Origin of the sequence: Paenibacillus sp. BT-177 (assembly GCF_025846815.2) — a bacterium.
Classification (GTDB): Bacteria; Bacillota; Bacilli; order Paenibacillales; family Paenibacillaceae; genus Paenibacillus; species Paenibacillus polymyxa_C.
The window spans coordinates 230,686-288,356 of the sequence record NZ_JAOYTP010000002.1; the positions used below are offsets into that span (position 1 = coordinate 230,686).

60 protein-coding genes and 1 riboswitch (1 of these 61 running past the window's edge) are annotated in these 57,671 nt (G+C 46.1%); of the genes, 13 read left to right on the top strand and 47 right to left on the bottom strand.

The features are described from left to right. Nucleotides 1–171: 171 nt before the first annotated feature. From OIU26_RS07215 to OIU26_RS07245, 7 genes are all read right to left on the bottom strand, one after another. Entirely contained in the window at nt 172–759 is a 588-nt protein-coding gene (locus OIU26_RS07215) for a GNAT family N-acetyltransferase (RefSeq protein WP_165081411.1), read from the bottom strand. Further along, nucleotides 756–1,469, bottom strand: a complete 714-nt coding sequence (locus OIU26_RS07220) for an HAD family hydrolase (protein ID WP_264216384.1) — start codon at nt 1,467–1,469, stop codon at nt 756–758. The genes OIU26_RS07215 and OIU26_RS07220 overlap by 4 nt, the downstream gene beginning before the upstream one ends. 34 nt (nt 1,470–1,503) lie before the next feature. Further along, nucleotides 1,504–1,674, bottom strand: a complete 171-nt coding sequence (locus OIU26_RS07225) for a hypothetical protein (RefSeq protein WP_013370046.1) — start codon at nt 1,672–1,674, stop codon at nt 1,504–1,506. 54 nt (nt 1,675–1,728) lie between these two features. Beyond that, nucleotides 1,729–2,286, bottom strand: a complete 558-nt coding sequence (locus tag OIU26_RS07230; protein WP_264216385.1) for an SMI1/KNR4 family protein — start codon at nt 2,284–2,286, stop codon at nt 1,729–1,731. A 59-nt stretch (nt 2,287–2,345) separates the two neighbouring features. Further along, nucleotides 2,346–2,741 carry a hypothetical protein gene (locus OIU26_RS07235; protein WP_013370043.1) on the bottom strand — a complete coding sequence of 132 codons (396 nt, stop codon included), beginning with the start codon at nt 2,739–2,741 and terminating at the stop codon, nt 2,346–2,348. Between the two features lie 145 nt (nt 2,742–2,886). Continuing rightward, nucleotides 2,887–3,972, bottom strand: a complete 1,086-nt coding sequence (locus OIU26_RS07240) for a saccharopine dehydrogenase NADP-binding domain-containing protein (protein WP_264216386.1) — start codon at nt 3,970–3,972, stop codon at nt 2,887–2,889. Next, nucleotides 3,959–4,774, bottom strand: a complete 816-nt coding sequence (locus OIU26_RS07245; protein WP_264216387.1) for a class I SAM-dependent methyltransferase — start codon at nt 4,772–4,774, stop codon at nt 3,959–3,961. The genes OIU26_RS07240 and OIU26_RS07245 overlap by 14 nt, the downstream gene beginning before the upstream one ends. 173 nt (nt 4,775–4,947) lie before the next feature. Here OIU26_RS07245 and OIU26_RS07250 point away from each other — a divergent pair, with 173 nt between their 5' ends. Then, on the top strand, nt 4,948–6,039 hold the full coding sequence (locus OIU26_RS07250; RefSeq protein WP_264216388.1) for a LuxR C-terminal-related transcriptional regulator: 1,092 nt from the start codon (nt 4,948–4,950) through the stop codon (nt 6,037–6,039). Nucleotides 6,040–6,115: 76 nt separating this feature from the next. On the opposite strand, the gene OIU26_RS07255 is transcribed toward OIU26_RS07250, so the two are convergent. From OIU26_RS07255 to OIU26_RS07340, 18 genes are all read right to left on the bottom strand, one after another. Further along, nucleotides 6,116–6,295, bottom strand: a complete 180-nt coding sequence (locus OIU26_RS07255; protein WP_013370039.1) for a hypothetical protein — start codon at nt 6,293–6,295, stop codon at nt 6,116–6,118. A 76-nt stretch (nt 6,296–6,371) separates the two neighbouring features. Continuing rightward, entirely contained in the window at nt 6,372–7,373 is a 1,002-nt protein-coding gene (locus tag OIU26_RS07260; RefSeq protein ID WP_264216389.1) for a sugar kinase, read from the bottom strand. Then, the gene (locus OIU26_RS07265; RefSeq protein WP_025364371.1) at nt 7,370–8,431 is read right to left on the bottom strand and encodes an SPFH domain-containing protein; all 1,062 of its coding nucleotides are present in this window, start codon (nt 8,429–8,431) and stop codon (nt 7,370–7,372) included. Before OIU26_RS07265 ends, OIU26_RS07260 begins: the two co-directional genes overlap by 4 nt. A 236-nt stretch (nt 8,432–8,667) precedes the next feature. Beyond that, nucleotides 8,668–9,438, bottom strand: a complete 771-nt coding sequence (locus OIU26_RS07270) for an alpha/beta hydrolase (RefSeq protein WP_264216771.1) — start codon at nt 9,436–9,438, stop codon at nt 8,668–8,670. A gap of 118 nt (nt 9,439–9,556) precedes the next feature. Then, nucleotides 9,557–10,579 (bottom strand): FecCD family ABC transporter permease, encoded by a 1,023-nt coding sequence (locus tag OIU26_RS07275; RefSeq protein ID WP_013370034.1) that lies wholly within the window; start codon nt 10,577–10,579, stop codon nt 9,557–9,559. Continuing rightward, entirely contained in the window at nt 10,572–11,579 is a 1,008-nt protein-coding gene (locus tag OIU26_RS07280; protein ID WP_264216390.1) for an iron ABC transporter permease, read from the bottom strand. The genes OIU26_RS07275 and OIU26_RS07280 overlap by 8 nt, the downstream gene beginning before the upstream one ends. A 10-nt stretch (nt 11,580–11,589) precedes the next feature. Continuing rightward, the gene (locus tag OIU26_RS07285) at nt 11,590–12,570 is read right to left on the bottom strand and encodes an ABC transporter substrate-binding protein (protein ID WP_264216391.1); all 981 of its coding nucleotides are present in this window, start codon (nt 12,568–12,570) and stop codon (nt 11,590–11,592) included. 167 nt (nt 12,571–12,737) lie between these two features. Further along, nucleotides 12,738–13,421 (bottom strand): HD domain-containing protein, encoded by a 684-nt coding sequence (locus tag OIU26_RS07290; protein ID WP_264216392.1) that lies wholly within the window; start codon nt 13,419–13,421, stop codon nt 12,738–12,740. 46 nt (nt 13,422–13,467) lie between these two features. Further along, entirely contained in the window at nt 13,468–14,196 is a 729-nt protein-coding gene (locus OIU26_RS07295) for a HEAT repeat domain-containing protein (protein WP_264216393.1), read from the bottom strand. Between the two features lie 198 nt (nt 14,197–14,394). Further along, complete coding sequence (locus OIU26_RS07300) at nt 14,395–15,429, bottom strand: NAD(P)/FAD-dependent oxidoreductase (protein ID WP_264216394.1); 1,035 nt, start codon at nt 15,427–15,429, stop codon at nt 14,395–14,397. A 153-nt stretch (nt 15,430–15,582) separates the two neighbouring features. Beyond that, complete coding sequence (locus tag OIU26_RS07305; RefSeq protein ID WP_244491578.1) at nt 15,583–15,774, bottom strand: hypothetical protein; 192 nt, start codon at nt 15,772–15,774, stop codon at nt 15,583–15,585. A gap of 141 nt (nt 15,775–15,915) precedes the next feature. Next, the gene (locus OIU26_RS07310) at nt 15,916–16,365 is read right to left on the bottom strand and encodes a hypothetical protein (RefSeq protein WP_165081385.1); all 450 of its coding nucleotides are present in this window, start codon (nt 16,363–16,365) and stop codon (nt 15,916–15,918) included. Nucleotides 16,366–16,390: 25 nt separating this feature from the next. Then, on the bottom strand, nt 16,391–16,912 hold the full coding sequence (locus tag OIU26_RS07315; protein WP_013370026.1) for a GNAT family N-acetyltransferase: 522 nt from the start codon (nt 16,910–16,912) through the stop codon (nt 16,391–16,393). Between the two features lie 55 nt (nt 16,913–16,967). Continuing rightward, entirely contained in the window at nt 16,968–17,459 is a 492-nt protein-coding gene (locus OIU26_RS07320; protein ID WP_013370025.1) for an 8-oxo-dGTP diphosphatase, read from the bottom strand. 93 nt (nt 17,460–17,552) lie between these two features. Beyond that, a complete protein-coding gene (locus tag OIU26_RS07325) occupies nt 17,553–18,014 on the bottom strand; it encodes a hypothetical protein (protein WP_264216395.1) in 462 nt (153 codons plus the stop codon). 11 nt (nt 18,015–18,025) lie between these two features. Continuing rightward, nucleotides 18,026–18,454: a GNAT family N-acetyltransferase gene (locus OIU26_RS07330; RefSeq protein ID WP_264216396.1), complete on the bottom strand. Its 429-nt coding sequence runs from the start codon at nt 18,452–18,454 to the stop codon at nt 18,026–18,028. Nucleotides 18,455–18,687: 233 nt separating this feature from the next. Next, complete coding sequence (locus OIU26_RS07335) at nt 18,688–19,041, bottom strand: FlxA-like family protein (protein ID WP_013370022.1); 354 nt, start codon at nt 19,039–19,041, stop codon at nt 18,688–18,690. Nucleotides 19,042–19,125: 84 nt separating this feature from the next. After that, nucleotides 19,126–19,986, bottom strand: a complete 861-nt coding sequence (locus tag OIU26_RS07340) for a hypothetical protein (protein ID WP_264216397.1) — start codon at nt 19,984–19,986, stop codon at nt 19,126–19,128. Between the two features lie 262 nt (nt 19,987–20,248). On the opposite strand from OIU26_RS07340, the gene OIU26_RS07345 reads away from it, so the two are divergent. From OIU26_RS07345 to OIU26_RS07355, 3 genes are all read left to right on the top strand, one after another. Then, nucleotides 20,249–20,824, top strand: coding sequence for a class I SAM-dependent methyltransferase (locus OIU26_RS07345; RefSeq protein ID WP_013370020.1), 576 nt, complete (start codon nt 20,249–20,251; stop codon nt 20,822–20,824). Nucleotides 20,825–20,839: 15 nt separating this feature from the next. Next, nucleotides 20,840–21,445, top strand: a complete 606-nt coding sequence (locus OIU26_RS07350; protein ID WP_264216398.1) for a DedA family protein — start codon at nt 20,840–20,842, stop codon at nt 21,443–21,445. Nucleotides 21,446–21,818: 373 nt separating this feature from the next. Further along, nucleotides 21,819–21,908, top strand: a complete 90-nt coding sequence (locus tag OIU26_RS07355; RefSeq protein WP_007429455.1) for a putative holin-like toxin — start codon at nt 21,819–21,821, stop codon at nt 21,906–21,908. A gap of 202 nt (nt 21,909–22,110) precedes the next feature. On the opposite strand, the gene OIU26_RS07360 is transcribed toward OIU26_RS07355, so the two are convergent. From OIU26_RS07360 to recQ, 3 genes are all read right to left on the bottom strand, one after another. Beyond that, complete coding sequence (locus OIU26_RS07360; protein ID WP_264216399.1) at nt 22,111–23,421, bottom strand: alkaline phosphatase; 1,311 nt, start codon at nt 23,419–23,421, stop codon at nt 22,111–22,113. A 187-nt stretch (nt 23,422–23,608) separates the two neighbouring features. Then, complete coding sequence (locus OIU26_RS07365; RefSeq protein ID WP_264216400.1) at nt 23,609–25,465, bottom strand: B12-binding domain-containing radical SAM protein; 1,857 nt, start codon at nt 25,463–25,465, stop codon at nt 23,609–23,611. A 50-nt stretch (nt 25,466–25,515) separates the two neighbouring features. Further along, entirely contained in the window at nt 25,516–27,414 is a 1,899-nt protein-coding gene (recQ, locus tag OIU26_RS07370; protein ID WP_264216401.1) for a DNA helicase RecQ, read from the bottom strand. A gap of 223 nt (nt 27,415–27,637) precedes the next feature. On the opposite strand from recQ, the gene OIU26_RS07375 reads away from it, so the two are divergent. Then, nucleotides 27,638–28,651 (top strand): RluA family pseudouridine synthase, encoded by a 1,014-nt coding sequence (locus OIU26_RS07375; protein ID WP_040101830.1) that lies wholly within the window; start codon nt 27,638–27,640, stop codon nt 28,649–28,651. Between the two features lie 85 nt (nt 28,652–28,736). On the opposite strand, the gene OIU26_RS07380 is transcribed toward OIU26_RS07375, so the two are convergent. Beyond that, nucleotides 28,737–29,585, bottom strand: a complete 849-nt coding sequence (locus OIU26_RS07380; RefSeq protein WP_040101831.1) for a hypothetical protein — start codon at nt 29,583–29,585, stop codon at nt 28,737–28,739. 567 nt (nt 29,586–30,152) lie between these two features. On the opposite strand from OIU26_RS07380, the gene speD reads away from it, so the two are divergent. Both speD and OIU26_RS07390 read left to right on the top strand, forming a co-directional pair. Continuing rightward, a complete protein-coding gene (gene speD, locus OIU26_RS07385; protein WP_025676315.1) occupies nt 30,153–30,959 on the top strand; it encodes an adenosylmethionine decarboxylase in 807 nt (268 codons plus the stop codon). Between the two features lie 251 nt (nt 30,960–31,210). After that, nucleotides 31,211–32,629, top strand: a complete 1,419-nt coding sequence (locus tag OIU26_RS07390) for an NAD-dependent malic enzyme (RefSeq protein ID WP_264216402.1) — start codon at nt 31,211–31,213, stop codon at nt 32,627–32,629. A gap of 82 nt (nt 32,630–32,711) precedes the next feature. Here the strand turns inward: OIU26_RS07390 and OIU26_RS07395 are convergent, their stop codons facing one another. Both OIU26_RS07395 and OIU26_RS07400 read right to left on the bottom strand, forming a co-directional pair. Further along, nucleotides 32,712–33,392, bottom strand: a complete 681-nt coding sequence (locus tag OIU26_RS07395) for a serine/threonine protein kinase (RefSeq protein WP_165081375.1) — start codon at nt 33,390–33,392, stop codon at nt 32,712–32,714. Between the two features lie 136 nt (nt 33,393–33,528). Next, nucleotides 33,529–34,260, bottom strand: a complete 732-nt coding sequence (locus OIU26_RS07400; protein ID WP_264216403.1) for an HAD family hydrolase — start codon at nt 34,258–34,260, stop codon at nt 33,529–33,531. 359 nt (nt 34,261–34,619) lie between these two features. On the opposite strand from OIU26_RS07400, the gene OIU26_RS07405 reads away from it, so the two are divergent. Then, nucleotides 34,620–35,477 (top strand): hypothetical protein, encoded by an 858-nt coding sequence (locus tag OIU26_RS07405; protein ID WP_264216404.1) that lies wholly within the window; start codon nt 34,620–34,622, stop codon nt 35,475–35,477. On the opposite strand, the gene OIU26_RS07410 is transcribed toward OIU26_RS07405, so the two are convergent. Then, nucleotides 35,449–35,598 (bottom strand): hypothetical protein, encoded by a 150-nt coding sequence (locus tag OIU26_RS07410; RefSeq protein WP_264216405.1) that lies wholly within the window; start codon nt 35,596–35,598, stop codon nt 35,449–35,451. The two genes, OIU26_RS07405 and OIU26_RS07410, sit on opposite strands and share 29 nt — an antisense overlap. On the opposite strand from OIU26_RS07410, the gene OIU26_RS07415 reads away from it, so the two are divergent. Both OIU26_RS07415 and OIU26_RS07420 read left to right on the top strand, forming a co-directional pair. Continuing rightward, the gene (locus tag OIU26_RS07415; protein ID WP_013370006.1) at nt 35,587–36,342 is read left to right on the top strand and encodes a threonine/serine exporter family protein; all 756 of its coding nucleotides are present in this window, start codon (nt 35,587–35,589) and stop codon (nt 36,340–36,342) included. The genes OIU26_RS07410 and OIU26_RS07415 overlap by 12 nt on opposite strands. Nucleotides 36,343–36,362: 20 nt before the next feature. Further along, nucleotides 36,363–36,797 carry a threonine/serine exporter family protein gene (locus tag OIU26_RS07420; protein ID WP_013370005.1) on the top strand — a complete coding sequence of 145 codons (435 nt, stop codon included), beginning with the start codon at nt 36,363–36,365 and terminating at the stop codon, nt 36,795–36,797. A 100-nt stretch (nt 36,798–36,897) separates the two neighbouring features. On the opposite strand, the gene OIU26_RS07425 is transcribed toward OIU26_RS07420, so the two are convergent. Further along, nucleotides 36,898–37,407, bottom strand: coding sequence for a GNAT family N-acetyltransferase (locus tag OIU26_RS07425; protein ID WP_264216406.1), 510 nt, complete (start codon nt 37,405–37,407; stop codon nt 36,898–36,900). Between the two features lie 165 nt (nt 37,408–37,572). Here OIU26_RS07425 and OIU26_RS07430 point away from each other — a divergent pair, with 165 nt between their 5' ends. Next, nucleotides 37,573–38,337, top strand: a complete 765-nt coding sequence (locus OIU26_RS07430; protein WP_264216407.1) for an MBL fold metallo-hydrolase — start codon at nt 37,573–37,575, stop codon at nt 38,335–38,337. Between the two features lie 72 nt (nt 38,338–38,409). Continuing rightward, nucleotides 38,410–39,498 (top strand): M24 family metallopeptidase, encoded by a 1,089-nt coding sequence (locus tag OIU26_RS07435; protein ID WP_264216408.1) that lies wholly within the window; start codon nt 38,410–38,412, stop codon nt 39,496–39,498. A 65-nt stretch (nt 39,499–39,563) separates the two neighbouring features. On the opposite strand, the gene OIU26_RS07440 is transcribed toward OIU26_RS07435, so the two are convergent. From OIU26_RS07440 to OIU26_RS07460, 5 genes are all read right to left on the bottom strand, one after another. Further along, the gene (locus tag OIU26_RS07440) at nt 39,564–40,262 is read right to left on the bottom strand and encodes a queuosine precursor transporter (RefSeq protein ID WP_040101837.1); all 699 of its coding nucleotides are present in this window, start codon (nt 40,260–40,262) and stop codon (nt 39,564–39,566) included. 247 nt (nt 40,263–40,509) lie between these two features. Then, on the bottom strand, nt 40,510–41,907 hold the full coding sequence (locus tag OIU26_RS07445; protein WP_264216409.1) for an L-cystine transporter: 1,398 nt from the start codon (nt 41,905–41,907) through the stop codon (nt 40,510–40,512). Between the two features lie 241 nt (nt 41,908–42,148). Next, the gene (locus OIU26_RS07450; protein WP_264216410.1) at nt 42,149–44,050 is read right to left on the bottom strand and encodes a beta-glucoside-specific PTS transporter subunit IIABC; all 1,902 of its coding nucleotides are present in this window, start codon (nt 44,048–44,050) and stop codon (nt 42,149–42,151) included. Between the two features lie 166 nt (nt 44,051–44,216). Next, nucleotides 44,217–45,050, bottom strand: coding sequence for a BglG family transcription antiterminator LicT (gene licT, locus OIU26_RS07455; RefSeq protein ID WP_264216411.1), 834 nt, complete (start codon nt 45,048–45,050; stop codon nt 44,217–44,219). Between the two features lie 209 nt (nt 45,051–45,259). Next, complete coding sequence (locus tag OIU26_RS07460; RefSeq protein ID WP_264216412.1) at nt 45,260–46,492, bottom strand: PTS transporter subunit EIIC; 1,233 nt, start codon at nt 46,490–46,492, stop codon at nt 45,260–45,262. A gap of 498 nt (nt 46,493–46,990) precedes the next feature. On the opposite strand from OIU26_RS07460, the gene OIU26_RS07465 reads away from it, so the two are divergent. Beyond that, nucleotides 46,991–48,694, top strand: coding sequence for a methyl-accepting chemotaxis protein (locus OIU26_RS07465; protein ID WP_264216413.1), 1,704 nt, complete (start codon nt 46,991–46,993; stop codon nt 48,692–48,694). Between the two features lie 99 nt (nt 48,695–48,793). Here the strand turns inward: OIU26_RS07465 and OIU26_RS07470 are convergent, their stop codons facing one another. The 9 genes from OIU26_RS07470 to cbiB form a co-directional block, all read right to left on the bottom strand. Then, complete coding sequence (locus tag OIU26_RS07470) at nt 48,794–50,413, bottom strand: cobyric acid synthase (RefSeq protein WP_137078106.1); 1,620 nt, start codon at nt 50,411–50,413, stop codon at nt 48,794–48,796. A 38-nt stretch (nt 50,414–50,451) separates the two neighbouring features. Further along, nucleotides 50,452–51,321, bottom strand: coding sequence for an adenosylcobinamide-GDP ribazoletransferase (cobS, locus tag OIU26_RS07475; RefSeq protein ID WP_264216414.1), 870 nt, complete (start codon nt 51,319–51,321; stop codon nt 50,452–50,454). Beyond that, on the bottom strand, nt 51,318–51,878 hold the full coding sequence (gene cobU / locus OIU26_RS07480) for a bifunctional adenosylcobinamide kinase/adenosylcobinamide-phosphate guanylyltransferase (RefSeq protein WP_058829195.1): 561 nt from the start codon (nt 51,876–51,878) through the stop codon (nt 51,318–51,320). Before cobU ends, cobS begins: the two co-directional genes overlap by 4 nt. After that, a complete protein-coding gene (cobT, locus tag OIU26_RS07485) occupies nt 51,875–52,945 on the bottom strand; it encodes a nicotinate-nucleotide--dimethylbenzimidazole phosphoribosyltransferase (RefSeq protein ID WP_264216415.1) in 1,071 nt (356 codons plus the stop codon). The genes cobU and cobT overlap by 4 nt, the downstream gene beginning before the upstream one ends. Nucleotides 52,946–52,987: 42 nt before the next feature. Further along, nucleotides 52,988–53,824 carry an ABC transporter ATP-binding protein gene (locus OIU26_RS07490; RefSeq protein ID WP_264216416.1) on the bottom strand — a complete coding sequence of 279 codons (837 nt, stop codon included), beginning with the start codon at nt 53,822–53,824 and terminating at the stop codon, nt 52,988–52,990. After that, nucleotides 53,821–54,867, bottom strand: a complete 1,047-nt coding sequence (locus OIU26_RS07495; protein WP_058829192.1) for a FecCD family ABC transporter permease — start codon at nt 54,865–54,867, stop codon at nt 53,821–53,823. The genes OIU26_RS07490 and OIU26_RS07495 overlap by 4 nt, the downstream gene beginning before the upstream one ends. Next, nucleotides 54,864–55,871: a cobalamin-binding protein gene (locus OIU26_RS07500; RefSeq protein ID WP_264216417.1), complete on the bottom strand. Its 1,008-nt coding sequence runs from the start codon at nt 55,869–55,871 to the stop codon at nt 54,864–54,866. Before OIU26_RS07500 ends, OIU26_RS07495 begins: the two co-directional genes overlap by 4 nt. Before the next feature lie 208 nt (nt 55,872–56,079). Beyond that, nucleotides 56,080–56,294, bottom strand: a riboswitch (cobalamin riboswitch). A gap of 96 nt (nt 56,295–56,390) precedes the next feature. Continuing rightward, entirely contained in the window at nt 56,391–57,143 is a 753-nt protein-coding gene (locus OIU26_RS07505) for a histidine phosphatase family protein (protein ID WP_264216418.1), read from the bottom strand. 14 nt (nt 57,144–57,157) lie between these two features. Further along, nucleotides 57,158–57,671: the 3' portion of an adenosylcobinamide-phosphate synthase CbiB gene (cbiB, locus tag OIU26_RS07510; protein ID WP_264216419.1), read on the bottom strand. Its footprint extends 458 nt past the window's final position; only the last 514 of its 972 coding nucleotides appear in the window; the start codon falls outside the window, past its right edge; it ends in the stop codon at nt 57,158–57,160.

Below are 57,671 nucleotides of genomic sequence, written 5' to 3' on the forward strand. Positions count from 1 at the left end.
GGAAAATACCTGCCAAGCTTCTAATAAAACTTCGTAAAGCATCCTCTTGGGATTGCGCTTGCAAGATTGCTGAACCTTAAGCTGATGTCACATTGTATGCACACCAACTTGTCTGTATTTTTCGTCATATTATGAATCATATAAGCTCCCGCAATATCGTACAATCGCTTGCTAAAATTCAATACCACGTACTTTCGCAAAAACCATATGGTGTACCATATTCCCCTCTTCATCACACTCGACATTCCTTAAAATCCCCTCTAATGTAAAACCTGCCCGTTCCGCTACCTTGGCGCTGCGCGTATTTCTGGAATCACAAAGAATCTCCAACCGATTAGCATGTAAATGCTGTATGGCAAAATCCGTAATACCGTGTACGGCCTCTGTTACAATCCCCTTTCCGATCCATGAGGTTCTGAGCCAATATCCAATTTCGAATCTTCGTGCATCCCAATTCATTCGGTGCAGACCGCTACTGGCTACAAATTGTCCCGAAGCCGTATCAAATATATACAGCACCATGTCAGACCGATCCAGAAATTTAAGTCTGGCTTGGCGTGAACGGATTTCAGATTCCTCCTCCGTAGGGAGATTTCTCGCAAAAGGAAGCCAAGGTCGCAGCTCATTTACACTTTCTCGTATCGCTTCATTAACTGCCACTCCATCGCCCCACTGTGGAGCGCGTATGGTCAATCGCTCCGTCTGGAATTGTTCCGGGAACGATAACAGAATGGGATTCGGTTGCTGCTCCCTACTCATGATGCTCCCGCCTCCATATTCGATGGATAGCTGAGACGATCCAGCCAGCCAGTGATTTCACGTAGACTCCCAATCTGATGATCCGGTACAATGTCCATTTCATTCCACGTCATAAAGCCTTCCAGCCAGATGGTATGCAATCCTGCACTTTGCGCACCACGAATATCATTCGTCGGATGATCGCCTACGTAACAGGCATGACCAGGTTCGGCAATGTCCAGCTCTTTCAGTGCCAACTCGAAAATACGAGGATTAGGTTTTTCGATGTTGACGTCACCCGATACGATAATGGAATCCACGTAATCTCTCAGCATCACTCGGTCGATTTTCGCCTGTTGTGCGCGGAGTGAGCCGTTGGTAATAATGCCAAGCTTCAGGCCCCGAGACCGCAGCTCAGACAACACTTCCTTGGCTCCGTCCATCAGGACCGTAAACTTATGAAATTCACCGTACCAAAAGCCCAGCATCTCCTGTACTGTCGTATCGGGATTTTTCAGTTTCAGGTCTGCATGCAGCTCGGTATACAGCTCCCTCTTATCTCGATACCCGTCTTGATCCGCCAGACGTATTCGCTCAACGACAGCCGCGTGGCTGGCTGGTTCTTCTGCCACAATAAATCGTTCTATAAAACGCTCAGTATATGCAGCAAATGCCTGTTTGCGATGAATCAGTGTATTATCCAGATCAAAAATAATGGCTTCTATAGACATAACGAGCTCCTTTCTGTCCGTAAATTTATAACGATCAGCTTGAGACGAATTGAAGAACTCCGATCACAAGAAGCAAGAAAAAAATAGACAAGAAAATGATGACCATATACTTCAGGATTTTGCTAGAAGTCGACTTTTGTTCGAGTTTTGTCTCGATTTGGGTTAGCCTTTCCTTGATTTCTTCCAAATCCTGCTCCATCGTCACCTTATGTTCTCCTTCCTTTGCCTCGACTTATTAACTTCCTAGCGATTCGACGCTTCAACTACATAAATCACTCCAAAAGCGAACTGTTTTTACGGCCTCATAATCAATCTGTTCGTAAGTCTTCTCTCCAAATTCCTGCTTGAAATATTCCTGCAAACTTTCTCCATACACGATAATATCCGTTTGATACACTGAAAATACCGGATTTCCTTCTTCACAAGGCTGCTCTGGGATATATCGGTGACCATAGATGGGGATCAGCTTGGGCACGCGCAAAAACTCACGTTTACATATGTCCACGGCTTCCTGCAAATCTGTTGGTCTTTCTCCCCATTCGGAAGGCCAGAATATATTCTGCTCCACATCAAAAATCATACCTTCGAGCGGCCAATTCAGCCTTTCCCAAATGACACCCATCCGCTGTGGTGACGTATCTCTCCAAGGAATAAAGCTTTTACCGACTGGAAGAACGTTCATCAGCAGCTCTCTTAAGTCGGGCGGAAAGTGAATATCATACCTGTCTTCGACTTCAGTAATCTCCTGGGTGGATAAGCCTGGGGTTAAGGTTACATCGTCTTTACGTAATAGATCGATAATATAAGCGACATCCATCTTCGATTGAACACCTCTATTCGCTGTCTGATTGCACCTTCTGATTGAATTCTAGCAGCTTAGTCGAGCGGATTGGTCAAGAGGCCTACCAGACTTGTAACTTCAACTTCACCGACTCGGCGTGGGCCTTCCATAAAATATCCCCTGGTTCCTACATGTATCCGGTGTCGGTGTACCTTTTCCCTCATTTCTCCAAACAAAATCCACATTCTTGCCTGACCTTCCCGGTGAACCGGGTGCCTGGTATCCATGATCAATTGACCCTCTTCATCTTCAAACTCAGGATGTATTGCATAAATTCCCGTTGTTGTAATATCGTCGCCCTCATAGGAAAAATCGCAGCGATAACCCTGAATAGGCAGTTGTTTCCTGCCTCCTTCTTCCGGTGTGTAAAATCGATATTCTACTATAAAATCGTGCGGATGCTGCCTACTATGTTCATAGGGATTCCACATTTCATATCATCCCCTCTGGTCTTTCCCAGAAATATGTACTTCCTTCTAGTGTAATCCAATAGGAAAAGAAATCCAAGACCTATCCGCAAGGCATTGCCGAATAAGCTTGGATGATATGAGAGTCCTTTTTTCAGATATATGACTTTTATACTTGCTGTCCGTTCACCTGAATATCTACGTCTACCTGCTGTCCCAGCCAAGCCCGCATGCGATTCCACGAAAAAAACTGCTCCATGTGAAAAACACCATATGGAAGTTCTGAACGATACAGGGCAAGCGCCGCAAAGACGGCGGCTTTAGCAGTCAAATCAGACTGATGATGTCCCCTTAGCCTGCATTCAACCCTCGTCTCCTTGCCATTGCGAGTTCCTTGGGCGTCTACCTTGACCGCTACAGCATTTCCTCCTAGATGCACTTTGCCAAAGCTGCGAACTACTGCATCACGAACAGTTGGCTGTCGGAGCAGACCTGATATTCCTATCGTCCGGAGCCCTGCCAAAAGACGGGTGGTCAAGCGCGAATCGAAGCACAGGCGTGTACTGACTGTAGGAATACCGAGCGTACGTGGAAGTGTTTGCTGATCCGAAAAGGGAAACCGATACGCCCGATGACGACCCACTTCTGTACCAAAGTCTGCTACTATGCCGTCGGTAAAGCTTCTTCGAGTCACTGGGCGTCCCTGTTCTATCACCTCCAAGTCGGTATGAATCTGATCTACAGTCCACTCAATCGCGGCCTGACCGTGTCGATCACCCAAGCCCAGCATCAAAGATATGTTCAATTCATCCGTCTGATCCATGAGCTGTGCCGCTTGCAGAGCCAATAGATTGGTTAGCCCTGGAGCTAATCCTACACTTAACAATGAAGTGACCTGATAAGCTCGGGCCTCCTGATGACACTGCTCCACCTGACTCAAAAAGGCCGCATTCGCAGTAATATCCATGTAATGCACGCCATGCTGAAGACAGGTGCGTACCAAGGTTGTATTGTCCTGATCCAGACACATAATAATCATTTTAGCTTGCTCTAATATCGACGGGTCTATGGGTTCATGAATATTAAGCTGCAAAGGTCGTATCTTGCCATTCGATTGTTGGCTGAATGCAGTGGCACGTTCCAGGCTACGGCCTGCGGCAAATACCTTGCCAGGGAACATTTCACTTAACTCTGTGCATACAATTTTCCCAACATGGCCATACCCGCCAATGATGATGATATTATCCTTTGTCATAAGCCGTCTCTCCCTCTTTAACCGCAAACCATGCATTCACTAAAAAAGCACCATAATACCGGGTAATGCGAGTAAAGCCTGCATCTATCAACAGTTCCTGAATTGCCGAATTGGACACCGGGTTTGACTCGCGACCGATAGAAGCAGCGAATCGTTCCCAATCCTCCAGTGAAATGCCCTGACTCAGCATATGACCTTTCCACGCCTGCATTTGGATGGAAAAAGAAGAATCCTGCGGATTCCCATTAATAGAAGCTAGGCAAAAAGGCGCACCCGGCTTGAGTCGACCGGATATCTGGCGCAGCAATGCCTGTTTATTTTCCAAGCTCTGAAGAAAATGAAGCACCAGCAGGCAGGTAGCAGCGTCATAGACCGGTTCTCTGCATGACTCTTCGCTGCGCTTTTCGTACTGTTCTTTAGGTGATTTTCCAGACAACTCTTCCAACGTACCTGTAACAAATGATATTTTTGAACCGATGCCCGCTTGTGTCACACGTTGACGTGCCAAATCCAGCATGTGCTCAGAGGGATCAACTGCCCTAAAGGACCATGCCTCATGCCGCCCTCCGAGCGTAATCAGTTCCTGACCGCCCCCAGCTCCGACAATCAGCACATTCGGATCAATATTTTTGTTATGAGCCTGCGCTTCAAGCTGTGCGGATATCAAACAATCTGTCATCTCATACAGATGGGTATATCCAGGTATTTTTAAAGCAATCGTATCCGCGTATTTATGCACATTCGGATGATTCCAGCTCATAGGTTGATTTGAGTCGGTATTTCCAATATGGGGTTGCTTCATATGTGCTCTCCTCCAAACATTTAGCCTTGATCTTGAACGACCATTCGTTTATTGTAGATTTAATTAAGAATCATTCTCAATTATATAGACAATACGAATATCCACCATCCCACAAATGTGGGATTTAATAATCGCCCTTTGAGAATCTCCAGCTTTCACGATAGGAGTAAAGGATGAACGCACATAATACACCATTTGCACAGCTTAAGAAGAATCGACAACCAATCATGGAAATGGGAAGTAAGTCACCCTCATCCCCCACATACAAGCACACGCTAATCGACCGCTTGCGTACTCAGATTTCTTTTGATGCGGCGTGCTGTACCTCAGTAGATCCGCGAACGCTGCTTTCCACGGGGGCATTTACGGAGTCGGGTGTAGAGGGCATTCACAGCAAACTACTAGAATACGAATATCTGCACGACGATATCATGAAATACGATCAATTGGTGCGAGAGGGGCAGTCCATCGCGACGCTTCATGGGTCTACACAAGGCCAGCCGGATCACAGCACACGTTTTAGAAATGTTTTGCAACCCGCCGGATTCGGAGATGAGCTGCGTGTTCCATTTATGTACAAAGGAAGCTGCTGGGGATTTCTTACGTTGTTCCGCCACCATGGAAAGCCTGTATTCAGCACGGAAGAGCAACAACTGCTTGAAGCATTAGCGCCGTCCATAGCCTACCATCTGCGTCAAACTAGTATCGGTGTATCTCCAGTCCCCGCAATGATTATGGAACATGAACTGGAGCCAGGGGTTCTGATGCTTTCCACTCAACTAACCCCCCTCTCGTCCAATAGACTAGCAGAGCAGTGGCTAAAGCTGCTTCGGCAGCAAGAGGGAAGCCATGATGGCGAGCTGCCAGCCCCTGTCCGGGCGGTAAGCTTGCGAGCGTTATCCACTTCTACTGCACCAGCCAGACTATGTATCCCTTCCGCTGATGCTGGAACCCCTTGGGTCACGATCAGAGCCACTCTCCTGCAAGGCGGACGCGAGCATATGGGCGAGAAGCAGTTGGCCGTATGGTTTGAGCCTGCTAAAGCAACTGACATGTTGCCGCTTATGGCTGAAATCTACTCATGGACTGAACGAGAGCGACAGCTTGTACGGCTCATTGTCCAAGGCTTTTCTACTAAGGAACTGGCAAGTGCACTTCATATTACGGCCTACACGGTGCAGGATCATCTGAAAGCGATTTTCTTGAAAACAGAGGTAAGTAGCCGTCGTGAGCTAGTATGGAAGGTATATTCCAGATTCAATTAATATATGTAAAAAAGACAGATGACCCGGTTAAGGATCATCTGTCTTTGCATTACTGCTCTATTGAAGCACAAGAGTCTTATTTCTGCGAAGAGGATTTCGTATCATCGTATGATACTGGTGAGGGCTTCGCAATCCATTCATCAGCCTCAGGCTCAATATCCACGCCGTTGTCCAGCTTCGTTTTCTCCATCAAGGAATCTCCGTCCTCGTTCTTCTTGTTGCGGATTTTCGCTTCGTCTTGAGTGTGGTCGCTCATGTTGATTCCTCCTTTTTAATTTCTTCTGATGGTTGTACCTTACTCATAATTACCCATTGCCGTCCTGTACAAACCTCTACACGACCAGATGCCCTTTTTTCTCCGCCGGTCCAATGGTCGCCTCAATGCCAGCATTAAACTCCAGAAAGTCGCTTTCCACTCCATCACTAAAAATAACTCCATTCTCCGGCATCTGCGAAGCAATGCGCAGCGGTCTTTCAACAGCCACCTGTCCAAACACCAGCTCCGCAGCAGTCGTCCGACTGGGAAACGGTTCTCTCACCGTAAAATAAAGCGATGGCGAGCTCCAGGTTGCACGATGATCATGCCCCGTTCCTTCTACTGTCCCCTCCTGACTAAAAGCAGCACCTGACACCAGGTGATCTGGAGTCAGCGAGACCGGATGCCGTGTAGCACTGCCGACAATACCGGCCGCTCCAGCCAGCACACTGGTCAGCCAGCCCGTCGCCCCCAGTCCCGTGGAAACGATAATACCGCTGGACGATTGCTGCTCTACCTGATCCTCCAATCTCAACTCATATCTCGCAGAAACATGAGTTTTGCGCCCGATGAACAAATCGTTCACGGCATATAAGGATTGACCATCATTTAGTTGGGCCTTAGCCAACGTAACCTCTTTAATCGGCCGTCTGTTCACGAACACATCCGGCACCACCCAGCGCAGATCAGATACAGTAAATGGAAGCAATACCCCGTCCCAGCGCAATGGATCTGGATTCACGCCGATTAGCGGCTGCTCGGTCAAATATTTTAACGTGTTGGCTACCAGCCCATCCTGACCCAGTACCACCACCGTATCCTGTTCACCAAAAATAAAGTTCGGTACATGCTCCCGCTCCACAATCTGCACACGCCCCAAGGCCGATAACTCGGACGTTGCCGTTGCCACCGCCCTGCGGTAATTTTCATCCTCCAGCACATAATCACTGAAATCCGCACCCAATCGTTCCATAAAGAAGCGAGCCTGCTGCACCGTATTGTATCTGACAATCAGTTCCTCCAGTCGCGTTTTACGCTTCACCAAAATAATCTTCTGCTCTGTCATTCGGTTGTTCATCGTGCTCTTCCTCCAGATCCTCTCGATCCTGCTGATCCGTTTGTTCCCGTATCTGACATGAGACCTTGTAGCAGATCCGGTGTAATATTCAACTGACCGATTTTCCCTGCATTTTCTGCGAGCTCCTGAAATGCGATCGCGATCAGCTTATCCGGGCTCATATCCATGTTGGCCATAGCTTGAAGTACGTTGGGCTCGACATCCTGCAACGATTTCATCACCGCTGTCAGCTCATAGGCCTTGGCATCGGCTTCCGCCTTTTTATTCGTTACGGTCAGCTCAATCAGTTCGCGTTTTTTCTCTTCCAAGGCCGTGTCGAACCGCAGCTGCTCCTCCTTCATCTCACTTTGCTTTTGCTTTACGGAACGCTCGGCATCCAGTTGGGTTTCGCGGATCTGCCTTTTTTTCGTCTCCACTGCAATTTCCGTATTCAGCTCATTTTCCTTTACACGGCGTTCCTGCTCAATGGATGCGTTACGACGCTCATACAAAGCATGATCCGCACTACGAAGAATTTCCTCTCTCGCCTGCGCTTCCAGTGCTCTCATCGTCTCCTTATTGGGTAAAATCGCCAAAATGGACAGCCCCATGACCTCAATGCCCAGTTTCTCCATTTCTGTATGCTGAGCAATATCCTTCGTCATGTTTTGGGCCAGACGTTCACTGGACTGAACTGCTTCTTTGAGTGGGACACGTTCCAAATACTTTTTGGTAAGCACCTTGGCAATATTAATCACCCGTTGGGCCAGCTTGCTTGGATCGTCCGAAATGTAGCGTCGTTCCTTCAAATCATACGTGTAGTTTAAAATCTGCGTCGTTCTGCGGTAATCCACAATCCGATAAGTCAGTTGTCCCTGCACTGTCACTGCCTGGAAATCATTCGTCATATCTTCAAACATGAACGGTACATCAATGGAAGAGACCGGCACGACGACAACCGAGGTTGTCGGAGCATAGTAATAAAAAGATAACCCCACACCCTCTCGAACCACCTTCCCGTTCTTCACCTTCATGACATATTCACTGGGTTGAAATTTAACAAAATTAAATCCAAACATCGTCGCTTCCTCGCTTTCTTTATAGTATCCATCATCTTGTTAATTGTTAATTATTAATTGTTATTATCAATTTGTTATTAACAACAAAATAACACATCTAAACAATAATATCAATATGACATTTACAAAAAAATAAAGGCTGCTCCCCTCCGATATGCTCGGTTGGGGAAACAGCCTCAGATTTCTTGCATTTTTTTAATAAAAACACTTTCAAAAATGTATACCTATCTGCATATTTAGATAGAATCACTAGCAAAACGAACCGCTCTGCTAACCAAGACCGGCAGCACGGATATATGACCTTCGTCTGCAAATTCCCGGTACTCTACGTGTAGTCCTAGATTGTCCCTAGTCGTTAGACGCGCAGCTAAGTCCCTGGCTTTTTCCTGCATGCCACTAAAATGCCCAGCCTCTAACTCCCCTACAGCAATCAACAGCTTTTTAGTCCAATGCTTCTGAGCTATAGAAGCTACAAACTGTTTCTCTTCATCCTTAATAGCTTGTCCACCCCAGTGTATAGACGGACTTCCCGCCACATACACCTGAAAAGAGTCTGGTCTTGTAAACAGGGTATGTAATACGAACAGTCCTCCAAGCGAATGCCCGAAGATCGTCTGTCGGCTGCGGTCGATAGGAAAATCACGCTCAATCATAGGCTTAAGCTCATCTTCAATAAATGATAAGAAATGCTCGGCGCCCCCGCTTTCTATAGCTGCATCTTCGTTTGGCTTTATTGGAAGCTCCACAGCCGTCCCCGGCAGTGTAAGATCGTAATATCGTGAAGGATGAAATGGAGCCTCTGATGGATAGCCTATTCCTACAACGATAGCTGGAACAACCCCTGTTTTGTCGGGCCGTCTACCCTGAACGCGCACTGCTTCCACCATGGTTCCAAAAACAGAATTGGCATCCAGCACATAAATAATAGGATGACCAGATACAGGAGGTTCCTCGGCAGGGATGGCAATATAAATATGATACTCACGGTTTTCAGCCTGCGAGTGCATCACTCGATGCTGACTACGAGGAACGCATACGGCTCCGTGAGCATCGCTGGAATGATTAGCTTGCGTAAATACGTTTTTAATGAAAATAACCTCCTGTAGAACCTGAATTCTAATGAAATCAGGCCGTTTTTTTCATAAGCAAGACTACAAAATAAGGGACCCCGATCACCGCAATAATCAGCCCAACGGGAATTTCCGCAGGCGCAACCACCGTTTTGGCAATAAAATCAGATAATAGCACCAGTACCATACCGACCATACCGCATACAGGAATCACAAAACGATGATGAAGGCCAACCAGCCTTCTGGCGATATGAGGAGACAATAATCCTACAAAGCCTATTCCTCCCGAAACAGACACACAGGCACTCACCAGTCCAATGCTGGACAACAGAAGAATAGACTTTTCCTTTTCGGTCGCAACCCCGAGACTTTTAGCTGTATGTTCATGCAATTGAAATAGATCCAGAACATATGACTTCAGCCAAATAACAGGAATTAAAATGACAAGCCACGGAATTACGGCAGCAACCAGCTTCCAATCAGCACTCCAAATACTGCCCGACATCCATACTGTCGCCATCTCGAAATCCGAGGCTTTCATTTTCAGCGACAGATATAAGCTTAAGGAACCGAAGCCAGAGCCAATCGCGATACCTACGAGAAGCAACCGCTGCGGATCCAGACGACCTGCTTTCCAAGCAAATAAATAGATCAGCAGCGCAGCCATCAAACCTCCAATCAAGCCGAAAAAGGGCATAGCCAGCGCTGCAGTCCAGCCGGTCGTTTCCATTTGTCCCTGGTAAAAGAACATAAATATGACGATGGCTGCCCCCGCCCCTGCGTTAATGCCTAAAATGCCGGGATCGGCCAAACCATTCCGTGTAACTCCCTGTACTGCCGCCCCAGCAATCCCCAGACCTAAGCCGACCAAGGCCGCAATCACAATACGCGGTAGCCGAAAATCAAAAATCACCAAATCCAACTGCGGAGTAGGGTGAATACGGAACAAGGTCTGAATTACTTCCTGTAGGGTCATGTCGAACTCTCCATGGGTCAGACTGACATAGGAAGCTGCTAAAATGAGCGCAGCCCCGCCTGAAAGTACGAACCACAGACGTTTCGCACTGATTTTACGCATGCTCCCCCCCTCCTTTTCTACGTATTAAGTACAGAAAGAAAGGGATGCCAATGACCGAGGTAACCACACCAATAGGCGTTTCAAACGGATAATTAAGAAAACGGCTCAACACATCAGACATGCCCAAAAAAACACCACCGATCAATCCAGAGCATGGAATGACCCAACGGTAATCTACACCGATTAAATATCGGGTAATGTGCGGAATCAACAAGCCAACGAAGGCAATTTTTCCTGCCAGCGCAACAGAAACACCTGTCAGCAATGCTACACAGAGCATGGCCCCCAGCTTGACCGGTAATGCCCGCTGTCCCAGCCCTATGGCCACGTCGTCGCCCAGCGACAATAGTGTTATTGGCTTGGCCAGCAGCATCGCTCCCACAATTGCCACAAGAGCAAAGGGAATTGCCAATTGAATCATATCGGGATCCATCTGATGCAGACGAGCGTTAAACCAGAAGCTTACATTTTGCGATACATTAAAATAAATGGAAAGAACGGCCGACAGGCTGCTTAAAAACGTGCCGATGATCGTTCCCAAAATGGCCATACGAACCGGAGCAAGACCGCCGGGAATCATCCAGGCTAAACCGAACACAATAGCCACTCCCAAAGCAGACCCCACAAAAGAACTTCCGATCAGGCCCATCGAAGTGGAGTTTGGCGCAAGAATCATCATTAAGGTGATCACAAATGCCGCCCCATCCGACACGCCCATAATTGAGGGTGAAGCCAAGAAGTTCCGCGTCATTCCTTGCATAATGGCTCCTGAAATCGCAAGAAAAGCACCGATTAATATAGAGCCGACCGCTCTGGGCAGACGCGAGTTTAAAACGACCTGATGATCCACATTCCCAGCATCAAAATGAAAAAAGCTAGCAGTTACCGTCTCCCATTCTATCGTTTTGGCTCCATACATCACAGACAGCAGTAGCGTTAATACGATAAATAAGGGAGAGACGAAGATTACAACATAAGGAGAGATCAACTTTTTTCCCATGTTCCTACCTTTACTGCGAAAGTCGGTTCATAACCGCTTCCAAAAAGGCAAGTTTGCTCCATGAAGTACCACCTTGAGCATTGGGATCTACAATGTTGACGAAGGTTTTCCCATTCTTGACGGCATTGATGCTGCTCCAAATCGGATTCTTCTCCAAATCTGCCAATGCCTGCGGCTGGTCCTTGTTCTCTCCTTCGGAGAATTGCACGAACAGATAATCGGGGTTCATATCAGCCAATTTCTCCAGAGAAACCGCCTCTTGTGCTTTAACTGTATTTAACTCTTCCGGTACCTTAGCTCCTAGATCAGCATACAGCGAAGGATTGAAATATACATCCGCAGGGTATACATACAGATTGCCTGTACGAATCCGTACCATGATTACCTTTTTATTTCCCCATATTGGTTTGAGCTTCTGTTGGGCCGCCTCCGCATCTTGCTTGTACTTGTCCAGGATCTCCTTCGCCTTCGCCTCTTTGCCTGTAAGCTGTCCCAACATTAATAGATTCGCTTCCCAGTTCGTTGAAATATGGGATACTGGAACCAATGTAGCGACCTTCCCTAGCTGTTCTGCCACCGCAGGCCGAAATTTAGAACTCCCAAGAATCACATCTGCCTTCAGTTTCAGGATCGTTTCAGCGCTAGGCTGCATTCGGTCACCAACGTCTGCGGCTCCTTCCATCGCTTTTTCCATGAACTCAGGAAATTTTCCGCCCGAAGTAACCGCCCCAGTTGGTTTCACTCCCAGGACAGCTGCATCTTCCATAGCTTCCAGACTAGCTATAATAATATGATCCGTTTTGGCCAGCTTATAAGTCTTATCTAGATATGTAATCGTCTTGGCACTTTCTCCGTCAGAAACAGACGTTTGTGTCGATGCATTGGTATTCTTTTGGGCTGAGCTATCCACCTCCTGTACCTTTTCACCACATGCCGTCAACAGCAAACTTGCCGATAACAAGGTACACATCCATACTGCAAATTTCTTCATGATCTAAAAGACTCCCCTCTACCTACTTGAATTTACAGATAATAATTATCATTATCATTGATAACTATTATCAATAGTAGGAGAGAAATCGGTGTATTGCAATATTTTTTCTAATATTTATTAAAAAGAGAGCTGACTTCTCCTGGAATCATTGCAATTAGGAAGCATCAGCCTCCCCTGTTCTGTTGGATATCATTCACATTCCATTCTCTATAGAACTGCTCCAAATATATCTCCATCCATTGATGCCGGACCTCCGCTAGCTCTCGGGCATAAGTGGTGTTCATTAAATCCTTGAGCTTGAGCAGCTTTTCGTAAAAATGGTAAATAGCACTTTTACCTGCGGCGCGATATTCATACTGTGAATAGTCCTGACCTGGTTCATGCATGATACTGCCCTTTGAGCCTGCATACATAAAGGTTCTTGCAATTCCAATCGCTCCCAGGGCATCCAACCGATCTGCATCCTGTACAACCTGACCTTCCAGCGTTTCCATAGGCGGGTTTTGTCCACCATTGTAGGACATTGTAGCAATAATGGTCATTACGTGTGTGATCACGTCCGGATCGTTTACATGCAGATGCAGCCACTGCTCAACTTTATCCAGCCCCGCTTGTTTGGAATCATTCAATTTTTCATCCGCTACATCATGCAACAGTGCTGCCAGTTCACACACGAACGGATCTGCACCTTCTTTTGCAGCGATTTCAATGGACAGCTTCCTCACCCGGTCAATATGCCACCAATCGTGACCACTGTGGTCATGCTCCAACTGTTGCTGTACATACGGCTCTGCCTTTTGAATGATATCTACTCTTATCGCTTCCTGTTGCTCTGTTCGTCTGTTCATAAGTCACCTTTCAATCCCGTCCATATTTGCTATGTGAGAGGTTGGTTTATTTTTTTATATGCTTGTCCATTTGCTTAGCGCGAATCATCGAGAGCGCCTTACGGGCTGCCAGCTTCCCATTTGGGCTTCCATGCTTCACTACTTCTTTTAATATTTCGGTCGCTGGTTCATACCCATGATATCCCAAAAGAATACATGCCCGTTCCTGTACATACATCTCTTCATCATCCACATAGGAAAGCAATGAATCCACCTCACTGACAGGTGTAATCGCCATTAAGCTGTAAAGAAGCTGACACCTCACGTCATCCTCCATAAATGAATCCTTTTCCAGTATAGCCTGTAATTCATGCATACAGCGAATATCTTCTGCTAGTTGTTCGGTGCTTATGTCCTCGTCAGATGGGTAATCCTTATGCAGCTGTTCCCAATCGAGCTCCGGTTTTTGCTCCAACTCTGCAATCAACGAAGCCGCGCTTCGGTATATCGGTGACAAATCTGTTTCCTCGTGATTTATATAACATAATTTATATGCCAACGGTCCTTCTACATATAGGCCTACATAATTAGAATGATCATCCGTCCATAGAGGGACGATATGTTTGAACACCTCGATCTGCGCCATCCACTCAGTACTCTCAGCAAGCTCCTGTTCACTCAGTAATCGTAGCTGAACCTTCTGCCCTTTCTGCTTCTTACTATGGATCAGTAAAGCTTCCAGCGTATCGTCAGGCAGATAAATCGCTAGACGCTCAAACACCTCTCGTAAGCTCATTTTTTCACACTCCTAATCTTTTCTACTCCAAATCTACTATTTAAGTCCCGAAAAAGACAGGCTTTCTTCATTTTATTCTATATGTGTGTGGCATCCAACCTTAGGTCGAGAAGTCCTTAACTATGCAAAAAAAGAACCTCCTCAACCACATCAGCTGTAGTTAACGGAAGTTCTTTATTAAACACTGATTCCCTTATCTTACTCCACGACACCAAGCTCGCGGTTTTTTTCCTTGAATCGGCTGTTATGAGAAGATACATATGCCGCTTTGTCAGCTGTCGGATCAATGTACAGCTTGGCGCTGTTGAGGGCAAGGGCGGCGTCTGTGAACGTACCTGCAATCAGATACAGCTTGCTTCCGTACTCGACAAAATCGCCTGCAGCAAAAATCCCCGGTAGATTCGTTTCCAGCTTGTCGCTTACGCGGGCATGCCACTCTCCCATATCCAGTCCCCAATCTCGCAGAGGACCGAAATCGGATTTTAGACCATGATTTACGATAACTGCATCAACATTCAGTATCTCTGTTTCGCCCGTATCTACATGATTGATCGTCACCTGCTCAATCGTCTCTCCGTTGTTGCTATGTAACTGACCTACCGCGTAAGGTGTGAGAACACGAACCGAAGAGGATTTCATACGGGCTACATTTTTCTCATGTCCGCCAAAATGATCCCGACGATGTACAACTGTCACACTCGCCGCAATAGATTCCAGCTCATTCGCCCAATCTACCGCTGAGTTGCCTCCACCGGAAATCAGGACATGCTTGTCCCGGAACGGCTCCAGCTCTTGTACGGTATAATGCAGGTTTGTAACCTCGTAACGGTCAGCGCCTTCAATCTCCAATTTAGCCATTTTGAGAATACCATAGCCTACGGCCAGAACGATCGTACGCGTCCAATGCTGTTCCCCTGTGGCAGAAGTCAGCAGGAACGTACCATCTTCTTGCCGATCCATCCCCGTAATCTGTTGCCCCAATACAATGGTAGGCTCGAACGTTTTTGCCTGCTGCTCCAGCTGGTCGATCAGCTTTTCACATAAAATCGGGGTAACGCCTCCAACATCCCATATCATCTTCTCAGGGTATATGCGCATCCGTCCGCCTAGCTCATGCTTGGCTTCGATAAGCTTGGTTTTCATATCTCTCATTCCACTGTAAAACGCGGTATACATACCGGCAGGACCGCCGCCGATGATCGTTACATCATATAATTCCAAGGACTCTGTCACTCTGCAACTCTCCCTATCATAACTTAATATGTCTGCTTCTATTATAAGTGATAATAATTATCAATATCAATTAAGAAATAAAAACATATCTGTGACAGAGGTTTTTGTGATTTTGGAACTACATTTTATACAGTTATCTGGCTATTGCTTTTGTTAATCTTGTGTATTAGGCAGGGATTGATTCACTATTGCATGCAATGCTTTTTCATTCAACCCAGTCTGTACAAATTGAAAACGGTGGCCTGCCAGTCTCTGAACTCGATCTATGATCTGCCCGAGATGATAAGCCGTATGCTCAACCACATGGTAAACATCATACATATTTATATAGCCTGTATTATCCAATGCTGCACTGAAGGTTTGAAGCTATCCTCCATACCTTCATGCCCGCAGCTTAACCAAGTATTGATCGTACATTCTGTGCTTGGATATGATCGTAAATTCATGCATGGAAGAATTCATATGTTCATTTCCTCCTTCATCTTTTCAGCTGTATTTTTTGAAAAAGTCACTTCCGTGGATTATCCAATATCGTTCAGCAGGAGGGACCTCTTCCAAAAAGTTCTGATATTCCCCTTTCCACCCCACCGGGACATAGTGTTCAAAAGAAGCTGGCTCTGGAAATAGTGAGTAGAGAATTTTCTGGTCAAAATCAACATATAAAGCAGGACAGAATTCCAACACTTCATCCTTATGCTGGATTGCATCATCTAGCATCTGGAGCATTGTAGTGAGTTCTCCCGCAGCCACCTTATATTCACAGATGTGTTCCAAAAATGCTCCCGCGGTAGTCTCATCCAAAATAGCGATACCAAACCGTTCCTCCATCTCGGTATTCAAAAACCAATACTCTCTTTCCGTCACATACCAATTCCATTGTCCCTGAAAAATGACACCGACAATAATATTTTGTGCATATTCAGGCCATATTTTCATGAGCTTTTGTGTTCCCCTCCCTCACTTACAGCTCGATCCAAAACCGGTTTACACGGTTTCCATCTTCCTCTATGTAATCCTTGTCTGGTGTTCCGCCGTTTCGCAGAATCGTTCTTTTGGAACTGATATTATCGGAGTCGCATACGACGAGGGCTCTGGAAACACCCAACTCTTTTGCTTTGCCCAATGCCAGACTCAGCATAGTCACAGCGTACCTGTTCCCTCGTGCAGAAGGACGGATACCATAACCAATATGTCCCCCAGCATTTAACAGATGCTCGTTAAGATCATGACGGATATTCACTGCTCCGACGACCTGGTCATCTGCATCCATCAGCCAGTATGTCGAACTTTTAACCCAGCCTTCAGACAAGCCAATTCCATTTTTCTGTTGATTTAAAAACGTCAGCATACCTTCAAAATCATACGGTTCTATAGAAATTACCCAAGGCACCATTTGCTCCTGGCTTTTTTTCCATTCCTCATAAAATGAAAGATAAGTATCCTTCCAGCGCCGATCCGGCTCAACCAATCTTACGGTCTGCATCCCACTCACGACCTCCTCTTTAAGCGCTCCATATATCTACTAATGGTCGTCATCTTTACACCCCATAGTTCTTAGTCGTTGCTTCCAGGGTTTCATCTGTCTCCGCCAGCCACACAGAACTAACCTCAAACGTCCCCGGCTCGAAAAACAATGGGAATCTCCGCTTAAACCAATCCTGCATCGGCAAATTTAGTGCTTCCTTCATATCCACCCACAGCAGATCTCCCTCAGGGGGATTCTTTAATAGTTCACCTTCCGTTGCTGTAGCCAAATAGTTAAAGACCATGTATCTCAGCCCTTGATTTGGATCACAATATTCGTCGATTCCTTTAAATACAATTTCCGTAACCGTTAAGCCCGTTTCCTCCTTTACTTCGCGAATGGCTCCGTTCACAATGCTCTCTGGGAACTCTACTTTTCCTCCTGGAGCAATATAACCTGGAAACCCCTTTCGATTGGGTCTATTCATAAGCAATACCTTGGTTCCGTCTTGAATCATGCACATAGTATATATTTTGTGTGTCACTTCTGTAGCCAATCCAATCATACCTTTCTTTATTCACGATTCTCTATGATCTAGCTTTTAACTTTCTCACCGACATATTGTAATTGGTTAAATATAGTATTCCAATCAGAACAATCACAGTCCCTCTTCAAACAACTGCATACCTATAATTTCAAAGGAGACACCATCGCCTGCTTTAACGTGGATATCACCATTCATTTCTTCCGAATCTAAAACAAACGTAGCATCTCCTACAACAATCTCCAGACATTCTATCCCGCCTGCTTCGCCTTGCATCACTTGTTGTATCAATTCTTGAATCCAATAGTCGCCTAGCTTTGGTTGTGGGCGAACAACGCCTGTCTTTTCAGTAGGCCTCAGTCTTCTGAACCCTTCTATACTGGATTGAGAAATTTCAACCGAAATGACACAGCCAGGAATTAACTTGTCCAAGCTTTGTTTATACGGAACAACATACGCATATCCCGAGGTCAGTTCACACCAAAAAGATGTCCAGTAGCCGTATACCTTTTCCTCGCCAATACTACGAATGATGACCTTTTCATCTTTATTTACTTCCTTGATCTGTACGCGCATATTCGGAGTCCTCAGTAGATATTTTTCTTATAATAATAGTGTTTAAAGCCTCTAGGAGCCTCCTCAATGACACCGACTACTTCATACCCATGTTTCTCATAGAATTCAGGCGCTTGAAAAGAAAAGGTATTTAGTTGTATAAAATTACATCCTTTATCTCTAGCCATTTGTTCGATTTCATCAAGCAATTGCGAACCGTAGCCCTTTCCTCTATGGACCTGATCTACCCACAAAATATCAACCTCCACCCAGTTCCAACATAGTACACTTAGAAGACCGCCGATGACCTGACCTTCTCCACTTTTCAGCGTAAGATTAATCTCTTCATATTGAGTTTGAATATCTGCTGGGACGTGTTTTGCATTAAACTCAATCAACTTGTTTCTGACGAAACGAGCTTCATCCTTACTACTTCGACTCATTTGAGGTTCCAGCGTCATGGCTTAAATCCTCCAATTTAGAATGTATACTAACACTACTGATTCAATCTATAAAATACTAAAGTTAGAAACCTTTCATCTTCCTACTGTTATTTATTGTATATACTTTTCTAAGTTTAGTCACATGATTCATTTTAACCCGACGTAAACGCAAAAAAGCAGGCTCCCTATGAAACAGAGAGCCTGCTGTCTTTTGTATCATCGTCAGGCTTACAGAAGAAGAGATGGGATGATCAGATAGAAATATCCAGTGATTTTCCAACCCCAGTAATATCACTGCCATTCGAGCTGCTGGCGCGAGTCATTTCCATATTGCTTGGAGCGGACTTTTCCATTTTTGGTGTTGACGTGCTGCTGGATTGAGAACTTTGCTGTGCAATCTGGGCTTCAATTTGTTTAATTTGCTGCTGAAGCTGCTTCATTTTTGTTTCTTTTGTATCTTTATTATCTTTGCTTTGTTGTACCTTGTTGTACTCTGCTTCAAGCTGAGCTTTTTGCTTTTCCAGACTGGCTGTATTGTTGGCACTGGATGAAGATGAAGTACTTGCAATAGATATAGAATTGCTGGAGGTCGCTGAAATATTCATAGAAAAATTCCCCTTTTTTAAAGTTAAGTTTGGGTTACAGGTGTGGGCTAACCGGTTCTAAGGTATGCTATTGCATCCTAAAGATTAGGACGAAGATGATATAGATTGTTCGAACATCTTAGCGATTTTATCGAATAAAGCCGATATTTCTTCATCTGTTGCATTCGATTCATCTGTGTTTCCCCATGCGTTTTTCAATGCAGAAATCAGATCTGTTTGCTCATCTGTTTCTGCAGATACGGAGCCGGATAGAAGCTCGGAACTCAGGACGTTTTGCAAATCACTCAGTAAGGATCTTTTTTCATCTACCGTAAGCTCTTTTTCAGATGTAGTGGTGTCATCCTCTTGATTGGTAGTCGCCTGAATATTCCATGCAAATGGGGGCATAATTCCACCCATCGCCTGCATCATTGGAGGCAGACCACTGCCATCAACTTCAGGTCGGAATGAGTCATCTCCAGGCGGCGCAGGGCGATTATTTTGGATGGATTCTGCTATCTTATCGAATAAATTGGATACTTCCTCATCTGTTGCTGTCGAAAGATCCACCCCGGATAACAAGTCGCTGACTGCAGCCAAAGGATTTTTCGTACTGTTGTTGATTTCATTCGTTTCAGATAAAGCACTTGAAGACGTTAAGTAACTTTGTAAATCTGACAACAACGCTTTCTGTTCATCCGTAGTCAGCGCCACAGTATCCTGGTCGTACTTGTAGTCATAACTGTAGTTTTCCGTAGGAAGTGGAGTCTGCATACCCCCGGCATATTCCATAAATTCCGCACTTAATTCGAGTGAATCGTTAGATTTCTTGTGTGTGGTATGCCCCGTGTTATTTAGTCCATTCTCATTTGACTTCAGCGTATTCGAATTATCGTAGGAAGTCGAAGTCTTGATGAGATGCCTGTTAATGGATAGTGACAAAGTAGATCCCCTCTCAATGTACATAGTGTTTTTAGCTGCCCACCTCTCTTTCATCGGTAGCAAAACTGAAGGCAGCCTGAGGGAATGCTGAATGATAACTGAATGAATACGGACTGACCCATACGTACTCTTTTTCTTTTTTCCTAGACCATAGTCAAGGAAAGACCCCTCCGCAGGACGGGGAACTGAACCCTACTCCAGACAGGAGCAAGTAAAGGGATAATTTGTTACTCTTAGCAGAGAATAAATGAACGTATATTGAAAATTGAAGGTAGGGGAAAGGTGTATGATCCGTATTAGTCATTTGGTTCATGAGAGACTTATGTTCCTATTCAAATTTTTGTACTCACCTGCATATGTAGGTAGCGTAACACCCAGTTCCAGATTTTTAGCTAAAAATATGATAGAATCCATTCCATGGAGTGAAGTTCATGCCGTGGCTGAGCTCGGGGCTGGAACAGGCGCAATTACCCAATACATTCCGTCTACGACAAAAATTCATCCCAAAGTTCTGCTCTTTGAGAAGGACCCGACCATGCAGCAGAGTTTAAAAAGAAGATTCCCGAATTATCTGTGCTATTCCGACTCGCGTGAGCTTCAGCTTGCTATGAAAAATGCCCAAATTGAACAGCTTGACTGTATAATCAGCGGGCTGCCATTCTTCAACTTTCCACAAGCGATGCGAGATCAAATCGTAGAACAAATTCATCTATCACTCAGGGATGGAGGAATGTTTGTTGCCTTTCAATACTCTAAACAGATGAAGCAGCAGTTAGGTGAATGGTTTGATATTGAAGAAATCAAGTTTGTACCTATGAATGTTCCACCCGCATTCGTCTATGTATGCCGAAAGAAAGCTTAAGAAAGGAGTATGGGGATGGATGTTGAATATTTAATTTCCATTATCGAACAATATGGCTATGCAGCATTATTCTTCTCTCTATGGCTCGGAATTGTGGGACTGCCCATTCCAGACGAAGTTATAGTGATGACTGGCGGAGCCGTAACAAGCATGGGGATACTTCATCCGTTACCTGCTTTTTTAATTGTATATCTTGGGGTTGTATCAGGCCTATCCTTAGGTTATGTGTTGGGCAGAAGCTTGGGTACACCCATTTTGGATCGTTTGCGTCGAAAGAAAAAAATGGACAAGTATATTACTTTTTCAGAAAATTTAGTACATAAGTATGGAAACTTCACGATATGCATCAGCTACTTGCTGCCAATCGTTCGCCACATTGTCCCTTATATTGTGGGGATCAATAAAATGAGCTTCAAACGCTATGCCCTCTTCTCTTATTCAACGGGCTTGATTTGGACGCTGATCTTCTTCCTGCTCGGACGTCTCTTTGGTGACCATGTACAAGCAGTAGGAGAATTGATTCATCGTTATGGCTTGCAGGTGGCATTGCTTCTCATCATGCTGACAATTATATTTTTTATAATGAAATTTGTGTGGGGGAAGAAAACAACGGAGGAGTAAAGGTTGAGTCTATTCGGCATGTTCATAAATTTAAAAGTTACCTGTCGTGCCACTACGCAGACGGATGGTGCTTCCCATCGCCACCGCCCCCGGATTTCTGAAATCGACAAAATACATCTCGAATATACCAAATATATTTATAGGGATTCAAAGATGCTGTGCAATTTTTAAATGAGTTACGTAACACCTATACTGGTTAAGAACTCATAATGATTTTCAACTTTTAAAATATATCTTATGAAAAAACAAAAAAGCGCCTAGAACAGGCGTTTTCATTTTTGTCCTTTTTAGCAATAGTATCCATATGATATACTATAAACTAACAACAGAATGGCTTAGATGGGCGGTCGGCTAGTCTCCTGCAAAGGAGGTGATGCCTGTGGAGGTTAAAGATACGCTGATGTTGATGATTCAATTTGCAACGTTGGTGATCTTGATTATTTCCTTCAACAAAAAGAAATAGACCGCCCTCTGGAAAAGGTTAGCGGTCTATTTTACTAATCCAACCCTACAGCCACCGCCCTTATAAGCGGCTGTTGTAAAAGAGTGAGGATGTTAGAGCATCCTTACTCTTTTTTAAGTATATACCTATTGGCTATAGTTTATCACAAGAAAAACCATATTGACAATATGGAAAACCTTTTATGGGCAGCTTTCACCCTGAGCTATTTTTTTAATTGAAGCAGCTTAACCAGCTTGTCATGAATAGCCGTATTCGGGTAATTTCCACTAAATTGGGAGGAACCCGGACCCATTGCAGTTAGCGCTACATCAACGGATGTATGTCCTCCTGTGGTCCAGTCGATATAAAACTTCTCATCAGAACCTTTTACGGTAAAAGGGCCGTCCTCTTTGGAGACACCTTCACCGGATTCATCTTCCGCATCTTCGCCTTCAATGGCCAAACCGCCTGTTTCATGGTCTGCCGTCACTAACACCAAAGTATCTGGATGCGCTTTGGCATAGTCCTTAGCTACTTTGACAGCCTTATCCAGCTGCCGCCCAGCTTTAATGGTTAATTCACCCTCATTGTCATGCGCCATCTCATCGGTTCCTTCTTCCTCTACCATCAGGAAAAAGCCTTTTTTATTTTTGGAGAGAACATCAATCGCTTTCGCTGTCATATCCGGTAAAGAAACCGTTGGGTTGTAAGAATTGCCTAGTTTGTTGTGAGCTTGGAACATTTCTTCATTGGCGAACAGACCTAGCAGTTTAGAGCCTTTGGCTGCTTTCATTTCAGCCTGATCTGTCACATAGCTATAGCCCAACTTCTTCGCTTGTTCCACCAAATTTCCTTGAGTCCCCTTACTAGCTTCCTCAGGATCTTCTGCCGGTGTATCTGGATGTTTACCTGCTGTTCCTGCAGGGTACCAGAAATCCTCACCCCCGCCCAGAATCACATCCAGCTTGCTTTTCTCAAGATACTGCTTGGCAATCTCGCTTTGCGCGGAGCGCTTCTCAACATGCGCACCAAAGGCAGCGCCCGTCGCATCTGTCACTTGGCTTGTCGTCACCACTCCTGTAGACATGCCTGCTTTTTTAGCCAGTTCCATAATTGTTGTCACTGGTTTTTTATTCAAATCCATTCCGATCGCGCCGTTATACGTTTTCACACCTGTTGCAATGGCAGTCGCAGCAGCGGCAGAGTCTGTAACTAGGTTGTCCCCTGAACTCGTACTAACCAGACCCGTTATAGGCATCTTGTCCATTTCAAGCAATCCCGATTTTCCAACCGTTGCTAAGCGAATCGCGTTGCGACTGGCTTCCCCCATACCATCACCGATAAAAAGAATGACGTTTTTAGGAGTATCCGCTTTAGCTGATACAGCCTTCTGTGCCTTGGACTCTGCAACAGTGGACTTCGGAGAAGTCGCGGCTGCAAAAGCTGTAGGGATATCAGCAGATAATAAGGGTACAGTCAAAACGGTCACAGCACTTAACGCAAGGATACTCTTTTTCATGGAAGGCTTTTTCACAAGGTCACACTCCAATAAATTTAATATTCATATATGATAATTTCATCATATATTGGTTTTGTAAAAAATCGTAAAGCACTAGGTTTCCCGAATGTAAAAAATTGAAGTGGTCAGCTATGTTTTTATAATAAAAAAAGAAGACATCGACTCATGGTATACCAAGAGTTGATGCCTTCTGTTGTTTATACTACATCGCGGCGATATTTTTGCCGATGGGCATGGTGTAGTACAGCGGTTTTTGCTGTCCGTTTTGCTGATAGATTACAAGCAGCAATGTGCGGCCTTCGGCTGTTAATGGGCTACCACCACTCAGGATATGATCCAGACTGAACGGCAGCACATCCAGCACAGCGTGCTTTTGCAGTTCCTTTTCACCCAGCTTCAAAGAAGCAAAGGCTGGGATCATCTCGCGGTATGGCTGCGGCTGTTGGCTAGCCACATCCGTCTCACCCGTATTCTCCTTGCTCACATCTGCCGCCGCAGGGGACAGCAGCGCATCCGGGTGCTGAAGAGCCATTTTCATATAGCTGGACCAATCGTCCTTCTCCAAAGTATGCTCCCACCAGATTTTGCGCGGCTTATATTTATGGTTGAGGAAATAATCAAGCTTCATCAGCCCAAGCACCATATCCATTCGCTTGGTTCCCCGCGATTCCAAAAAGGACTGGAGGCGCGTAAACAAGTCTTCGAGTTGATGTCCAATTTTTTGCCAGCCCTGTCCTTCCCAGTAGTCTCCGAATTCCTGAAAGAAATCAAAGGCGGACGAGAATTCACGCTCAATCAGGTAGTTCACCGTATGGTCCATACGATGAGAGTTCCAGTATTTTTCCAATACATCTTCCAAGCGTTTGAGCCGTACGATATCGGCAAAGGAAAGGACGTCATTGCTCAACATTTCATACGGCGCAACATCCATATACGTATAGTTATACTTATCGGCATCAATGCGCAGACCAGTACCACGCAGCATTTTGAGGAAGCCCAGTTGAAGCTCTTCCGGTCCAAGCGCAAAAACGTCATTAAACGTTTTACGGAATGTGTTGTAGTCCTCCAATGGCAATCCGGCGATCAGATCCAGATGCTGGTCGATTTTCCCGCTTTGCTTGACCTTTGTAACAGTCCGGGAAAGCTTGGTGAAGTTCTGGCGGCGCTTAACCAGTTCATTGGTGGGATCATTCGTTGACTGGACACCGATCTCAAAGCGAAATACCCCCGGTGGCGCGTTCTCCGCCAAATAATCCAATACCTCGGGACGCATAATATCTGCCGTAATCTCAAACTGGAAGACACAGCCACGGTGATTTTCAATCAAAAACTTGAACATTTCCAGCGCATAATCGCGTTTAATATTAAAGGTTCGGTCCACAAATTTAATCAATTTAGCCCCATTGTCAATCAGATACAGAATATCCGACTTGGTGCGCTCGATATCGTAATAACGCACCCCGACCTCAATGCTGGACAGACAAAATTGGCAACTGAACGGACAGCCCCGGCTCGTTTCAAAATAGACAACCCGTTTCCCGAGTTCTGGGATATCCTCTGCAAAACGATATGGTGACGGCAGCTCGTTCAAGTCCGCTTTTGGACGACCCGGCATGATAATGACCTCTTCTCCCTTACGGTAAGCCAGTCCATATACAAAATGGAACTTGCGATCCCCTTCCAGCTCCTGCAGCAGTTGATGGAAAGTTTCCTCTCCCTCACCAACAACGATAAAATCCACATTCGCCAAGCGCTTCATCCAGTGCTCTGTATCGTAAGATACCTCCGGGCCACCCAAAACAATCTTGACCTCGGGCATAATCTTTTTCAACACATCAATGACTTTAATCGTCTCTTCAATGTTCCAAATATAACAGGAAAAACCGATGACATCTGCCCCTCGTTGAAACAGATCGGATACGATGTTCATCACCGGGTCCTTAATCGTATACTCCGCCAGCTCGATATCAAAATCCTTTTCACTGTAGGCTTTGAGGCATCGGATGGCCAGCGAGGTATGAATATATTTTGCGTTTAACGTTGATAAAATGACTTTCATAGGTCACAACCTTCTATAAGTTTGCATGGACTCTTACATCCTTAGTATAGCTATTCAAAATCCTCGTACACATTATCTGCAAAGATCTCATCCTCGATCACCATTCCGCCAGTATTCCCCTGATTTTGAAAGAAATCAAGAAACGGCTTGCCATACTTGCGGAACTTCACTTCACCAACACCCTTGATCCGCAGCATGTCTGCCTCGGATTGCGGACTCGCTACGCTCATCTCTCGCAGCGTGGCATCATTGAAGATGATATAAGACGGTACATGCTCCTGAGCGGCCAGATCACGGCGGATCAGGCGCAATTGCTCGAACACAGTTTCGTTGACTGCGGCAGGGTAGGTATCGCGTCCCTTTCGTCCACGTGATCCCGCTCCACCTGCAAAAGCAGTGGCATGCCGGACCACACGCTGCATGACTTCGCGCTGACCTCTCAGTACTTCAGCAGCAAGCTGTTGCAAGCGTACGACCGGATATTGCCCCTCGGATAGCATCAGATAGCCTTCCGAAACAAGAACATTGATAATTTCAGCAATTTCTTTTTCCGTTCGGTTGCCCATCACACCATAGGTTGGCAGGCTGTCAAAACCATACTGCAGCACCTTTTTGTTGCGCGAGCCTTTCAACACCGAGGCTACCATTGAAACCCCATACCGTTCCCGCATACGATGTATGCACGAAAAAATCTTTTGCGCATCTATGGTCATATCCACCAGTTCCCGCTCATCTGTACATGAACTGCATATGCCGCAGGCTTCATGCTCCTGCGCTTCTCCGAAATACTCCAGCTGTGCTGAACGTAGGCAGCGAGTCGTGTAACAATAGTCAACCATCTGTTGGAGCTTACGGTAGTCGTTGCGCTTGCGGTCTTCATCCTGTGGATTTTGCTCAATCAGGAACTTCTGGGTCACAATATCTTGCGGTCCGAACAGCAAAATACATTGACTTGGGTCACCATCACGTCCTGCGCGTCCTGCTTCTTGTACATACGCCTCCATATTTTTAGGCATATTGTAATGAATGACATAACGTACGTTTGATTTATCTATCCCCATACCGAAGGCATTGGTTGCGACAATAACACGGATATCGTCGTAAAGAAACCCTTCCTGGCTGTCTGCACGTTCCTGATCAGTCATTCCTGCATGATAACGTCCTGCTGCCATGCCAGCGTCGCGCAGGCGTTGATATAAATCATCCACGTCCTTACGTGTCGCCGCATAAATAATGCCCGATTCACCCTCATGTTCACGAGCATAATTTAGCAAAAAGCTACGTTTGTCCTCCCCACGCAGCACACTGAATGCCAAATTCGGCCTTCCAAGACCTGTAACGAACGTTTCCGGTGAACGCAGACGAAGCAGGCGTACGATATCATCCATAACCTGTGGTGTAGCCGTTGCCGTAAACGCAGCTACGATTGGACGTTCATACAGCCCGTCCACGAATGGAGCCACCGCCAGATAGCTGGTACGAAAATCATGACCCCACTGGGATACACAGTGAGCCTCATCTACCGCAACGCAGGAAATCGGTAACTGAGCCATCTCATCACGGAACCAATCCAGTTCCAGCCGTTCAGGGGCGACATACAGCAACTTCAAATCTCCGTTCCGTGCGGCGCGGATACGGTCGTTGACTTCTCGACCGCTCAACGTGCTATTAATGTAGGCAGCTGCAATCCCCATCGTGGTCAGCGCATCCACCTGGTCTTTCATTAACGAGATCAGTGGTGACACAACAATGGTCAGCCCCTCATGCAACAACGCGGGAATCTGGTAGCATATCGATTTTCCGCCACCTGTTGGCATGATGCCCAACGTGTCGTTGCCTTCCAGCATACTGGCCACAATTTTCTTTTGTCCCTCCCGGAAATCGGGATAGCCATAAAATTTTTGCAGCAAGTCCTGCGCCCGTTCCAATGTTGGTGCTTGTACACTCATAGTTTCAAAACTCCTCATATTTCTAGCGTCCTCGACGCATATCGGCTTTTCTTTCGTTACCTTTAGTTTACCGGGGTTAAGGGTAATGTTCAACCGCTGGAAGTCTGTCAATCGGGTTTTAGTCTTTTATGGCATTCGCTGTTTTCTCATGATATAGTGGACACGGTGCCGCAAATGGTCCATAACTATGAAGAGATACGGCTCCAAGAAGGAGAAAGAACCCATGAATAATCGGAAACCTCAAAGGAAAAATCATACAAAATCAACCTCAAACTCAAGCCATTCCAAACGCAACCACAAATCCGCCGGAAAATCTGGCTCCTATAGACCGGAAGCTCAACGGAAAACCCATACTTTGGATAAAGCACCTGCCAAAACATACATCGTTCAGGAGCCTGCCGAGCTATTGAGCTTTTTAGTTGAGCATGTGACTGGCATGGGCCGTAATTCCATTAAATCAGCATTGGCGCGTGGACAAGTTTCCGTCAATGGTATTCCTCGTACTGTGCATAATTTTCCGCTGGAGCAAGGACAGACTGTCGCGCTCTCCAAGGAAAAGGTAGCTCCTGTGGTGCCGCTAACCGGGCTGCGTATTTTGCATGAGGACGAAGCTATTATCGTTATCCATAAAGATGCCGGGTTGCTTTCTGTCGCTTCTGCGCAGGAGCAGGAAGTCACAGCATATCGCCAGCTTACAGCCCACGTACGACGCGAGCATCCGTACAACCGTATTTTTGTACTGCATCGTTTGGATCGTGATACATCAGGAGTGATGATGTTTGCGAAAAGCGAAGCCATACAGCAGGAAATGCAACAAGCGTGGAAGGAAGTTGTGTATGAACGAACATACATTGCTCTCGTGGAAGGACAGGTAAAAAAAGAAGCGGGCACAATCACCTCATGGCTGAAAGAAAGCAAGACGCTAAAAATGTACTCTAGTCCTTATCCGAATGACGGACAGCACGCAGTCACTCATTACAAGCGGCTTCAGGCCAATCGGCATTTTTCTTTGCTGGAAGTACGTTTGGAGACCGGACGCAAAAATCAAATTCGCGTGCATATGGAGGATATCGGTCATCCGATTGTTGGGGATAAAAAATACGGCTCTAAGTCCAAGTCGATTGGCCGCCTTGGTCTGCATGCAAAGGTATTGTCGTTTATACATCCCGTCACCGGAGTATTGCTGCGTTTTGAATCCGACATTCCTAAAACCTTTTTGAATCCGTTTAGAGAGTAGACTGCAGTAAAGCACACGAAGAAGAGTGTAATAATACAAAAGAAAATTAGGGGGTTGTAAAAAAACAGCCCCCTTTTTTTGTTGGTTAAGCGGTATACCTCCGAACACCATCAGCCATTTTCATCAATTCATCCCATATATATATGGGTGAATTACACACTGGACATTCTACCCAACCGTTTAAGTAGGGTAGCTGGGCAAGAAGTAATTTCTCATCTATTTTTTGAGCATATTCGTGTAGCCACTGTATATTTGCACCTCTATGGTCCAATGAACGGGGGCGAATCGGATAGGGGATTAGATCGCCTGAACTGACAGGGTCTTTATCATAGACAACCAGAGTGTCACCCTGTTCATCAGGCCAAATATAGAGCGGGGTACCGCAATGGGGACAATCCAGCATATATTCGTCACCTGTATCATAGGTTTGCAGCATATAGGCTACGCAATGATACCCCTCAAAGGCGGCAGCCGCAGCAAGGACATAGCGCTTGCCGACATCTTCTTCATGTTCTTTCGCATAGAGCACCATTTCTTCCGTCAATTCTGCAAGGCGAACGATGGCACTTCGATATTGCGCGTAGATATATTCTGCCAGGCTAGAATCCACTTCTACCTGATCCCTTGCAAATTCCAACGGGATTTTGGTATGTAAGGGATTATTATTCTTCGCTTCAAATATTCCGCAAATGTTATATATATCTGCCCGAATTCCTATATCAGAACTCTTTAGCGCAATGTCTACTAGGTAAGGTACAGCCGCAAATGTACAAGTATACAACGTATTTTGGTGATACAATTCCTCCCAATACAAGGTGTCAGCTATTTCGCCATCATATCCGGCTTGGAGCTGTTTTAACATTTCTGGGACGTATTGAGAAGAACCGTAGGGGCCTTGGAGCAGAGTCCAGACCGGATCGGACAAAGCCAGCATCTTGATACTCCTTTCACCGTTTTCTTACAGTAACATGAGATAGATTTATAAAATGAGTTTGCTATCAAAAATTCATTTAACATCATAATTCTTAGCTTGTTACGTTTATTTCATTATACGCATATCACTAGCTGAAGTTGCTTTTCTCATTTTACGCAATGTACAAAGTCACTATTTTTGAGGGTCTATAATCATATTCGGTTAAGATTTGGGCATTATGAAGATAAGATACATTAAATTCAGGAATTACGAACCTAAAATTTTCTATTACATTACGAATCCACTGTCAATTTCGTTCCTTTCCTGTATACATAGTCCACATTATAAGGCCTGTTACTTAAAAATTGCTGAGTAAGAAATAAAGTATATTAACGTTAAATTCCCATACATGTAAAATCGAGAGGATCTCAAGTGACCCTGCCTGTTTTTAAATATGCCAAACGGGTAAGACATACATATTCAAGTCTCTATTTTGTCCGTTACAGAACGGATTGTATGAATCGGTATATGAAGAGGCGTGTTGGGAATATTACGTATGAATACTGCGACTATAAGGGGAAATAGCCTATGACCATAACACCGGAACAGCGGATTACCCTGCACGGATTTAACAATTTGACCAAATCATTGAGCTTTAATATGTACGATATTTGTTACACCAAAACGAAAGAGGAACGCGAGGCGTATATTGAATATATTGATGAACAATATAACTCGGATCGACTGACAGCTATTTTAAAAAATGTATCCGATATTATCGGCGCCCATGTACTCAATGTTGCTCAGCAGGATTATGTCCCTCAAGGAGCAAGCGTGACAGTGCTTATATCAGAAGGGCCGATTGTGGAGGTACCGAATGAATCGTATGCAGAGTCACCAGGCCCCTTACCTGAGTCTGTCGTGATGCAACTGGATAAAAGCCATATTACGGTTCACACCTACCCTGAATATCATCCAGACGAGGGGATTAGCACGTTTCGTGCAGATATTGATGTTTCTACCTGTGGGGAAATCTCTCCGCTCAAGGCACTTCACTATCTGACTCATTCTTTTGACACTGACATTATGACCATTGATTACCGGGTACGCGGCTTTACACGTGATACGAATGGTCATAAGCTTTTTATCGACCATGACATTGCTTCGATTCAAAACTATATTCCCGACGAAGTGCGCAATCAGTATGACATGATCGACGTGAATGTGTATCAGGAAAATATTTTCCATACCAAATGCAAACTAAAACAATTTGATTTGGACAACTATCTGTTCGGCTACACGAAGGAAAGTTTGAGTGAAAAAGAACAACAGAATATATCAACAAGGCTCAAAATCGAAATGGATGAAATTTACTACGGCAAAAATATGACGTAAACAAAAAATGGATCATTTCGTTGTACAAAGGACGATTGCTTGGACTGGAATTCAGCCGAGCTTTCGTCCTTTTTGGATACAAAATCATGGATATTACTCAGCTTGATCTGTACAAGTGGAAGAATGTTCACTATGATAGGGAAAGAAACCACTAATTTAAACTATCAGCCCAGATGTTAGACTTGCTCCCGAATGTAAACGCAATCAATTGATCTCACCATTTTGTTATGAAAGACAAAGGAGGAATTTGTATGCAAGGCGGTATTGGCGGTAAAAATATTATTTTACGACTGGAAATTTCCACCGAGCACATCCAGTTTGGTCAATTGATTACGTTGGTAAACGAACATGGCGGAGATGTCATTGCCATTGACGTCATCCGCACTTCTGAGAAGACCACTGTAAGAGATATTACAGTCACCATTGCTGATCCAGCAGAAATCGACCGAATGATCACCCGGATTAAAAAAGCACAAGGTGTAAAGGTACTGTCCATCTCAGATCGCACCTTCCTCTTACATCTCGGGGGCAAGATTGAAATGCAGCCCAAGGTCCCGATTCAAAACCGTGACGACTTATCCCGGGTATACACTCCTGATGTGGCGCGCGTATGTATGGCCATTCATGAGGAGCAGGACAAAGCTTTCCGGTTAACGATCAAGCGCAATACTGTCGCTGTCGTCTCTGACGGAAGCGCTGTCCTCGGACTCGGCAACATCGGTCCATATGCAGCCATGCCGGTAATGGAAGGCAAAGCTATGCTGTTCAAGCAGCTTGGGTCCGTCGATGCCTTCCCGATCTGCCTGGATACGCAGGACACGGAAGAAATCATTAAAGCCATTAAGCAACTGGCCCCAGCCTTTGGCGGTATTAATCTGGAGGATATTTCATCGCCACGATGCTTTGAAATTGAACAGCGGTTACGTGACGAGCTGGACATACCTGTTTTTCATGATGATCAGCATGGCACAGCTGTCGTTTTGTACGCAGGGCTGATTAATGCACTCAAGGTGGTTGGCAAAGCTCTGTCTGACGTCAAAATTGTCGTCTGCGGTATCGGGGCTGCAGGTGTGGCCTGTACCAAAATTTTGCTATCTGCAGGGGCAGTGAACATTATTGGTGTAGACCGGAACGGTGCGCTTACAGCTGATGAAACCTATGAGCATCCGATGTGGGACTGGTATGCGCAGCATACCAACCCCGAACGGCTGTCCGGCACGCTATCTGAGGTTCTGAAGGACGCGGACGTGTTTATCGGTCTGTCGGCAGGCGGAATATTGCAACGAGAAGACGTGAAGCGCATGAAGGAAGCTCCTGTCCTGTTCACCATGGCAAACCCGGTCCCTGAAATTAACCCAGAGGATGTCGAGGACATTGCAGGGGTCATCGCTACCGGACGTTCAGACTATCCTAACCAGATTAACAATGTACTTTGCTTCCCCGGCATATTCCGAGCAGCACTGGACTGTCGCGCCCGTGAAATTAACGAAGAGATGAAGCTGGCAGCCGCAGAAGCTATCGCAAGCACAATCCGTCCCGATGAATTAAACAAACTGTATATTATCCCGGGTGTATTTAACGAGGGCGCCGTACAACAGGTGCGTAAAAAGGTGATTCAAGCCGCGATTGCGAGCGGTACGGCCAGAAGAGTGCCTAGAGATTTCAGATAAAAGAAAAGGATTGCTCCCGTAAAGCGGGTGCAATCCTTTTGTATAGAAGGATAGGGCTGTATTTCGGTATCCTTCACAGCGGTTATGATTTCCATTTAGAAAACAATTGACTGGCACGTTGGGCAAACTCCTCCAGGTTGATGCTAGAGTTGTCCAGCTTGTAATACCATTTTTTGATCGTCTCCAAAATCCATGAAGGAACCTTAACCTCGGAGAAACCGGAATAGAACGTATGATACGCCCACACCAAATGCTCCCAACGCTTGTCATCGCCTTCTTTTACATATTCAGATACATCTAGCACCTTGGCGCGTCCATCTTGCATGAGTACATTTTTGAGATGAATATCACGAGGATTCAGCCCCCTGGACCGAACAAATTCCCTCGCCTTTTCCACGTCCTCAATGACCTGCTCCGGCACCGGAATTCCTTGCAACAGGCAATCCAGCAGCGTAATACCAGATTCGTAACTAATGACAATATACTTATCGCCTTTTCCGTAATAATGAGGAAAAAAATCAGAACCTTGCAAACGCTCATATACATCGGCCTCTGCATCTTTTTTTTCGATCGCCATGTCTGAATACACCTTAAACGCGTAGCCTGGCAACGTATCGAGCGTAAATACGGCCGCATCTGTCCCAATGCCGATACAGCGGACGCCTTGGGTGGCTGTTTTAATGGTAACTGGGTCATTATCCTCCGTACTATATACGGTCACTTGACTTATGATGTCGTCTGCCTGCCTCCATTGTTCTACCATGCGCGATCCCTCCTTCTCTGTTGTACCCATTTCAAATGAAGTTAGATCTATAACAGATAAATAGTATTACGGACCAGCTTTTGAAATAGCTTCAAAATAGGTTGGATTCTTTTAGATGACACGATATGTACCGCGTCTAACGTGCGTCGGGCAGGAGCAGCCTTCTTAGCTCTGCATAGCTTGCCGCAGTTTCATAGGCTCCCGACACATCAGATTCCGGGATAGCATTCCTGTGATTGAACCAAATTACCCGCCAATTTGCAGCTATAGCTCCCGCCACATCATTACGCCAGGAATCCCCAATGTAGCAGCAATGCTCTGCTAAAGTTCCTGTCCGTTCGTTCACTATTTCGAAAATGCGCCGATCAGGCTTGGCATAACCAACAGTCCCAGACACAAAAATATGCTCTGCCGCAACATGATTTTCCAGTGTCATAGCTTTAATTTTGCTCATCTGATGTTCTTCAAGACCGTTCGTAATCAAACCGACCAAATAGCCAGCCGAGCTCAATTCATCGATTAATGAGGTAGCCCCCTCAAAAGACTCAATTCGGTACTGTCGATCCAAGTATTCTTGTTGGACATGCACTGCCTGCTCACGGGTAATAGCTACTCCGAATTCTTGTAGAGCCAGAATAAAACGACCTTCCCTCATATCATCCAGTTCATCCTGCCCTGCTTTCCCCTCCAATAGTCCTCCTTTAGCCGATAGTAAATCGCTGTAATAGCGAATACGGTGGTAGACTTCCTGATATGGAAAACGCTCACTTAATCCTAATACTGTACGCAATGCATCACGTGTAGGGTGCAAATGATCGTACATCGTATCATCTACATCAAAAAAAACAGCCTTCTTTTGCAAGTTCATATGCCCACTTCTTTCTGTTAAATCTTTGGATGACACTCTCTATACCTTGTCCTGATATTATACCCGTTGACCTATTACGTTGCACCCTGACCTTCCCAGCCCGTATCTCTCATTCACCCTTCTCAGGTGATAACATACACTGAAAAGACTGCATTTTCGCAAACTCACTTTACTTCACTACTGCGCTAACATAGGTATCTTGTCCTGGTTTGAACGAAAGCGTTTTATTTTGACAGCACACGGGTAAAAGGTCACATTTTTGAAAAAATTCGTCATACAGGTTTACATTTCGTGTAAAATCACGTACCTTTTAGGGATGAACGCTTTACAGATGTACTTGGATAAGGGAGGTATACACAATGGATTCCGGTTCTAACCTAGCCTACGGATCAGCCACACCTTTGATTGAGGCACTTATAGAGTTTGAACAGGAGCTTGAAGCGAACCGGCATTCTCTGAGTTTTGATTTGGGCTTGATTATGGAACAGGGCCGCGCTCCGCGATATATGGCTACACCGCCTGATGTTATTCCTTTTGCCCACGCTGGAGTGGACGGGATACATTATGGCTTTTTAACCGATTTTGGCCTTGAAAAGGACCTTTCACAGGCTCCGATTGTATGCGTTTCTCCCGTCGATTGGACGGGGGTATGGGTGGTTGCCCGCCATTTGCAGGATTTTCTAAGCGTTGTTTATACAGAAAACAGTTCATTAAAACGATACTATGCCAGTGGAGCTGACTATTCTGGACATGCCGGTCAGCGTCCTCCGCAAGCTGTGGATGAACGTACCGCATTTGTACGCGAATGCTTTCGGGAGCGCTTTGGCATTCTGCCGATTCAAGATATGGCAGCCTACATCGACAGCTTGCGAACAGAGCGTAAGCAAAATGAAGTTGCTCCTACACTGAATGGCTTGGGTATTCAGACATCTTCTTCTATGAAGCGTAGCTCTTCTATTGAGAGCGACTTCTTGAACGTAACCGAGCCGTTCCTCTGGGAACAACAAGGTGAAGCTGTACGTGAGTTGTTCCGCAGCGGTTCGCGTGAAGCCAGACTGGCCTTTATTCGGGATGCTCAGACACGGCATCTGTTCACCCATTCAGCCCTTCGTGCTTTTGTAACAGGGCAGCTTAAGTTGATGGACTTGTCTGAGGCCGCAACATACCTAGAAGAGTCCTACTATACCGTTATTCCTGATACGATGGAATCTCGATAAACTCCATAGATTCCCCCAATTTAACCGCCTCTGAAAAGGCGGCTTTTTGTGCTACAATAAATGAAAACAACAGGGTCGAACGACCTGAGGCGCATGAAAGAGAGCGAGCATGAATAATCATTCCTATCCTACTCCTGAAATCATTGAGGTTTGTCTGCTAGCAGGCAAACTGATGATGCAAAATGGAGCCGAGACCTATCGTGTTGAAGACACGATGTCCCGCATTGCTTCGGCCTATGGCATATCCCAGTCCCATAGCTATGTAACACCCACTGGAATTTTTTTTGCCATTAATGATTCGGAACCTGCCAAGCTTATCCGGATCGTAGAGCGGACTACAGATTTGCACAAGGTGACCGAGGTGAACTCCATTTCACGTAAAATCAGCGCAGGCACTTTGTCACCCAGCGCAGCCGTAAAAGAGCTTTCGGAAATTGAACGTGGTCCCCTCCGCTATTCCAATCGTGTACAGCTGATCGCTGCAGCGTTGGCCAGCGGTTGCTTTATGATCATGTTTGGTGGAGTGTGGCGAGATTTCCCCGGAGCTGTGTTGTGCGGCGGTATCGGATTTGCAGCCTTACAATATTTTCACAGGCTCGTTAAGGTTAAGTTTTTCTCAGAATTTTCTGCATCTTTTCTAATCGGCTTGCTGGCGGCTCTGTTAGTGATCGTCGGCGGGGGACAGATGATGGATAAAATTATCATTGGCTCCGTCATGCCATTGGTGCCAGGGTTGTTAATTACAAATGCCCTTCGGGATTTAATGTCCGGGCACCTTGTCTCAGGGCTTTCCAAAGGTGCAGATGCTTGCTTGACGTCTTTTGCCATTGGAGCTGGTGTTGCAGTTATCATTTCTTATATGTAATTTGGAGGAGATTCAAGCTTATGCTTGCACAATTATTCACAAGCTTTATTGCCACCGCTGCTTTCGGCATACTGTTCCACGCCCCCCGACGCTCGCTGCTGCAATGTGGTTTTGTCGGTATGCTGGGCTGGCTTGTCTATTATTCAACCACAGATAGCATGGGACCTGTGAGCGCCAGCCTTTTAGCCACGATCCTTATCGGCATCGTCAGTCAAGGTTTTGCTAGACTGTACAAAATGCCTGTGATTATTTTCAGCGTGGCAGGCATGATTCCCCTGGTGCCAGGAGGAATGGCTTATAATGCCATGCGCCAGTTCGTACAACAACATTATCCTCAGGCACTGGAGCTGGCCATGAGCACACTGATGATCGCAGGAGCGATAGCAGTCGGTTTGGTAATCTCTGAGGTGCTTAACCAAATCTTTCACAACATACGTTTTAAACCTCAGCGTTAAAAACGGAGAAATAACAAAGTAAAAAAAGGCTGCCTCCAAAATCGCTACACTGACAGTGTATGAGACGATGTTGGAGGCAGCCTTTTTCTGTAGCTCAATATTAATCTACTCGCTTACCCAATATAGCCAGATCGCGCTCTATGCTGTCCAGCACGGCAACACGTGGATAATACCCCCACTGCTCAAAGCCAAACTTCCGCAGCAGCGCAATACTCGGTTCATTATGACCAAACACAAACCCCAACAATGTTGTAATTCCTAGTCTAGGACATTCATTTAGCAAGTGCTGTACCAGACGGCTTCCAGTGCCGGTTCCACGAGAATCCTCATGGACATAAATGCTAATTTCTGCTGTACCGTTATAAGCTGGTCGGCCATAAAAGGACTGAAGACTGGCCCATCCAGCAATTGTCCCCTTTTGTCTTAGTACCCACAAAGGGCGGTGGTTTTCCTCATGAGCCTCAAACCATGGAATACGGCTCTCTACTGTCACCGGCTCCAGATCTGCTGTGACCATTCGTCCTGCAATCGTAGAATTATAAATATCCACAATATCGGGAAGATCCTCCCTGCACGCAAATTCAATGGAAAAAGATTGGTCGTTATTCATTATCGTATCTGCCCCCCCTATTGTGGTGATTTATTTATTGTACAGGACAAGCGCCCGAACAGCCATATCGAGTTGTTTTGCGGATTAGTCCCAAAGGGTCTTATAATAGAGCTTGAAGATAAGCCAACACTACGTTAACCGATTTAACGACATGAGACGGGAGGTATGCTTCGGAGACAAAGGAATCCGAAGCAGCTTAATATGAATATTGGAACTCAAATTTTGATTTTGGAAGTGTCTATGGGACCTTTTTTTGGTAATTCGATCATTCATCCTGTACTGCTCAAGGACGAGGATGGACTTACATTGATAGACTCGGGCATGCTCGGCCAATTGGAGCCTCTGCGCAAGGCTATTTCAGATGTGGGTGAGGATATAAGCCGTCTGAAAAGAATTATTATAACGCATCAGGATATTGACCATATCGGAAATGTTCAAGCACTGCTGGACTTGCTACCGAACACTGCCCTGCTGGCCCATAAGGATGACATTCCATATATGACAGGAGAACGACCATTTATAAAGCTGACGCCGGAACGCATCAATCTGATGGAGCCTGCACTCAAGCAACAAGCAGAGGATATGATTCGCCACCTGCCAGATTTGCGCTTTGCTCATATTCTTGAGAACGGTGAACATCTGCCTTATGGTGGAGGCATACAGATTATTCATACACCCGGTCACACGCCCGGACATATCAGCTTGTATGTGCCTGCACAGAAGCTGCTGTTGGCAGCAGATGAACTGCGTGTAGTCGAAGGTGAGCTGGTCGGTCCCGCCGAGTCAGCTACGCCGGATATGCCGTTGGCTCTGAAGAGTCTCGATAAACTGACTGTATTAGATGTGAATAAGGTACTCTGCTACCATGGTGGTTACTATGATCAGAATGTACAGGCACGTCTGCAAGCATTAAGTCAGTCAAGAGAATAAGCTATATAAAGATATAAATTATGATGTAACAAGAGCTATAATGAATAAATGGACAGAAAGGAATGAGACTCTATGAATGATAAAATTACCAGATTGTATGATGAACTGAAGTCACAAGCTTGGGATGGCCTGCTTGTGACCGATCCCAAACATATTTACTACCTGACGGGCTTTGCCAGTGATCCACATGAGCGGTTTCTAGGGCTCGTGCTGCTTCGTGACCAAGAACCTGAACTGATTGTACCAGCCCTGGATGCAGAAGCCGCTCAAGCTGCTTCTTCGGTGACGCGTATATCCACCCACACCGATACGGACAATCCATATGATCTGTTACGCCAACGCACAGGTACCGGAGTGAAAGCATTCGCACTAGAAAAGGAACACGTCTCCGTCCTCCGTTACGAACAACTACATACTGCCATTGGCGCTGATCAATATGTGGACCTGGGTCCGGTGCTTCAAGAAATGCGTGTGAGAAAAACTCCTGAGGAAGTACAACGTTTGAAACATGCAGCTCGTTTGGTGGAAGATGCTCTTCGTCACGGCCTAACCCATGTTCGCGAAGGGGTGACAGAAGTCGAGCTGGTAGCCGAAATTGAATACCAGATGAAAAAACTCGGTGCAGATGGTCCATCCTTTGACACGACAGTGTTGTCTGGACCCAAAACAGCCTTGCCTCATGGTGTTCCGGGGACCCGCAAGCTGCAACACGGCGATCTACTCATGTTTGATATGGGTGTATATTCCGACGGTTATGCTTCGGATATTACACGCACTTTTGCCTTTGGCAAGCTGTCGACTGAGCTGGAAACGATATATAATACGGTTCTTCGCTCAAACGAAGCCGGAATTGCCGCCATTCGCCCGGGAGTTTCCTGCGCATCCGTAGACCAGGCAGCTCGAGCCGTTGTTGAAGCCGCTGGATATGGCCCTGCTTTTAACCATCGGGTTGGACATGGTCTTGGTATGAGTGTTCATGAATATCCATCTGTACACGGAGGCAATAACGATCTGCTTCATGAAGGGTTTGTGTTCACGATCGAACCCGGCATCTACGTTCCAGGTCTTGGGGGCGTGCGGATTGAAGATGACGTTCTGGTTACCTCTGAGGGTGTAGAAGTACTGACCTCATTTCCAAAGGAACTGACCGTGCTGGGGTAATCTATCGTATTCTTTGTAATTTATATGTTAAAAGTATGAAAAAAAGAGGGGCAACCCCAAGCCAATCATGGCTTGAGGTTTTGCCCCTCCTCTTCTATCAAGCGGAAATTACGTGCGATGTATAAAATCGGTGTACCGGCCGCAGTCAGTACAAATTTTAAGATGTAGGTGGTGAACAGCAGCTCGATCCATATCCCCCACGCATAGCCGTAAAAGGCAATACTACAGAAAATGAGGGTGTCTATAAACGAGCTGATCATCGTGCTGCCATTGCCGCGAATCCAGAGCTGATGACGCTCCGGGAAAAACTTGCGAATCCAGGCATATAGACGCACGTCCAGCAATTGACTGACCGCATAGGCTGTCAAGCTGGCAAGCGCAAGCCTTGGCAACAATCCGAAGAGCTGTTGCATCGGTGTCTGGGCAAAATCCGTTGCAGTAGGCTCAAATAACAGCACCATCTGCATAGTGATCGTCGTCATAATCAGAGTGAAAAAGCCGAACCACACAGCTTTTCGCGCCTCTTTAGGCCCATATTTTTCATTTAGTAAGTCGCTGGCCATATACATAGAAACATACATTGTATTTCCCAATGTCGTGGTAATGCCGAGCAGATCAATGGTTTTGGTTACCTGAATGTTGGCTAATACAGTAGCAACGCCAATCCAGGCGTACAGCCCCTTTTTACCAAACAACCGATAACATAACAAAAAGAACATAAAATTGACGAGGACAAATGCTGCCCCCCATAACAGATTAAACATGAAATCCTCCTAGTTTTGATAGCGCGGGATGGTTGCGAACCGCGGTTCATCCGAACAAGCCGGAAAAACATTATTTTAATGTATCATAGATTAGGATTTGTGAACAGCTATAATTTACACGGTCATAAGCCCAATATAAAGAGCCGACCTTAAGGTCGGCTCTTTATATTGGGGTGCTCATTGCACGTATACATATGCTATAAATGCGATAAGAGACTGCAGTGTACACCATTCGTCTATCTTTTACTTAAGAGTGTGCCGCTACATCCAGATCCGTGCCATGGTTGTTGAACACGTCTTGATCGTTCTCCTTGAGTACTTTGCCAGAGATAAGGCCTGCGGTAATAGAATCATTAACATTTAACGCAGTGCGTCCCATATCAATCAACGGTTCAACCGAAATGAGCAATCCTGCCAAGGCCACGGGAAGGTTCAGGGTAGAGAGCACAATCAGGGAAGCGAAAGTAGCACCCCCGCCTACACCTGCCACGCCGAACGAGCTGACCGTAACAACCAGAATAAGCGTTAGGATAAAATTCCAGCTTGTAGGATCTATGCCCACCGTTGGAGCAATCATGACCGCCAGCATGGCCGGATAAATACCCGCACAACCGTTTTGCCCAATGGTTGCTCCCAAGGTCGCGGACAGATTCGCGATGCCGTCGGAAACACCAAGCTTTTTCGTTTGTGTTTCAACATTTAATGGAATAGTCGCTGCACTGGAACGAGACGTAAAAGCAAAAACCAGTGTAGGCAATACCTTTTTCACATATGTCACTGGATTATAGCCGAACAAGGCCAGCAAAATAAGATGAATAACGAACATGACCAATAAAGCCACATAAGAAGCGAGTACAAACTTGATCAGCTTCAAGATTTCATCCGGATTTGTCGTAGCTACAACTTTCGTGATCAATGCTAAAATACCGTAAGGCGTCAATCTTAGCACCAGCGTTACAATCCGCATCACTACAGCGTACACTGCGTCGATCACTTTGCGGAAAGTTTGCACCTGCTCTGGTTTTTTACGATCCAATCCGAGTACTGCCACCCCGATAAAGGCTGAGAAGATAACCACCGCCAACGTCGATGTACGGCGTGCCCCTGTCATATCTTCAAAAGGATTCGAAGGAATAAATTCCAGCACCTGCTGCGGAATAGTCATATCCTGGACTGTTCCCAGTCGTTCCTCCATCTTCAGGCCTTGCGCTTGCTCCTTTTCACCACTTTGAATCTCAATTGCTTTTAGATCAAAAGACAGGCTGGTTACAATACTTACAGAAGCAGCAATCGCCGTTGTAATCAGTAGTACTGCAATAATGGACACGCTTATTTTGCCAAGGTTCTGTCTTCCCTTCAAATTCATTATAGCCGAAATAATCGACATCATGATCAGTGGAATAACGACCATTTGCAGCAAACGGACATAACCATTACCTGCAAGGTTGAACCAATCGACCGATTTGGTAATGACCTCTGAGCCGGCCCCATAAGCGTACTGAAGAATAGCACCGTAGATTAGTCCGAAGCCGAGCCCGGTAAATACCCTTTTTGTAAAAGAGATGCGCTTTTTCTGCATCCAGACCAACACGCCGAGCAGTGCAAGCAGCACGATGACATTCAAAATAATAAAGAAGGTATCCATATATCATTTCCTCCAAACTTAAACGTAAGATGTTTTCTAAAGTGACCCTTCAATTCGAAGATTACTATATCACAAAGCCAACTATTTTTGTAGGTTTTATTGAAATAAAAATAATAAAGCTGCTTCAGCCTTAGATTTTATGAAAATGACAAACAGCAAGCCTTCGTAAAATAAAGGCTTGCTGTTTGTTTTCCTGAACACAACGATTCGTATTCAATTCATTCGTAGATTTTTTTAGCTGTTAGACGATCACTGTATATAACAGTTCCTGTTCCTTAACCACTTTATGCTGATTCCCGGCAGGCTCCAACTCGCTAAACTGATCCACATTCGTAACAATAACAGGCGTTATCGTTTCGTAACCAGCCTTGCGGATTTCCACCAGGTCAAACTCCAGTATAAGATCGCCTACCTTCACGCGATCTCCTGCTTTAAGATGAGGCGTAAAATGAAGTCCTTTTAGTTTAACAGTGTCCATCCCTACGTGAATGAGCATTTCAAGTCCTGAATCACTCACCAAGCCTACAGCATGTCCGCTTTTGGAAATAGAGAACACTGTGCCGTCAACTGGGGAAACAACCCGACCTTCGGAGGGTTCAATAGCCCATCCTCTACCCATAATTTCTTGAGAAAATGCAGGATCATTAACTTCACTGAGCGGTTTAACTTCACCCATAATTGGGCTGAATACCGGGATTGTCTCACCTTTCGGAAGTGAGCTCACCGCAGATTGTGCTACTCCCTTAGTAGAAATGCCACCGGCAGCATCTGCTACTTGTGGTGCCTCTTCGTTCTTTTCATCTGTAAAACCGATCACATAGGTAACAATCGTAGCAACCACAAATGCAATAATGAGACCAAGAATTGCATACAAGAAAGTCGGTCCAATAAACATAGCCAGACCAGGCAAACCAACGAGTCCCCCGACGACGTACGCTTTTGTGCCAAACAAACTCATGAAGCCCCCGCCGACAGCTCCGCCGATCAACGCTGCCGTAAACGGTTTTTTAAACCGCATATTAACCCCATACATTGCAGGCTCGGTTACACCCATAATAGCTGTCAAGCTCGTGGAGAAGGCCACTGTTTTGACTTTGGCATTTTTGGATTTCAAGAATACGCCAAGTGTAGCACCAGCCTGAGCCAAGTTAGCTGCTCCCATAATTGGAATCATGTAGTCATAACCCAGCGTTGCAATCGATCCGATCATAATCGGAACCAACGCGTAGTGCATACCAGTCATAATGATCAGGGAGAAGGTACCGCCTAGCAGCAGACCTGCAAGTGCACCTGTATTTTCAAACAACCAAGAGATACCACCAGACAGGCCGTTACCAATAATAGAGCCGAGCGGCCCTACAGCAACCAAAGTCAAAGGTACAATAATCAATAAAGTCAGTGTTGGGACAACAAGCAACTTCAGTGATGCATGAGTATACTTATCAATGAATTTTTCAACATAGGACGCCAGCCAGATCGCGATAACAATTGGAATAACGGTCGAAGAATACGTGGCCGCTGTCACCGGAAGGCCAATAAAGCTAACCTTCACATTCGAAGCCAGTAATGCTGTAATGTCTGGATGTAAAATAGAAGCACCAATCGCCGCACCAATAAACATATTACTGCCGAGTTTTCTAGCAGCACTGACAGCCAGAATAATCGGCAGGAAGTAGAACGCACCATCACCTATTGCCGCTAAAATCGTATAGGTTTGACTCTTGTCAGACATCCAGTGCATAGCTACCAATAGGGCAATGATCCCTTTGATCATACCTGCACCGGTGATCGCCGGCAAAATAGGTGTAAACATACCCGCAATAAAGTCGAACAGTTGGCTGATCGGGTTTTGTTTTTTCTTGGATGCAGTGCTTGCGCCTGTTTCACTTTGCGGTGCCTTGGACATGTTGCTCACCAACGATTTATATACATTAGCTACATCATTACCGATAATCACCTGAAACTGGCCGCCACTCTCCATGACTCCCATGACACCATCCGTTTTTTGTAACTGCTCTTTTTGAGCTTTCTTATCATCATGAAGATTGAAGCGCAAGCGCGTCATGCAGTGAATGACCTGCTCTACATTTTCTTCTCCACCGACCAATGTAAGTATCTCTTTGGATAATTGATTTCGATCCATGAGGTGTTCCTCTTTTCTTTTTAAGGTATGAAGTGTGAAAATTGGGAATAAAAAAAACCTGAATACAGAAAGCAGACAGCTTTATAAAAGCCAATCTTCTTTCAGCATTCAGGTTTTGCCTTCTGGTTTAGAAGTAGCAATCCTAAATCCCTGATCATCCATAAAATCATTGATTTTTAATGATACGTTCGATATGAATAGTGAGATATAGCATCTCATCCTGGGATAAGCTCCGACCATAGATCTTAGTCGTATAATCTCTTATTTTTTCCGCACAAGCATAAGCGTCCTTATATTGTACCTTAACCATATCATGAAGGGAATTATCTGTATTTTGTACAGGAGTCCTATTCATAACCCGTTGGGCAAAAAATTTGAGATGTGTAATAAAGCGGTAATAGCTTAACGACTCTTCATCCAGCTCCATTACAAAAAAGCGGCTTACAATGTTTATGATATCCTTGACAATATTAGTCAGGGTTATCGTTTCACGCATTTCACTGTTAAGCTGTGCATTCACCAAATGTAAGGCAATAAACGCCCCTTCATCATCTGGAAGTGTAACCCCCAGCTTGTCCTGAATCATGTGTAATGCTTTGGTTCCAATCGCGAATTCCTTACGGTACATTCGTTTGATCTCCCAGTAAAGTGCATTCTTGATGTCCATACCCAAACGATAACGCTCTATGGCAAAATGGATATGATCTGTCAGCGAAATATAGATGCTGTCATGCAACTCTACACCAAGTATCGTTTTGGCATATTGGATGATTTCATCAGAAATTTCAACATACTCAATAGGGATATCAGACATCAGGGTCATCAATTTACGGGAAACCTCGGTACTTTCAAGCTTGAAAATTTTCTCGATTTTCCCCTCTTCAATCTCATCGCCTGTGTTTTTTTTAAAAGCAATTCCTCTTCCCATAATGACTAATTCTTTCTGCTGTTCATCAATGACCGTTACGACGTTATTATTCAGCACCTTTGCTATCTTCATTCCATCACCTTAAGCCGCTTGGAGTAGTAAAAAAAGGCAACACCAAAACTGACACAAAGTGCCTGTTTATGGTTTTGCCCGATATGCTCAGTAACAATCCATGATTGTGCAGTTTTGAATAACTGTCATCATAGTATCATATAAACACTGAGCTGACAAGATTTTTTTGTAAACACTTTCATGATGTAATTATGTGCGGTCGTTGCACCTTAACTGTTAGAGCTCTTTTCCACATTTAAATCGGAGGAAGCACTGATGCGGGATGCGGGTGCAATTTTGGATCGCTCCTCTTTTTCGTCCACAAAGCCCATAAAATACGTAATTACGCCAGCCGTAACGAACGAAATCAGCATGCTCAAAATGGCGTAAACAAATGTAGCGTCGGAAAACAGTGGTAAACTAAGCAAGCCAGATAAGGCTGTAAAAGCAGTCAATTTCACTTCAAACAGACACATACACGCCCCGCCAACAGCCCCGCCGACCAGTCCCGCGATAAGCGGTTTTTTGAAGCGCACATTAACGCCGTATAATGCCGGTTCAATGATTCCAAACATAGCCAATATGCCTGTGGAAGCAGCTAGTGTTTTGACTTTGGCATTTTTGGATTTAACACATACACCAAAGGCCGCGCCTGCCTGAGCCATAACTGCTGCCCCAACAACAGGAGTAATATAATCATAGCCATTCGTAGCTATGGATTCTATTATGTTCATCGACATCATATATTGCTTGCCCGTAAAATGGAGCACAGGTATCGTCCCGCCAAACAGCAGACCCGCAAATACTTCCGCATCGTCAAACAGTGAAGCAAGACCATCTGACAAGTTATGAGCCAGGGTCGTCCACAGCGGACCAAAAACAAACAGTAATAAAGGCACAATAATGATAAGCGTCAATGTCGGAACGACCAATAGTTGAATAGAATAGCGGTCGAACCTACTCAATCCCTTTTCAATCTTTGATGCAAGCCAGACAACAATAAGGATCAGTATAAAAGAAGCAACATACTGTGGCTCCACCACGGGTAAATCGTCTGAGTTCATTTTTAGGCTGGATTGCAGCAGTTCTATAATGCCAGGATGAAATGAGCAGGCCGCAATTGCCGCCGCAATAAATAAATTGCTACCAAGCTTTCTTGCCGCATTTACCGCTATCATAACGGGCAAAAAATAATATACGACCCCACCAATGTACCCTAAAACAGTGGAAACTTGAGTATCAGAAAAAAAATCTAAGAACAATAAAACAGGCGCAATCACCTGAATGATTCCTCCACCAATTAGCAATGGCAAGCACGGAGTGAATACACCTGAGATAAAATCAAACAGGCGGCTGAACGGATTCCCTCCTCTATTCGCTTTATCTTTGTTTCTAGTCGGTTCCTGTTTATCTTCTCCTTCTACCTCCGAGTTTATTTCCTTAGAAAGTAATTCACGATCCATAACTGCCTTTACCCCTTTTATATGTATATTGAAGACTACATTCGAACGTACTAAAGCTATCTTAGAAGAAGCTTGTAAAAAGTAGCATTCCTTATACTACTTATATTCCTTCTTTTTTACAATAGTTATAAAAGCACAGGTAAAGCCTTTTAATTTCTTACTCCTGATAATTTACATCAAACTTACATCTAAACACCTAAGACCATAGTTATATATTTTTTGTTTGTTTTTGGGCAAATATGACTATTCAACCGTCTGTTAATTATGTAAAATAGGTCTAACCTACTTTTTAGTAAATCATGGATTACTTCCCTTTCTCATTCTTGTCCCTTGAATACAGCTGAAATATACATAGAATCCGAACATTTTCAGTCTTTTCTTCAAGCAAAGAAAGGAAACAAGTAGATCATGGCTGTCTAGTATCTCATTGGACAAGCGGCCTACATCAAGCAGGGCAATCCGTCTGTTTTATTACCATCATGTGAGAGGAGAATTTTCATGAAGCTTTTTAATCGTTCCCTAGGCGCAAAATTGCGGATTATGTTTTTGCTGATTCAACTCTTTGCGTCCCTTTTGTTCAGCATCAGTTTCTATGCAGTAGCCATGAGTATCATTAATAGCAGTGTCATGCCTCAAGTAGATCAATTGCTAGAAACTGGAGCAAAAAATGTGTACCAAGATCTCAATATCTCCTTAGCTGTTCAGGCTGGGCAAGGAAGTGGTTCTGATTCGGGCTCTGCTATGCAGATGGAAGCTTATCTTCAGGACAAGGTCGACACCCTCAAATTAGAATCGGCATATATTGCGGTGCTGAAGGATGATGGTAAGGCCGAAGTTGTCGCACGAAACGTAAAATCAGCATATAAGGTCAAGGATACCCTCGTTCCTGTCGAGGATATTAAAGAAGCAAAACAAGGCGAGATGAATATTAGTGACATGTACAGTGATCCGCATGGAATTCACAAAACCGCCTTCTTTGCCATATCAGGCAGTAATCTAGTTCTTGGCGTGAACGAGGATGTCGGATTTGTACAGGAAAAATCCCAACAAATACTATGGATTTGCATAGGTATTACCTTGGTAACACTCCTGCTGGGCGGAATTATTTCTACGCTTGTCATACGTAAAGTTGTGCAGCCCATTGCCGAGTTGGTTCGTCATAGCGAAAAAATTGCCCAAGGTGATCTTTCACAAGACACGAAGGTTCATGGAGTTAATGAAATCGCTCAACTTGCCCGCAGCTTCCAATCTATGTCTCATAACTTGAAAGAAATGATTGGCCATGTGCTTACTACATCAGGTGCAGTTGTTAAAGGGTCGGACGAGCTGCTTCGTCGGACTGAGGCTATGAGTGTAAAAGTGCAGGACTCTACAGCTGCCGCTGAAGAAGTAGCCAAGGGCAGCAACAGCATCGCTTCTGCTGCTGCTGAAAATGCGCAGGCTATGGAGGAGATTGCTCAAGGTGTTCAGCATATCGCTTCCTCTGCCAATGATGTATCTGATCAAATCAGTGAAGCGACGAAAGAAACGGTTAACGGTAATACGCTTGCTCAAAAAGCTGTAGCTCAAATGTCACAGGTAGGACATGCCGCTGATGAGTCGCTTCGATACATACATAGTATGAATGAACGCTCAGAAGCTATTGGTAGCATCGTTTCTGCAATTTTCGATATTACAAAGCAGATTCAAATGTTGTCCCTGAATGCCTCCATTGAGGCTGCCCGTGCGGGCGAGCATGGACGGGGCTTCGCTGTAGTTGCCGGGGAAGTTCGCAAGCTCGCAGAGCAATCCAAAGAAGCAACACAGGAAATTTCGGACTACTTGGTTACCATTCAGGAAGTATCGCAGCAATCTGTGGACTCTGTGACCCAGGTTAGCCGTGAGATTCACTCGGGAACAGAAATGGTTCAGCAGGCGAGTTTCGCTTTTAACCAGCTAAGTGAGCTCATGCAAAAGATCAACGCTACGATTCAAACCGTATCCGCAGCAACAGAGCAAGTATCCGCCAGCTCGGAGGAAGTATCTGCTTCCGTGGAAGAAACAGCTCTCATTGCTGCCAATGCACAGCATATGATTCAGGAGATCGGTTTAAATGCCGATGAGCAACTGAATGAAATGGAAAGCCACAGTGAGGTTGTTCGTCAATTAAGCCAACAAGCAACTGAGCTGCAAAAGGCGGTCCAAAAATTTAAAATTAAGTAAGCTGAGCTGCTAAAAAAGGTATCTCTCAGTCACAAAAATGACTGTAGAGATACCTCTTTATTTTTTTAAAGCGATTTAAAGGATCTTCCATGAAGAAGTTTATGAATCCATCCCCAGAATGCGATAAACTTGCTCCATATCTAAATGAGCTCGTACCACCTCTGCGACACGGTCAAACTCTTGTTCCTTGGCTTCACGTACAGTAAAAGTGCTATCTAAAGCTGCCAAGCCCTTGGCTTGTCGCAATCCATCCAACCAGGACCGGCGAAAACGGTCATTATCAAACACACCATGCAAGTAGGTTCCCCATACCTTACCGTCAATCGTGCCGCAACCTTCCTCAAAGGCGGCCCCTTCCCCACGCTGAATCTGGAATAATGTTTTCATATTCGTTGAGTCTGGAGTTCTGTCTATAGATACATGTGGTTCCGTGACATACTCCGTAACACCCATATGTATTTCATAACCTTCAATGATTGGCTTGGCGGCAGAACCTGAATCAGGTGCAGCGCTTAGCAAAAGCGGGCAATGATTAGACAGGGTTCCTTGAACACGCACGGTTTGCTTTTCCTTTAAGAAGGTCGTAGATAGAGCTAGCCATCCTAATCCATCTGCCTGCTGCGGCAACCCAGATTCGACGGCATCGGGGTCAAATAGCGCTGTGCCCAGCATCTGATAGCCCCCACAAATACCAACCAGTTGCGTGCGTCCCGTCTTCATGGCCTCTCGAATGTCTTCCTCCAGCCCTCTTTCACGCAATTCCAGCAGGTCGCCGATGGTGTCTTTGGTTCCCGGTAAGATAATAGCGTCCGGTACGCCCAATTGTCCGGCCTCTGTGACATAACGTACGCTCACGTCAGGCTCTGCAGCCAAAGCATCCGTGTCCGTAAAATTGGAAATACGCGGATAGCGTATCACCGCTATATCTAATTCTTTATCTTTTGCTGACCGCTTAGGCTTCTTGTCCAGTACGACCGAATCCTCTGCTTCAATACGAATGTCCGGTAAATAGGGCAATACACCGAGTACAGGAATACCTGTCCGTTCTTCCAGCCAGTCTAATCCCGGTTGAAGCAGGGACAAATCGCCTCTGAATTTGTTAATGATAAATCCACGGATACGCTGTACTTCATGGGGTTCCAGCAATTCGATAGTCCCTACCAGAGAGGCAAAGACACCGCCCCGGTCGATATCCGAAACCAGCAATACTGGAGCATCCGCCCAGCCTGCAAGGTTCATATTTACAATATCGCGGTCCTTTAAATTAATCTCTGCCGGGCTGCCCGCCCCTTCCATAAGCACAATATCATAGGTATCACGCAGCCGATTCAGCGCATCCATAACGGTATGCTTAGCTTGTGGCAAAAAATCCTTTCGGTAATCAGAGGCGCTCATATAGGCATAAGGTACACCGTGTACAACAATTTGTGAGTGCATGTCCTTGACCGGCTTAATCAGAATTGGATTCATATCAGTCGTCGCCTCAATACCACAAGCTTCGGCCTGCACACCCTGAGCACGTCCAATTTCCTTGCCGTCCTCAGTAACATAAGAGTTTAACGCCATATTTTGTGACTTAAACGGTGCGGGACGATAACCGTCCTGCAGAAAGATCCGGCACAGCGCAGTCGTTACTACGCTTTTGCCCACATCCGACGCTGTTCCTTGAAGCATCAATATAGCTGCCGGGTTCGTGCGGGACGGTTCGAAAGTTGACAATTGCCTCTTCCCCTTTAACGAATTCATTTCAAATTGGGTTACAACCCGTACAAAATGACAATAAACAGCAACAAAACCGTCTCCAGCAATTCGTTCAAAGCTCCGTATATATCCCCCGTAAGTCCCCCAAGGCGACGGTTAATACGGTTTGCAACAAAGGTTCCAGCTCCGTAGGCCAAAAGCGGAAGCAATGCAAAACCTAGCCAGATTGGAAAAAAACCAGAATACGAAAGATGCATCTGTAAGTATGCCCCTGCTAACGATAGGCCCCCTGCTTCCTCTGTTACTGTAGCTAAACCTGCAAAGATATATTGCCCTACAGCAGCGCATAGCGTCACTAATACTGCCCAGAATACGGCCAGTCCGACACGTTTACCGTTCATATCAGCAAAACGCGCCGCCAGCCCATCATCGTTACGGGCTTTAGGCCAGCGCCTCATCGCATGTACCATAAACCAACGGCTCCAAACCATCGGAAGTATCAGCAAGCCGGACCCATTTCGCTCAACCAGCACGGTATACAACAAAGAAGCCTTGAGCATGAGTAGCAGTACACAAGCAATAACACCCATCGCTCCTACACGGCTATCCTTCATAATTTCCAGCATCCGTTCACGGGACCTGTAGCTAAACAAGGCATCAGCCGCATCCATCCACCCGTCCAGATGCAGTCCGCCCGTCAACCACACCCAGACAGCAAGGGTAAGAATCGCACATGGCACTGGTGGCAGCACCATAGCCGTAAGCGCCGCAAAGCTCCAAACGATAATGGCAATAACCAATCCAACCAGCGGATAATAGCTTGTACTGCGTTTCAGCAACTCCGGGGAAAAATCCAGCTCCGCCTTGACCGGTAGACGGGATAAAAATTGAAAAGCCGCAGCAACAGCCTGACGTTCACTGCTCATAGCTTATATTCCAACTGTTTAAGTTCTACGGGGATACCCGCCGTTACTAAAAAAACTTCATCACAAAGACGGGCAATCCGCTGATTCATAATCCCGCTCAAATCCCGGTACAGCCTTCCAAGCGGATATTCTGGTACAATACCGTCACCGACCTCATTGGTTACGATGACGAGCGATCCCGGATACTGCTCCACAGCTGCCGCCAGTTCATCCATGGCGGCTCTGGCGGCAGTTTCACCGTCCTCGCCTGCGGCCAGCAGTACGTTCGACAGCCACAGGGTCAGGCAGTCGACCAGCACCATAGACGCAGGCTGCGACGCTTGAGCGTTGCCAAGTTGTCGCAGCAGCTCCGGCAGCGCCTGCGCTTCCTCCAGCGTCTGCCAGTCATACCCGGCAGAATCGCGCTGGAGCCGATGAAGAGCGATGCGCTCCTTCATCTCCACGTCATAGGCTTGGGCCGTTGCAATGTAGCAGGCGCGCGGCGCGCGCGCCATGCATAATCGCTCGGCAAAGCCGCTTTTTCCGCTGCGTGCCCCGCCGGTCACGAGCGCCTTCATCGCTGCGCGGCTCCCTGACCGTCCGATACGCCTGCATCGGCAAAGGTCGCCATTTCGCGCATAATCCGGCACGCCGCATCAATCAGGTGCAAGCTCAGCGCACCGCCCGTGCCCTCACCGAGCCGCATGTCCAGATGGAGCATGGGCTCCAGCTTGAGCTGGCGAAGCACCGCCGCGTGTCCGCGCTCGTCCGAGGCGTGCGAAGCAAGCATGTACGCCGCGCTTGCAGGCGCAATTGCGTGTGCAGCGAGAGCAGCCGCGCCGGAAATAAAACCGTCCAGCACCACTGGACAGCGATGTGCGGATGCGCCGAGGATGACGCCTGCCAGGGCGGCAATCTCCAGACCGCCGACCTTGGTCAGCACGTCAAGCGCGTCATTGGCATCCGGTTGATTCACATCCAATGCGCGGCAGACAACGGCTATTTTACGGGTAAGTCCCGCCACATCTACACCCGTTCCCCGGCCCACGATCACTTCCGGCTCAAGTCCGGTGAGCGCACATACAACCGCAGCGCTGGCTGTCGTATTTCCAATGCCCAGCTCTCCAGTAACGAATAGCCGTGTACCACCTTTAACCGCTTCTGCTACAGCTTCAGCTCCGGCCAAAACTGCTTGTTCCGCTTCCGTACGCAGCATAGCTGGCCCTTTAGCCATATTCGAAGTGCCCATGCGCACCTTACGATTCACCAAATCCGGGTGAGAAACATCCGCATTCACGCCAACATCTACTACCTGGACATCAGCGCCCGCATGACGTGCCAGCACATTAATTGCTGCGCCGCCTGACAGCATGTTATACAGCATTTGCTGCGTAACCTCAGCTGGAAAGGCGCTAACTCCCTCTTCACACACACCATGATCCGCAGCCATGACCATCACCGTTTTACGATCAAATTCAGGCTTGTCCACACCAGTAATTCCTGCTAACTGGATGGCCAAACTCTCCAGCTTTCCAAGACTTCCAGGTGGCTTCGTTAATTGGTCCAAATGTGCTGAAGCTGCCGAAGCCGCCACTCCATCCGGCTGGGCAATGCTATCGATCAGCTGACGCAGCTTGTCGTTCATATCTTCCACTCCCTGCTCTTTTTTTAGTATGTTCCCATTCTCCTATTGGTCTGCTGTAGACGCAGCGCTTCTGCGCAGCAAGAGCTGCGGCACACCGCTATCGGGATGCGGAAGCATTACAGGCTCAACACCATATACACGACGAATCCGGTCCTCTGTTAGCAAATCCGATGAAGTACCCAATCCTTCAACCATTCCATCCTTAAGTACAAGCAAATTATCGCAAAACTGTGCTGCCAAATTAAGATCATGCAGGACAGCAATGATTGTCACGCCCGTTTCTTGGCGCCATTCTGCCAGCAACTCCATAAATTCAAGCTGATAGCGCAAATCCAGATAGGTCGTAGGTTCGTCCAGCAGCAATACCTGTGGCTCCTGTACCATCACCTTTGCTAATGCTACACGCTGTCGCTGTCCCCCACTCAAGCGGTCCAATGTTCTGTCGGCCAGTGAAGTAAGACTCAATCGCGCTAGGACCCGATCCGTAATCGCCTCCACATCAACTCCCTTTTCCCTGCCTAGCCAGTCCTGATGAGGAAACCGTCCCATTTCTATAACTTCCCTGACGGTGTATCCCACTGGAGGAATTCCCTCCTGCTGGAGTACGGCTACAAGTTGGGAAAGCTCTTTTCTGCTGTAGCTACCGACCTTTTTACCATAGATATGAACACTTCCAGAAGTCGGCTGATCTACGCCAGAAAGCAGATGCAGCAACGTCGATTTTCCACTCCCATTCGGACCAATGATCCCCCACCAAGCTCCTTCGTCTACGTTCCAGCTAATATTCTTCAACACATGGAATTCTCCATAAGCACGGGTCAGGCCTGCTACCTCTAGCGCCCGATCATCCACCTTCTGTGATTCACTTTGTTTGGTCACAACAGATCCCCCCTGCGTAGCTTCTTGTTCCGGTACAGGAGATACGCGAAGAACGGTGCCCCAACAAAGGCCGTCATAACGCCCAGAGGAATTTCCGTTGGGGCCAACAACGTGCGAGCCGCCGTATCTGCCCAAGCCATAAAAATAGCTCCACCCAGTGCAGATAACGGAACAATCATCCGGTAATCGGGACCTGCCATCAGACGAATGATATGAGGCACAACAAGTCCAACAAAGCCAATGACTCCACATACCGAGACAGCGGCAGCTGTCAGCAAGGTAGATATGATTAGGACAGATAGCTTCGTCGCATCTACATGAACCCCCATATGAGCCGCTTGACGTTCTCCCAAAGCCAGAATATTCAGCACCCGTGCCCGGTTCCATAGAAACACCAGCCCAACGATCACGTAAGGTAAAAGAATTCCCGTATATGACCAACCGCGCAGACTGAGACTTCCCAGCGTCCAGTACAATATTTCATTGACTGTTTCCTTCGACATGGCTGCCAGAAAAGAAACAATGGCTCCCCCAAAAAATTGCATCACCACACCTGATAAAATGAGGCTTTGGGTCGGAATTTTCCCACCTTCACGCGCCAACGTCAACACCATCCACAGCGTCAGCATGCCGGTTATAAATGCAACTAGCGGAAGCGTCCATATACCCACAAATGAAAATTGAAGCCCCCAATAAATCAGTACTGCTGCTCCGACCGAAGCTCCCGAGGATACCCCAAGGGTATACGGATCAGCCAAGGGATTACGCAACACACCCTGAAATCCGGCTCCCGCCAGCGCCAGCGCTGCTCCAACCAACATTCCCAGTAACACCCGTGGCAATCTGACCTTTAAAATGATTTGCTCTGAGGATGTATTCCAATCCGGTGTAAACGTATCACCTAACCACGGTAGGTGGTTGATCAAAATACCTGTGATCTGGCTGACCGGAAGACTGACCGAGCCGATGCCAAGACAGAGTAGCAGCGTCAGCAGCAGCAAGACAAGACCTGTCCCCCCAAAACCGATCAGTCTACGGTTCATTTGAAAATTTCAGGGTACACGCCCTTGGCCACTTCCTTGAGCCCTTCTGTTACGCGTGGACCTGGACGGCTAATCAAATTATCATCCACGGCAAATACACGATGGTTACGAACAGCCGATATTTGATCCCATCCACTGCGAGCTTTTATGATATCGCCGAGGGTCTGGCCTGTTTTATCATCCTTCACACTTTTGCTGTACAAAATCACGTCAGGGTTGGCAGCTATAATATTTTCCTCACTGATTTGGTACCAGCCCTTCTGCGTGGCACCCACGTTTTCGCCGCCCGCCAATGTGATCAGTTCATCCATAAATTCGCCCTTACCCACTGTCCAGCCTGGTGAAAATTCGACGTATACCCGCAGCTTCTGCCCTTTGCCGATATTTTTAACTCCTTCTTTCACTTCTGCTACATCTGCTCTCATCTTGTCAGTCACCGCTCTCGCTTCTTTCTGGTGATCGGTGATTTTCCCATACAATTCGATGTTAGCTATGACATCTTCAACTGTTTTCGGTTCTGTTTTAAAAATCATAATTCCCATATCACGCAGCTTAGTCGCAGCCTGTTCACTAAGTGAAATCCCTGCAAAAACAACTTCCGGGTTCGCAGCAATGATCGCCTCTTCGTTCGGTTTCATAATACCGCCCATTTTAGGCTTTTTCGTAGCTGCCTCCGGGTAATCAGAGTAGTCGGATACACCAACAATTTCCTTATCCAGTCCGATAGCGAACAGCGCCTCGGTTTCTGCCGGGGAGACGGAAACGATCTTATCCGGTGCTTTTTTAAATGTAAATTCCTGTCCTGTTGCATCCTTAAGCGTTAGCGGGTAAACCGTTTTACCCGGAGGCACTTGTGCGGTTACGGTCTGTCCCGGCTGCTGTGAAGAAGCTTGGCCCTCTTTATTTTCTGCATTTTTTCCATTCGCGCCACATGCACTCAGCCCAACTGCCAATATCAGCGCCAATAGACCTGTAGTCCATACCTTTATTTTTTTTCCTGCCATGATTTGCACCCCTTCATACATAAATCGTTAAGAGCGTTACTTGAACTTCATCCGATATTTTCTCATTCCAGCCTTCTTTTCCTATCAAAAACCCCCGCATCCTCATATCAGGACACAGGGGTCACGTTAGCACAGATCGTGCGCAGGCGGGCAGCTTCTTTCCGCATGGACAGTCACTGCGAACACGTCATCCTTTCCTCGAAGGATTATGGTGACAGGCGGACGGGCAGGTATCCTGACTTATGGAAAATGCATGTCCTGATATTCTTTCATATGCTTGGCGGCACATAAAACAGGGCTAATGAGCATGTTTCCATTTACAGTGGCGGGACCGCGTCGGACTCACACCGACTTCCCTTTTAATAGCGCAATAAAGGAAAGCAAGTTCCTCACATGGCGCCGACCTCGTCTGCTGGATATTTGATGTAGTGGTAGTCAAGCCGTTCTTTTACTTGATGATTATAGGTTAAAAAGAGTTAGCTTACAACCCAAACAGTCGCTTTATTCGCCTTGTTTAACCTAATGAGAAAGCAATCTTGCTATACAATTGTGCGGTCCTATCAACCTTAACTGAATCCTAAATGCTTCTCCCGGCTTCGGATTCAGACTCCAAAAATCATGTCCAGGCATAAGCATACAAGCCAACTGACGAATTACACCACCATGCGTGACAATCAAAACAGAGGGCGGCGCAGCATTCGACTCCATTGGCTGAACCTCCAAAGCAATGCGCCACGCAAACAGAGAGTCTAGGAATTCACGCAGACGATTCACAAAATGAATCCAAGGCTCTCCTCCAGGTGGGGTGAATTGTTGCGGCTCATCAATCCAAGCGCGATACAACGCCACATCCTTAAGCATGTCATACGTTTTTCCATCCCACTCACCAAAGTGAAGTTCTCGCAGACGTGGTTCCATGATAGGAGGCATAGCAGAGAGGGAACATTCAGACGTCAATGCAGACTCCGGCAAAATGATCTGCAAGGTCTGGCGACATCGCATTAAGTCGCTGCAATAGATTCGAGCAAAGGAATGTCCCTGCAATTTTTTCTGTAAAGTCTTTAACTCCTGCTCTGCTCCCGACAGTAAACCCAAGTCGGCATGTCCCAGATATCGACGTTCCTTATTCCATAAGGTTGTGCCATGACGAACTAGCACGAGCTCCATGTCCCACTGCAGATCTTCTTTAGCATCATTCGGCTTACTAACCTGTTGTGAGTTCGGACTTGGTGCACTTTCTCGCACTCTTTTTCCTTCTGTATCTTGTTTCAAAATCGTGTCACTCCTCACTGCATCCATCCCAAGGCAAAACACCCTGCGGCTCCCATCAAACACAATCCTACAAACATAGTGGATACGGCGAACATCAGCCGGATCGTATGCCGGATATCCTTCGACTCCAGCGGTCGTATCCCTTCGCCCATATATGCCCGAAAGGAGCGTATGCCGTGATACACATTATAGCCACCGAGACGAATCCCTAGGGCACCTGCCACCGCTGATTCGGGAAATCCGCTATTTGGGCTTGGATGCAGACGGGCATCCCGCTTGATTGTCCGCCAGCTTCTTGCAGCATCCAGCCGATACAACCACGACGCTATCACTAGCATAACTGCTGTCATGCGAGCCGGAATGTAGTTAGCTACATCATCCAGCCGTGCCGAGGCCCAGCCTAAATGCAGGTACTTTTCATTTTTGTAGCCAACCATTGAATCGAGCGTGTTTACGGCACGATATGCCAGTGCCAAGGGTGCTCCCCCGATCAGGGCATAAAAAAGCGGGGAAATAATGGCGTCCACG

Excerpts from the sequence above, each read along its gene's own strand:
- OIU26_RS07215 (WP_165081411.1), bottom strand. The coding sequence starts at position 759 with ATGAGTAGGGAGCAGCAACCGAATCCCATTCTGTTATCGTTCCCGGAA.
- OIU26_RS07220 (WP_264216384.1), bottom strand. The coding sequence starts at position 1,469 with ATGTCTATAGAAGCCATTATTTTTGATCTGGATAATACACTGATTCAT.
- OIU26_RS07230 (WP_264216385.1), bottom strand. The coding sequence starts at position 2,286 with ATGGATGTCGCTTATATTATCGATCTATTACGTAAAGACGATGTAACC.
- OIU26_RS07235 (WP_013370043.1), bottom strand. The coding sequence starts at position 2,741 with ATGTGGAATCCCTATGAACATAGTAGGCAGCATCCGCACGATTTTATA.
- OIU26_RS07240 (WP_264216386.1), bottom strand. The coding sequence starts at position 3,972 with ATGACAAAGGATAATATCATCATCATTGGCGGGTATGGCCATGTTGGG.
- OIU26_RS07245 (WP_264216387.1), bottom strand. The coding sequence starts at position 4,774 with ATGAAGCAACCCCATATTGGAAATACCGACTCAAATCAACCTATGAGC.
- OIU26_RS07250 (WP_264216388.1), top strand. The coding sequence starts at position 4,948 with ATGAACGCACATAATACACCATTTGCACAGCTTAAGAAGAATCGACAA.
- OIU26_RS07255 (WP_013370039.1), bottom strand. The coding sequence starts at position 6,295 with ATGAGCGACCACACTCAAGACGAAGCGAAAATCCGCAACAAGAAGAAC.
- OIU26_RS07260 (WP_264216389.1), bottom strand. The coding sequence starts at position 7,373 with ATGAACAACCGAATGACAGAGCAGAAGATTATTTTGGTGAAGCGTAAA.
- OIU26_RS07265 (WP_025364371.1), bottom strand. The coding sequence starts at position 8,431 with ATGTTTGGATTTAATTTTGTTAAATTTCAACCCAGTGAATATGTCATG.
- OIU26_RS07270 (WP_264216771.1), bottom strand. The coding sequence starts at position 9,438 with ATGCACTCGCAGGCTGAAAACCGTGAGTATCATATTTATATTGCCATC.
- OIU26_RS07275 (WP_013370034.1), bottom strand. The coding sequence starts at position 10,579 with ATGCGTAAAATCAGTGCGAAACGTCTGTGGTTCGTACTTTCAGGCGGG.
- OIU26_RS07280 (WP_264216390.1), bottom strand. The coding sequence starts at position 11,579 with ATGGGAAAAAAGTTGATCTCTCCTTATGTTGTAATCTTCGTCTCTCCC.
- OIU26_RS07285 (WP_264216391.1), bottom strand. The coding sequence starts at position 12,570 with ATGAAGAAATTTGCAGTATGGATGTGTACCTTGTTATCGGCAAGTTTG.
- OIU26_RS07290 (WP_264216392.1), bottom strand. The coding sequence starts at position 13,421 with ATGAACAGACGAACAGAGCAACAGGAAGCGATAAGAGTAGATATCATT.
- OIU26_RS07295 (WP_264216393.1), bottom strand. The coding sequence starts at position 14,196 with ATGAGCTTACGAGAGGTGTTTGAGCGTCTAGCGATTTATCTGCCTGAC.
- OIU26_RS07310 (WP_165081385.1), bottom strand. The coding sequence starts at position 16,365 with ATGAAAATATGGCCTGAATATGCACAAAATATTATTGTCGGTGTCATT.
- OIU26_RS07315 (WP_013370026.1), bottom strand. The coding sequence starts at position 16,912 with ATGCAGACCGTAAGATTGGTTGAGCCGGATCGGCGCTGGAAGGATACT.
- OIU26_RS07320 (WP_013370025.1), bottom strand. The coding sequence starts at position 17,459 with ATGATTGGATTGGCTACAGAAGTGACACACAAAATATATACTATGTGC.
- OIU26_RS07325 (WP_264216395.1), bottom strand. The coding sequence starts at position 18,014 with ATGCGCGTACAGATCAAGGAAGTAAATAAAGATGAAAAGGTCATCATT.
- OIU26_RS07330 (WP_264216396.1), bottom strand. The coding sequence starts at position 18,454 with ATGACGCTGGAACCTCAAATGAGTCGAAGTAGTAAGGATGAAGCTCGT.
- OIU26_RS07335 (WP_013370022.1), bottom strand. The coding sequence starts at position 19,041 with ATGAATATTTCAGCGACCTCCAGCAATTCTATATCTATTGCAAGTACT.
- OIU26_RS07340 (WP_264216397.1), bottom strand. The coding sequence starts at position 19,986 with ATGTACATTGAGAGGGGATCTACTTTGTCACTATCCATTAACAGGCAT.
- OIU26_RS07345 (WP_013370020.1), top strand. The coding sequence starts at position 20,249 with ATGATCCGTATTAGTCATTTGGTTCATGAGAGACTTATGTTCCTATTC.
- OIU26_RS07350 (WP_264216398.1), top strand. The coding sequence starts at position 20,840 with ATGGATGTTGAATATTTAATTTCCATTATCGAACAATATGGCTATGCA.
- OIU26_RS07355 (WP_007429455.1), top strand. The coding sequence starts at position 21,819 with ATGCCTGTGGAGGTTAAAGATACGCTGATGTTGATGATTCAATTTGCA.
- OIU26_RS07365 (WP_264216400.1), bottom strand. The coding sequence starts at position 25,465 with ATGAAAGTCATTTTATCAACGTTAAACGCAAAATATATTCATACCTCG.
- recQ (WP_264216401.1), bottom strand. The coding sequence starts at position 27,414 with ATGAGTGTACAAGCACCAACATTGGAACGGGCGCAGGACTTGCTGCAA.
- OIU26_RS07375 (WP_040101830.1), top strand. The coding sequence starts at position 27,638 with ATGAATAATCGGAAACCTCAAAGGAAAAATCATACAAAATCAACCTCA.
- OIU26_RS07380 (WP_040101831.1), bottom strand. The coding sequence starts at position 29,585 with ATGCTGGCTTTGTCCGATCCGGTCTGGACTCTGCTCCAAGGCCCCTAC.
- speD (WP_025676315.1), top strand. The coding sequence starts at position 30,153 with ATGACCATAACACCGGAACAGCGGATTACCCTGCACGGATTTAACAAT.
- OIU26_RS07390 (WP_264216402.1), top strand. The coding sequence starts at position 31,211 with ATGCAAGGCGGTATTGGCGGTAAAAATATTATTTTACGACTGGAAATT.
- OIU26_RS07395 (WP_165081375.1), bottom strand. The coding sequence starts at position 33,392 with ATGGTAGAACAATGGAGGCAGGCAGACGACATCATAAGTCAAGTGACC.
- OIU26_RS07400 (WP_264216403.1), bottom strand. The coding sequence starts at position 34,260 with ATGAACTTGCAAAAGAAGGCTGTTTTTTTTGATGTAGATGATACGATG.
- OIU26_RS07405 (WP_264216404.1), top strand. The coding sequence starts at position 34,620 with ATGGATTCCGGTTCTAACCTAGCCTACGGATCAGCCACACCTTTGATT.
- OIU26_RS07415 (WP_013370006.1), top strand. The coding sequence starts at position 35,587 with ATGAATAATCATTCCTATCCTACTCCTGAAATCATTGAGGTTTGTCTG.
- OIU26_RS07410 (WP_264216405.1), bottom strand. The coding sequence starts at position 35,598 with ATGATTATTCATGCTCGCTCTCTTTCATGCGCCTCAGGTCGTTCGACC.
- OIU26_RS07420 (WP_013370005.1), top strand. The coding sequence starts at position 36,363 with ATGCTTGCACAATTATTCACAAGCTTTATTGCCACCGCTGCTTTCGGC.
- OIU26_RS07425 (WP_264216406.1), bottom strand. The coding sequence starts at position 37,407 with ATGAATAACGACCAATCTTTTTCCATTGAATTTGCGTGCAGGGAGGAT.
- OIU26_RS07430 (WP_264216407.1), top strand. The coding sequence starts at position 37,573 with ATGCTTCGGAGACAAAGGAATCCGAAGCAGCTTAATATGAATATTGGA.
- OIU26_RS07435 (WP_264216408.1), top strand. The coding sequence starts at position 38,410 with ATGAATGATAAAATTACCAGATTGTATGATGAACTGAAGTCACAAGCT.
- OIU26_RS07440 (WP_040101837.1), bottom strand. The coding sequence starts at position 40,262 with ATGTTTAATCTGTTATGGGGGGCAGCATTTGTCCTCGTCAATTTTATG.
- OIU26_RS07445 (WP_264216409.1), bottom strand. The coding sequence starts at position 41,907 with ATGGATACCTTCTTTATTATTTTGAATGTCATCGTGCTGCTTGCACTG.
- OIU26_RS07450 (WP_264216410.1), bottom strand. The coding sequence starts at position 44,050 with ATGGATCGAAATCAATTATCCAAAGAGATACTTACATTGGTCGGTGGA.
- licT (WP_264216411.1), bottom strand. The coding sequence starts at position 45,050 with ATGAAGATAGCAAAGGTGCTGAATAATAACGTCGTAACGGTCATTGAT.
- OIU26_RS07460 (WP_264216412.1), bottom strand. The coding sequence starts at position 46,492 with ATGGATCGTGAATTACTTTCTAAGGAAATAAACTCGGAGGTAGAAGGA.
- OIU26_RS07465 (WP_264216413.1), top strand. The coding sequence starts at position 46,991 with ATGAAGCTTTTTAATCGTTCCCTAGGCGCAAAATTGCGGATTATGTTT.
- cobS (WP_264216414.1), bottom strand. The coding sequence starts at position 51,321 with ATGAGCAGTGAACGTCAGGCTGTTGCTGCGGCTTTTCAATTTTTATCC.
- cobU (WP_058829195.1), bottom strand. The coding sequence starts at position 51,878 with ATGAAGGCGCTCGTGACCGGCGGGGCACGCAGCGGAAAAAGCGGCTTT.
- cobT (WP_264216415.1), bottom strand. The coding sequence starts at position 52,945 with ATGAACGACAAGCTGCGTCAGCTGATCGATAGCATTGCCCAGCCGGAT.
- OIU26_RS07495 (WP_058829192.1), bottom strand. The coding sequence starts at position 54,867 with ATGAACCGTAGACTGATCGGTTTTGGGGGGACAGGTCTTGTCTTGCTG.
- OIU26_RS07500 (WP_264216417.1), bottom strand. The coding sequence starts at position 55,871 with ATGGCAGGAAAAAAAATAAAGGTATGGACTACAGGTCTATTGGCGCTG.